The following is a 56,825-nucleotide window of genomic DNA, read 5'->3' as shown; positions in this document are numbered from 1 at the left end:
TCGAGGGACCTCCGATTTCAGGCAAGATTGGGCGCGCCGCGCCTCCGGAACCGGTCAGGGGAGGGTTCGCATCGCCCGGGTCTGGATGGCCCTGGTTTCGAGGTCTTCGTCCGCCGGGTAGTCGATCGCCGTCAGCGTCAGGCCGTGGGCCGGAGCCACCGCCGTTGTCCGGGTGGTGGATTCCAGGAGCTCCGCCGGCCACGGCTCGGCCCTCCGGCCGTCGCCGACCATCAGGAGCGTGCCCACCAGGCTCCGGACCATCGAATGGCAGAACGCGTCCGCGCTCACGTGCGCGACGATCAGGTTCTCCGCCACCCGCTCCCATTCGAAGCGCTGGAGCTCGCGCACCGTCGTCGCGCCGTCGCGCGGCTTGCAGTACGCCGCGAAGTCGTTGAGCCCCAACAACTCCTGCGCAGCGGCGTTGAGCGCCGCCACTTCCAGCGGCCGGTTCCAGGCGAGCGTGTCCCGGCGTCGCAGCGGGTCCACGCCCCACGGCGCGTCCGACACCTGGTACCGGTAGTGCCGCCGCAGAGCCGAGAACCGCGCGTCGAACGCCGCAGGCACCACTCGGGCCCCCAGCACCCGCACGTCCGGCGGCAGGATCCGGTTCCACCGGTGGACCATCCGGCCCAGGTCCGGAATCCCTTGCTCGTCAACGGAAATCCGCCCGCCACCGGCCGGGTCGTGGGGCACGACGTCGAAGTGCACGACCTGCCCCGAAGCGTGCACCCCGGAGTCCGTCCGCCCCGCGACCACCACGTGCCGCGGCACCGACCGCCCCGGCGGCTGCTTCGCCAGCGCATCCTCCACCAGGCCCTGCACGGTGCGCTGGCCCGGCTGCGTCGCCCAGCCGCAGAAATCCGTTCCGTCGTAGGACAGATCGAGGCGCACGCGAACGAGCCCGCCCTCCCCAGCGGGAGCGACGGGCTCGTCCACAGCAGTACTACGTGCCTGAATCAGGACTCGTCCTTCTTCTCGGCAGCGGTGTCCTCGGCCTTGGCCTCGGTCGCCTCCGGGGCCTCAGCGGCCTCGGTGGTCTCCGCCTGAGCCTCGGTCGCCTCGGCCTTGGGGGCCTCCGCGTCCTTGGCGAACTTCGTACCGCGAGCGGCCTCCGCCTCGGTGGTGACGAGCTGCTCGGTCACCAGCGCGATGACGGCCATCTTCGCGTTGTCACCCTTGCGCGGCATCGTCTTGATGATGCGGGTGTAACCGCCGTTGCGTTCCGCGAAGTGCGGACCGATCTCCGCGAAGAGCTTGTGCACGACGTCCTTGTCGCGGATGGTCTTCATGACCTCGCGACGGTTGTGCAGGTCGCCCTTCTTGGCTTTGGTGATCAGCCGCTCGGCGATCGGCCGCAGCCGCTTCGCCTTGGCCTCGGTGGTGGTGATCCGACCGTGCTCGAACAGCGAGGTGGCCAGGTTGGCCATGATGAGCCGCTCGTGCGCCGGCGACCCGCCGAGACGCGGACCCTTGGTCGGGGTGGGCATCGGTTGCTCCTCTCAGGGCGCGCCGGTGTACCCCGGACGCGCAACACAGCTACAGCTGCTCTGTCTCCGCGTAGTCCTGACCGTCGTCGTAGCCGTTGTCCTCGACGGGCCCGACCGCGCCGACGGTGGTCTCCTCGGAGGACCAGCCTTCGGACGGGTACTCGGCCGCCGCGGCCGACGGGTCGAATCCGGGCGGGCTGTCCTTGAGCGCGAGCCCAAGGCCGGCCAGCTTCATCTTGACCTCGTCGATGGACTTCGCACCGAAGTTGCGGATGTCCAGCAGGTCGGCCTCGCTGCGCGAGACCAGCTCGCCGACGGTGTGGATGCCCTCCCGCTTGAGGCAGTTGTAGGAGCGCACCGTCAGGTCGAGGTCCTCGATCGGCATCGCGTAGGCCGCGATGGTGTCGGCCTCCGCCGGCGACGGGCCGATCTCGATGCCTTCGGCGTCGATGTTGAGCTCGCGGGCGAGCCCGAACAGCTCGACGAGGGTGCGTCCCGCCGAAGCCACCGCGTCGCGCGGGGTGATCGACGGCTTGCTCTCCACGTCGAGGATCAGCTTGTCGAAGTCCGTGCGCTGCTCGACACGGGTCGCCTCGACCTTGTAGGTCACCTTCAGCACCGGCGAGTAGATCGAGTCCACCGGAATGCGGCCGATCTCGGCGCCGGTCTGCTTGTTCTGCATCGCGGGGACATAGCCACGACCACGCTCGACGACGAGCTCGATCTCCAGCTTGCCCTTCGCGTTGAGGGTGGCGATGTGCAGGTCGGGGTTGTGCACCGTGACGCCCGCCGGCGGCACGATGTCGGCCGCGGTGACCTCACCCGGACCCTGCTTGCGCAGGTACATCGTCACCGGCTCGTCTTCCTCGGAGCTGACGACCAGCTCCTTGATGTTCAAGATGACGTCGGTGACGTCTTCCTTCACACCCGGAATCGTGGTGAACTCGTGCAGCACACCGTCGATGCGCAGGCTGGTGACCGCCGCCCCCGGGATCGAGGAGAGCAGGGTACGACGCAGCGAGTTGCCGAGGGTGTAGCCGAAGCCCGGCTCCAGCGGCTCGATGACGAACCGGGAGCGCGTCTCCGACACCGCCTCTTCGGACAGTGTGGGTCGCTGGGAGATGAGCACTTCGTTTTCCTTTCCTCACGACGCCCGCTATTTGACGCCGATGGAATGGCGTTGCCCGCGAAGCGCGGGCCGGTGGCGGATTCCTGCACCGCCACCGCTGGCTGCGAGCCGCCGGCGGCCGCACCCCGAAGGGAGCCGCCGGCGGGACGCGTCACTTCGAGTAGAGCTCGACGATGAGCTGCTCGGTGACCGGAGTGTCGATCTGCGCGCGCTCCGGGCGCTGGTGCACCAGGATCCGCAGGTTCGAGGGCACGACCTGCAACCAGGCCGGAACCGGACGCTCGCCGAAGGTCTCCTTGGCGATGATGAACGGCGTGGTGCCCAGGGACTTCGGCTTGACGTCGACGATGTCCCACTTCGAAACCTGGAAGCTGGGGACGTTCACCTTCTTGCCGTTGACCGTGAAGTGGCCGTGGCTGACCAGCTGACGCGCCATGCGGCGGGTGCGGGCCAGGCCGGCCCGGTACACGACGTTGTCGAGCCGGGACTCCAGCAGCTGCAGCAGGTTGTCACCCGTCTTGCCGGGGCGCCGGTTGGCGTTCTCGTAGTACGAGCGGAACTGGCGCTCCAGCACACCGTAGGTGAACTTCGCCTTCTGCTTCTCCTGGAGCTGCAGCAGGTACTCGGTTTCCTTGATGCGCGCGCGGCCGTGCTGACCCGGGGGGTACGGACGGCGCTCGAACGCCTGGTCACCGCCGACGAGGTCAACCTTGAGACGGCGGGACTTGCGGGTCGCGGGACCGGTATAACGTGCCATCTTTGTCTACTCCTTCCCGCGCCTCAGACCCGACGCCGCTTCGGCGGCCGGCAGCCGTTGTGCGGCTGCGGGGTCACGTCCTGGATGGTGCCGACCTCGAGACCGGCGGCCTGCAGCGACCGGATCGCCGTCTCGCGGCCCGAACCCGGGCCCTTGACGAAGACGTCGACCTTCTTCATGCCGTGCTCGGCAGCCTTGCGGGCCGCGTTCTCGGCGGCCATCTGCGCGGCGAACGGGGTGGACTTGCGGGAGCCCTTGAACCCGACGTGGCCGGCCGAAGCCCAGCTGATCACCGCACCGGTCGGGTCGGTGATCGAAACGATGGTGTTGTTGAACGTGCTCTTGATGTGCGCCTGGCCGTGAGCGACGTTCTTCTTTTCCTTGCGCCGCACCTTCTTGACGGCGCCAGCGCGAGACTTGGGTGGCATGGCTTTAGCTGACTCCTAGCGAGGCTTACTTCTTCCCGGCCTTCTTCTTGCCGGCGACCGTCTTCTTCGGCCCCTTGCGGGTACGGGCGTTGGTCTTCGTCCGCTGCCCGTGAACCGGCAGGTGCCGGCGGTGCCGAAGCCCCGCGTAGCAGCCGATCTCGATCTTCCGGCGGATGTCGGCCTGGACCTCGCGGCGGAGGTCACCCTCGACCCGGTAGCTGCTCTCGATGTAGTCGCGCAGCTTGGTCAGCTGCTCGTCATCGAGGTCGCGCGGGCGGGCGTCGGGCGAGATTCCGGTCGCGGAGAGGATCTCCTTCGACCGGGTCTTGCCGATCCCGTAGATGTAGGTAAGCGCGATCTCCATGCGCTTTTCGCGCGGGAGATCAACGCCGACGACCCGTGCCATCTGGCCGGTTCTCCTTCGTTTTTCCAGGTCTGCTCCCTCGCCGCCCCCGCAACTTGTGCGGAGCCCCGGCCTGGTCCGGGGGTCAGTCGGCCCGCGTTAGGGCCGACAGGTCAAGGGAGTTCCTACTCGATCCTTGCGACGCTGTGCTGCGCTCAGCCCTGACGCTGCTTGTGACGGGCGTTGTCGCAGATCACCAGCACCCGCCCGTGACGGCGGATGACCTGGCACTTGTCGCAGATTCGCTTCACACTCGGCTGGACCTTCACGGTCGTGCTCTCCTGCTCGGACGCGTGTCCGGTCACCCGGACACCGTGGAGGTCACTTGTAGCGGTAGACGATGCGCCCACGGGAAAGGTCGTACGGCGAGAGCTCCACCACGACCCGGTCCTCGGGCAGGATGCGGATGTAGTGCTGACGCATCTTGCCACTGATGTGTGCGAGGACCTTGTGGCCGTTTTCCAACTCGACACGGAACATCGCGTTGGGAAGCGGTTCGATCACCCGACCCTCGACCTCAATGGCCCCGTCTTTCTTGCCCATGTCCTCCGCGTTTCGTGACGGTGACGGTTTGCGGACCTAAGTCCCGCCGCGTGCACCGGAGGCCCCGGCACCCACGACGGGCACACCGCAGCCCGGCCCGAAACACCGATGACGACCCGATCCGGATGTTCGGAAGCGGATACCCAGGCACAACGAACCGGCGCTACGAGTGCGCCGATGTTCCACTGTACGCGCCGCCGATCGGGCGCTCCACATCGGGGCAGCTCAACGCCGCCCTGGTCACTCCGCGCAACATTGATGTCACGCTGCACGACTGCACCAATGCGGCGGGTTGCGTGGGCGCTCCGAGCCTCACTACGTTCGATCACGCTCGACACCGGGGTCGAGGCCGACGCCGTGGGACAACCGAGGAGAAGCGTGACACCCCAGCAGGACCAGCAGATCGGCAAGGTCGGGCAGAACGCGACCAGCAAGCTGGACGAGTACCGGACCTTCTTCCAGACCGCGGTGCGCAACCCCAGGATGGTCGGGGCGGCGACGCCGACGTCAGCCGCCGTCGCCGCCACGGTGGCCCAGGTGGTGCCGACCACCGGCACCCCGGTCGTGGTCGAGCTCGGTCCCGGGACCGGCTCGTTGAGCGACGGCATCCACCGCCGGCTGCCCACGGGCGCCCGGCACGTCGGCATCGAGCTCGGCGAAGGCATGGTCGAGCACCTGCGGGCCCACAAGCCGTGGATGGAGATCGTGCACGGCGACGCGAGCGACCTGCTCGCGCTGCTGGACAAGCACAACATCGACCGCGTCGACGCCGTCATCAGCAGCATCCCGTGGTCGCTGCTGCCGAGCGACGCGCAGAACCACATCCTGCGCCAGGCCGCCGAGGCGCTCGCCCCGCAGGGCGCGTTCACGGCGCTGACCTACCTGCCCGCCGACCAGACGCCGGGCGGCCGCCGGTTCCGCGCCCGCCTGGCGCAGACGTTCGACGAGATCATCACCCACACCACCTGGCGAAACATCCCGCCGATCCTGCACTACATCTGCCGCCGACCGCTGCGCTGAGACCCCGACCGGGGGTGGCTCGGGTCTCGTCCGGGGCAACCCCGGAGGCCGCCGGGCACGACGGGGGCGCAGGCTTTGCGCATGAGCGAGAGCACCCCCGCAACGCGACTTCGTGAAAACGCCCTGCCACGCGCTGCGACCCGCGGACCGCAGCGGGACGCTGCGATGGAAGCACCAGCTACCACCGCCGCGTCCGGCGAACGGGCAGGAGCAGCCGTGAGCAAGCGAAAGAAGCTGCGCGAGTACTGGACGTTCCTGAGCCGCGCGGTCCGCCGGCCGTCGACGTTCGGCGCCGTGCTGCCGACCTCCCGGCACGTCGCGGCCGCAGTGGCGACCGTGGTGCCCAGCTTCGGCACGCCGACGGTGCTGGAGCTCGGCCCGGGCACCGGCGCGCTCAGCAGCCCCATCCAGCGCCGGCTGTCCGAGGGCGCACGGCACCTCGCGGTCGAGATCGACCCGGAGATGGTCCGCTACCTGCACCGCACCAAGCCCTGGCTGGAAGTCATCGCGGGCGACGTGACGCACCTGCGCGAACTGCTGGACACCGCCGGGGTCGACCGGGTCGACGCGGTCATCAGCAGCATCCCGTGGACCCTGCTGCCGCCGGACAAGCAACGCGAACTGCTGGAGCAGGCGGTCTCGGTGCTGGCGCCGGGCGGGGTGTTCACCACGGTCACCTACCTGACGACGCTCTGGCGACCGTCCACCCGCGAGTTCGTGTCGGCGCTGGAGGACACCTTCGACGAGGTGCTGCCGCGCACCGCGATCTGGCGGAACGTGCCCCCGGCCCGCGTCTACGCCTGCCGCCGGCCGAAGTGACGGTGACCCGACCCGGCGCAATTTCCATTGAAATCAGACATTCGATTTCCATTGAAATCGAACAAGTTGTCCACACCCTGCGGCGTGTCGTGGCCCGACACGCCGCAGGACCGCAAGTTCCATTGAAATCGAACCTTCGATTTCAATGGAACTTGCGTCGGGACCCGATCAGTCCTCGGCGGCGGTGAGGACCCAGGGGCCGTCTTCGGTGATCGCCACCGTGTGCTCCCAGTGCGCCGCGCGGGAGCCGTCGTCGGTCACGACCGTCCAGGCGTCGTCGAGCTCCTCGGTCTCCGCCGAGCCCAGCGTGAGCATCGGCTCCACCGCGATCGCCATGCCGACCCGCAGCTTCGGGCCGCGCCCGGGCTTGCCGAGGTTCGGCAGGAACGGCTCCATGTGCATCTGGGTGCCGATGCCGTGCCCGCCGTACTCCGCGATGATCCCGTACTCCAGGCCGTCGGCCTTCGCGGCCGCGCGGGCCGCGGTCTCCACCGCGTGGGAGATGTCGGTGAGCCGGTTCCCGGCCCGGACCTGCTCGATGCCGGCCCACATGCTGGCCTCGGTGGCCGCCGACAGGGCTCGGTCCTGCGCACTGACCTCGCCGATCGCCAGCGTCACCGCGGAGTCGCCGTGCCAGCCTTCCAGGATCGCGCCGCAGTCCACCGACAGCAGGTCGCCCTCGGCGAGGACCTCGCTGCGGGACGGGATGCCGTGCACGACCTTCTCGTTCAGCGAGGCGCAGATCGACGCCGGGAACCCGTGGTAGCCCTTGAACGACGGCACCGCGCCGGCGTCCCGGATCACCTGCTCCGCGACGGCGTCCAGCTCACCGGTGGTCGCACCGGGCTTCGCGTGCTCGGTCACCGCGGCCAGCGCGCGGGCGACGATCAGGCCGGCGGCGCGCATCGCCTCGATCTCGCCCCGCGACTTGAGCTCGATGCCCTTACCCCGACGCAACAAGGCACTCACCTTCAGGATTCTTTCTCGGATTGCGGTTCCGGCCGGCCGCCGCTGCGACCGACCGACCGGCTCAAGCGCGGTTGCGCAGCGCTTCCAGCGCGCGGGCCGTGATCTCCTCGATCGAGCCGACGGCGTCGATCTTGACGATCCGGTCGCTGTAGAACTCCAGCAGCGGCTCGGTCTCCGACCGGTAGACCGCAAGCCGACGCCGGATGATGTCCTCGGTGTCGTCCGCGCGCCCGCGGGCGAGCATGCGCGTGACGAGCTCTTCCTCCGGCACGTCGAACTGCAGCACCGCGGTCAGCTCCGTGCCGCGCTCGCGCAGCATCTCGGCCAGCACCTCGGCCTGCGTGGTGGTGCGCGGGTAGCCGTCGAGCAGGAAGCCCTTGGCCGCGTCCTCGTCGGAAAGGCGGTCGCGCACCATCTCGTTGGTGACCTCGTCCGGGACCAGGTCGCCGGTGTCCAGGTAGCTCTTGGCCTTCTGGCCGAGCGGAGTGGCGTTGCCGATGTTCGCGCGGAACAGATCTCCGGTGGAGATGTGCGGGACGTCCAGCTGCTCGCTGAGCACGGCTGCCTGGGTGCCCTTGCCCGCACCGGGCGGGCCGACGAGAACCAATCGCACCAAGGGTCTGCCTCCGAATCAATCCGATCGCGCGCCAACTGCTGACGAGCTCCGCGGGCGCCCACCTGCATCGGGGCAGCCGCGCTCACACCCTACGCATGGGGCGACGCACCAGGTCGCCCCACCCGCAACGGGGGTATCCGGGCATGCGTCGACGCGCGCCCGGACCGTCCAGCCTACCGGAGGAAACCCTCGTACTTGCGCTGCGTGAGCTGGCTCTCGATTTGCTTCACGGTGTCCAGACCGACGTTGACCATGATCAGCACCGCGGTGCCGCCGAACGGGAAGTTCTGGTTCCCGCCCTGGCCACCGGTGATGCCGAGGAAGAAGTTCGGCAGGATCGCGATGACGCCCAGGTACAGCGAGCCGGGCAGCGTGATCCGGGACAGCACGAAGCTCAGGTACTCGGCGGTCGGCCGACCGGGCCGGATGCCCGGGATGAAGCCGCCGAACTTCTTCATGTCGTCCGCGCGCTCTTCCGGGTTGAACGTGATCGACACGTAGAAGTACGCGAAGAAGATGATCAGCGACATGTACAGCAGGATGTGCACCCAGCTGGACGGCGACACGATGTAGGTCTGGATGAACCGCGCCCACCAGGTGTCCTGGTTGCCGGCGAGCTGACCGACCAGCTGCGGCAGGTACAGCAGCGAGGAACCGAAGATGACCGGGATGACACCGGCCTGGTTCACCTTCAGCGGCAGGTACGTGGAGGTCCCGCCGTACATCCGGCGGCCGATCATGCGCTTGGCGTACTGCACCGGGATCCGGCGCTGGGCCTGCTCGATGAAGACCACGGTCGCGATGATCACGACGGCGAAGGCGCAGACCACGGCGAACACCAGGCCGCCGTGCGACTGCAGGATCGCGCCACCCTCAGCCGGGATCCGCGAGGCGATCGAGACGAAGATCAGCAGCGACATGCCGTTGCCGATGCCGCGCTCGGTGATCAGCTCGCCCATCCACATCAGCACCGCCGCGCCGGCGGTCATGACGACCACGATGGTGATCAGGTTGAGCACCGAGTCGTCCGGGATGACCGACGTCGAGCAACCCTGGAACAGCTGGCCGCGGACCGCGAGCGCCACGATGCCGGTGCCCTGCAGGATCGCCAGCGCGATCGTCAGGTACCGCGTGTACTGGGTCAGCTTCGACTGGCCGGACTGGCCTTCCTTCTTCAGCTGCTCGAAGCGCGGGATGACCACCTGGAGCAGCTGGATGATGATGCTCGCGGTGATGTAGGGCATGATGCCCAGCGACAGCACCGACAGCTGCAGCAGCGCACCGCCGCTGAACAGGTTGAGCAGCGAATAAACGCTCTGCGAACCGCTGCCCTGGATCTCCTCGATGCACTGCTGGATGTTCGGGTACGACACCCCGGGGGCGGGGATCGTGGCACCGAGCCGGTAGAGCACGACCATGCCCAGGGTGAACAGGATCTTGCGGCGCAGGTCCGGCGTCGCCAGAGCCGAGCGGAAGGCGCCGAGCACGCGAACCTCCTGTACGCGAGCCGGTCGGAACCGGCCGGGAAAGATGCGGCAATTTCCGCAGCACCCGATGTTTACGGCACTGCCGGGGCGACTCTAGCAGGCCCGAACGCGGCCACGGACGGCGACCGAAGCCTCACTGCTGATCACGGCGTCAGCCATTGGCGAACAAAGACATTCACAATTTCCCCGAAAACCGGGAAATCCACGCGGCAGCGTTCCCGGAATCCGCCAAATCGGCAGCGTCGCAACGCAATTCGGGGGCCCGCAAGTCCGAGTTGTCCGATCGGGAACGCCCCGCGCACTTCACCTGATCGGGAAAAAGGCCGAGGGCCGGGCGACTTTTCGTCGCCCGGCCCTCGGCTGGGTTAACCGTTGTCAGCGGTCCAGCTTGGTGACCGAACCACCCGCAGCGGTGATCTTCTCCTGGGCGCTGCCGGTGAACGCGTGCGCGGTCACCTCCAGCTTGATGCCCTCCAGATCCCCGTCGCCGAGGATCTTCACGAGCTCGTTCTTCTTGACGAGGCCCTTGGCGATCAGCTCGTCGATGCCGACGGTGCCGCCCTCCGGGAACGCCTGGACCAGCCGACCGATGTTCACACCCTGGTACTCGGTGCGGAAGCGGTTCTTGAAGCCCTTCAGCTTCGGGAGCCGCATGTGGATCGGCATCTGCCCACCCTCGAAGCGAGGGGAGACGTTCTTGCGAGCCTTGGTGCCCTTGGTACCGCGGCCCGCGGTCTTGCCCTTGGAGCCCTCACCGCGACCGACGCGGACCTTGTCGCGCTTGGCGCCGGGGGCCGGACGCAGGTCGTGCAGTTTGATGACCATGTCAGTCGACCTCCTCGACCGTCACGAGGTGACGGACGGCGTTGATCATGCCGCGCACGTTGGAGTCATCCGGACGCACCACGGACTGACGGATCTTGCGCAGCCCGAGGGTGCGCATGGTGTCGCGCTGGTTCTGCTTGGTGCCGACCAGACCACGCACCTGGGTGATCTTCAGCTGTGCCATGTCGATCAGGCCCCCTGCTGCGCCGCACGGGCACGCAGGATGAACGCCGGGGCGACATCCTCCAGCGGCAGGCCGCGACGAGCCGCGACCTCCTCCGGACGCTGCAGCTGCTTCAGCGCGGCGACCGTGGCGTGCACGATGTTGATCGGGTTGTCGCTGCCCAGCGACTTGCTCAGCACGTCGTGGACACCGGCGCACTCCAGCACCGCACGCACCGGGCCACCGGCGATGACACCGGTACCGGCGCTGGCCGGACGCAGCAGCACGACGCCCGCGGCGTCCTCGCCCTGCACCGGGTGGGTGATGGTGCCGCCCAGGCGCGGGACGCGGAAGAAGTTCTTCTTCGCCTCCTCGACGCCCTTGGCGATGGCAGCCGGAACTTCCTTGGCCTTGCCGTAACCGACACCGACCATGCCGTCGCCGTCGCCGACGACGACCAGCGCGGTGAAGCTGAACCGCCGGCCACCCTTGACGACCTTCGCGACGCGGTTGATGGTCACGACGCGTTCGAACTGCGGGGTCTTCTCTTGGGCCGCCCCGCCACGGCCGCCGTCGCGGCGGTCCCGGCGGTCCTTGCCGCCGGACTCCCCGCCCTCACGCCGAGTGCGTCCAGGCATCAGGCGTCCCTTCCGTTCTCGTTCTTAGCCACTTGTCAGAACTCCAGTCCGCCGTCACGGGCGGCGTCGGCCAGCGCGGCCACGCGACCGTGGTAGGCGTTACCGCCGCGGTCGAACACGACCTTGTCGATGCCGGCGTCCTTGGCACGGGCGGCGACGAGCTCGCCGACCTTCGTGGCCTTGGCCTTCTTGTCGCCCTCGAAGGCCTGGACATCGGCTTCCAGGCTGGTAGCCGAGACCAAGGTGTGGCCCTTGGTGTCGTCGATGACCTGCGCGACGATGTTGCGCAGCGAACGGGTCACGACGAGGCGCGGGCGCTCGGCGGTGCCGACGATCTTCTTGCGGATGCGCGTGTGCCGCTTGGCACGGGCAAGCCGACGCTTGGTCGAGATGTCCTTGCCCACCGGCTTGCGCTTGGTAGCTGTCGTCTCGCTCATGGTCACTTACCCGTCTTCCCGACCTTGCGGCGGATGATCTCCCCTGCGTAGCGGACACCCTTGCCCTTGTACGGGTCGGGCTTGCGCAGCTTGCGAATCCTGGCCGCGATCTCGCCGACCAGCTGCTTGTCGATGCCCTTGACCGAGAGCTTGGTCGGGCCGTCGACCGCGAACTGGATGCCTTCCGGCGGTTCGATCACGATGGGGTGGCTGTAGCCGAGGGCGAACTCGAGGTTCGACCCCTTCTGCATCACGCGGTAACCGACGCCGTGGATCTCCAGGTTCTTCTGGTATCCCTGGCTGACGCCGATCACCATGTTGTTCACCAACGTGCGGGTGAGCCCGTGCAGCGAACGGCTTTCCCGCTCGTCGTTGGGGCGCTTCACCAGCACCGCGCCGTCCTCGTCCTTCTCGACGATGATCGGCTCGGCAACCTGGTGGTGCAGGCTGCCCTTGGGGCCCTTGACCGTCACCGCCGGGCCGTCGATGGTCACCTCGACGCCGGAGGGGACGGTGATCGGCAGCTTTCCGATGCGCGACATTGCCGCTCCTCCTCCCTTACCAGACGTAGGCGAGGACTTCCCCGCCCACGCCCTTCTTCATGGCCTGCCGGTCGGTCAGCAGACCGCCGGAGGTCGAGATGATCGCGACGCCCAGGCCACCCAGCACCTTCGGCAGGTTGGTGGACTTGGCGTAGACCCGCAGGCCGGGCTTGGAGACCCGGCGCAGGCCCGCGATGCTCCGCTCGCGGTTCGGGCCGTACTTGAGCTCGACGACGAGCTGCTTGCAGTTCTCGCCCTCTTCGACGCGCGAGCCGGACACGTAGCCCTCGCGCTTGAGGATCTCGGCGATGTTCGCCTTCAGCTTGGAGTGCGGCATCACGACCTCGTCGTGGTATGCCGAGTTTCCGTTGCGCAGACGCGTCAGCATGTCTGCGATCGGATCGGTCATCGTCATGACCTGCTCAACCTTTCTCGTCTGGTTCCGATGGGCCCCGATCGCGCACCACCCTGAGGTGGACGTCTGGGCCCTGGCCTGGACGAAGTTCGGGGTTTCCCGGCCGAGCAGCCGGTTCCCTTGTCAATTCGCGTGCAAGCACGGCATTCGCCGCGGAGCGTGGGCATCAGCCCTGGTAGCGCCTGCTGAGGGTACCGGCAATCGGTATCACCCCAGCAGGCGGGCAGTCACCAGGAGGACTTGCTCACACCGGGCAGCTCGCCGGCGTGCGCCATCTCGCGGAAGCACACGCGGCACAGGCCGAACTTGCGGAACACCGCACGCGGCCGACCGCAGCGCTGGCAGCGGGTGTAGCCGCGGACGTTGAACTTCGGCTTGCGCGCCGCCTTGATAACCAGCGCCTTCTTGGCCATCGCTCAGTTCTCCTTGAACGGGAAGCCCAGGTGCTTCAGCAGCGCCCGGCCCTCCTCATTGTTGGTGGCCGTGGTAACGACGGTGATGTCCATGCCACGCGGGCGGTCGATGTTGTCCGGGTTGATCTCGTGGAACATCGACTGCTCGTTGAGGCCGAACGTGTAGTTGCCCTTGCCGTCGAACTGCTTCGGCGACAGCCCGCGGAAGTCGCGGATTCGCGGCAGCGCGATGGTGACCAGGCGGTCCAGGAACTCCCACATCCGGTCGCCGCGCAGGGTGACCCGCGCACCGATCGGCATGCCCTCGCGGAGCTTGAACTGCGCGATGGACTTCCGGGCCTTGCGGATCTCCGGCTTCTGACCGGTGATGATCGACAGGTCGCGGACCGCGCCCTCGATCAGCTTGCTGTCCCGAGCGGCGTCGCCAACACCCATGTTGACCACGACCTTGACCACGCCCGGCGTCTGCATCACGTTGGAGTAGTCGAACTCCTCGTTCAGCGCCTGGCGGATCTCCTCGCGGTAACGGGTCTTCAGCCGCGGGACGATCTTCTCAGCGGTAGTCATGATCAGATGTCCTTACCGTTACGACGAGAGATGCGAACCTTCTTGCCGTCCTCACCGATGCGGTAGCCGACCCGGGTGGGCTTGCCGTCGGAGTCCACGACCATCACGTTGCTCACGTGGATCGGTGCTTCCTGGGTGACGATGCCGCCGGACTGCGCGCCACGCTCGGTCCGCGAGACCTTGGTGTGCTTCTTGATCCGGTTGACACCCTCGACCAGGACGCGCTGCTCCTGCGGGATGGCCTTGATGACCTTGCCCTTGGCGCCCTTGTCCTTGCCGGAGATGACGACGACCGTGTCGCCCTTCTTGATCTTCATCACAAAACCTCCGGCGCGAGCGAGATGATCTTCATGAACTTCTTGTCGCGCAGCTCGCGGGCGACCGGACCGAAGATACGGGTGCCCCGCGGCTCACCACCGGGCTTGACCAGCACCGCGGCGTTCTCGTCGAAACGGATGTAGGAACCATCCGCACGACGCTTTTCCTTCTTCTGCCGGACGATGACGGCCTTGACCACATCGCCCTTCTTCACACCGGCACCGGGGATGGCTTCCTTGACGGTCGCCACGATGATGTCCCCGAGGCCCGCGTACCGGCGACCCGACCCACCGAGGACACGGATCGTGAGGATCTCCTTGGCCCCGGTGTTGTCGGCGACACGCAGTCGCGACTCCTGCTGGATCACGTCTTTCTCCTGACCCTAAGTACCCGGATCTGGCCCGGGCACACTCTGGCGCGCCAAATTTCCGACCTGACGCGCGCGGTCAACTTCCGGCACGAGAACGGCCGGCCGCTGGGATGGTTCCCGGCGGCCGGCCGGCCGCACACCTTCGTTTACTTGGCCTTCTCGAGGATCTCGACCAGTCGCCAGCGCTTGCTGGCCGACAGCGGACGAGTCTCCATCAGCAGCACGCGGTCGCCGACACCGGCCGTGTTGGCCTCGTCGTGCGCCTTGACCTTGCTGGTCTGCCGCATGACCTTGCCGTAGAGCGCGTGCTTCTTGCGGTCTTCGAGGGAGACCACGATCGTCTTGTCCATCTTGTCCGAGACGACGTAGCCCTCGCGCACCTTGCGACGGTTGCGCTCCACGCCCTGTCCTTTCTCGCTCATGCCGCGCCCTCCTCAGCGCCTTCGGGGGAAACCGTCAGGCCCAGTTCGCGTTCACGCATGATCGTGTAGATCCGGGCGATGTCCTGCCGGACCGTGCGCAGCCGCCGGTTGTTGCTCAGCTGACCGGTGGCCATCTGGAAGCGGAGGTTGAACAGCTCCTCCTTGGCTTCCTTCAGCCGCTGCACGAGCTCCTCGGCGTTGAGTTCGCGGAGCTCGGATGCGGTGACACCCGCTGCCATCAGAAGTCACCACCCTCGCGGGACACGATCTTGCACTTCATCGGGAGCTTGTGCGCCGCACGGGTCAGCGCCTCGATCGCCGTCTTCTCGTTCGGGAAGGTCAGCTCGAACATGATGCGTCCGGGCTTGACGTTGGCGACCCAGGCCTCCGGCGAACCCTTACCGGAACCCTGACGGGTTTCGGCGGGCTTCTTGGTCAGCGGGCGGTCCGGGAAGATGTTGATCCACACCTTGCCGCCACGCTTGACGTGCCGGGTGATCGCGATACGAGCCGACTCGATCTGACGGTTGGTCACGTAGCCGTGCTCGACCGCCTGAATGCCGTACTCACCGAAGCTGATCCGGGTACCACCCTTGGCCATGCCCTTGCGCTTCGGGGCGTGGCTCTTGCGCCACTTCACCCTGCGTGGGACGAGCACGTCTCAGCCCTCCGTCTTCTCTTCAGCCGCAGCAGCCTGCGGCTGCTCGCCCTCCGCGGCCTTCTCGGCCTTGGCGGACTTGTCAGCTGCAGCGCGGTCCGCGCCACCGGCACCCCGGCGACGGCCACCGCGGTCCGGACGGCCACCGCGGTCACCGCGGTCACCGCCGCCGCGCGGCGGACGGACCTCGGACTCCTGCTGCTTCTGCTTCAGGCCACCGACCAGCTCGCCCTTGTAGATCCACACCTTGACGCCGATGCGCCCGAAGGTGGTGCGGGCCTCGAAGAAGCCGTAGTCGATGTCCGCGCGCAGCGTGTGCAGCGGAACCCGGCCCTCGCGGTAGAACTCCGAGCGGGACATCTCCGCGCCGCCCAGGCGACCCGAGCACTGCACCCGGATGCCCTTGACCTGCGACGAGCGCATGGCCGACTGAATGGCCTTGCGCATCGCGCGCCGGAAGGACACGCGGTTGGACAGCTGCTCGGCCACGCCCTGCGCGACCAGCTGGGCGTCCGCCTCGGGGTTCTTGACCTCGAGGATGTTGAGCTGGACCTGCTTGCCGGTCAGCTTCTCCAGCGAACCGCGGATGCGGTCCGCCTCGGCACCGCGGCGGCCGATGACGATGCCCGGCCGAGCGGTGTGAATGTCCACGCGGACCCGCTCGCGGGTGCGCTCGATCTCAACCTTCGAGATCCCAGCGCGCTCCATGCCGCGAGACAGCTGCCGGCGGATCTTGACGTCCTCCGCGACGTACTCCGAGTACTGCTTGTCGGCGTACCAGCGAGACTTCCAGTCCGTGGTGATGCCGAGTCGGAAGCCGTGCGGGTTGATCTTCTGACCCACTACCGGGCACTCCCCTTCTGGCTCTTTCGGGACTTGGTCGCCGCCTTCGGCCGAGACTCGACCTCGACCGTGATGTGGCTGGTCCGCTTGCGGATCCGGTACGCACGACCCTGCGCGCGCGGCCGGAACCGCTTCAACGTCGGGCCCTCGTCCACGTACGCGTGGCGCACGACCAGCGTCTCGGGGTCGAGGGAGAGGTTGTTCTCAGCGTTGGCGATCGCACTGGCGAGCACCTTCGACACCGGACCGCTGGCGGTCTGCGGCGCGAACTGGAGCACGGCCAGGGCATCGGCGGCACTCCGGCCCTTGATGAGCTCGACCACGCGGCGCGCCTTCATCGGCGACACGCGGACGAACCGGGCCCGCGCCACTGCGTGCGGGAACTCCGCAGCAGTGTCGTCGGAACGGGCTGTCATCCTGCTACCCCTTGCTCTTACTCGTTCGTGTCACAGCCCCGGCTCAGCGGCGGCGCGACTTCCGGTCGTCCTTGACGTGGCCCTTGAAAGTACGGGTCGGGGCGAACTCGCCCAGCTTGTGCCCGACCATCGACTCGGTGACGAACACCGGGATGTGCTTGCGACCGTCGTGCACCGCGAAGGTGTGGCCCAGCATGTCCGGGATGATCGTCGACCGGCGGGACCAGGTCTTGATCACGGTCTTCTTGCCCGACTCGTTAAGCACGTCCACCTTCTTGAGCAGGTGGTCGTCCACGAACGGGCCCTTCTTCAGGCTGCGTGGCATGTTTGCTTACCTCCCTGCTCAGCGCTTCTTGCCGGTACGGCGACGGCGGACGATGAGCTTGTCACTGGGCTTGCGGCGGCGGGTGCGACCCTCCGGCTTGCCCTTCGGGTTGACCGGGTGACGACCACCGGAGGTCTTGCCCTCACCACCACCGTGCGGGTGGTCCACCGGGTTCATGACGACACCACGGACGGTCGGGCGCTTGCCCTTCCACCGCATGCGGCCGGCCTTGCCCCAGTTGATGTTGGCGTGCTCGGAGTTGCCGACCTCGCCGACGGTGGCCCGGCACCGCGCGTCCACGTTGCGGATTTCGCCCGAGGGCATCCGCAGCTGGGCGTACGGGCCGTCCTTTGCCACCAGCTGCACCCGGGCACCGGCCGAGCGAGCGATCTTCGCGCCCTGTCCGGGGCGGAGCTCGATCGCGTGGATCACGGTGCCGGTCGGGATGTTGCGCAGCGGCAGGTTGTTACCCGGCTTGATGTCCGCACGCGCACCGCTCTCGATCGCGTCGCCCTGCTTGATGTTGTTCGGCGCGATGATGTAGCGCTTCTCGCCATCGGCGTAGTGCAGGAGCGCGATCCGAGCACTGCGGTTCGGGTCGTACTCGATGTGCGCGACCTTGGCCGGCACACCGTCCTTGTCGTTGCGGCGGAAGTCGATCACGCGGTAAGCCCGCTTGTGACCGCCACCCTTGTGCCGCGTGGTGATCTTGCCCTGAGCGTTGCGGCCCGCCTTCTTGTTCAGCGGACGCACCAACGACTTCTCCGGCTCCGACCGGGTGATCTCGGCGAAGTCGGACACGCTCGCGCCACGACGGCCCGGCGTCGTCGGCTTGTACTTGCGAATGCCCATTGTTAACGCAACCTCGTCCTAATCAGCACCGGTCAGGCGGCCGGTCCGCCGAAGATCTCGATCGGCTTGCTCTCCGGCGACAGGGTGACGATCGCCCGCTTGGTGTCCTTGCGCTTGCCGAACCCGGTGCGGGAACGCTTGCGCTTGCCGTTGCGGTTGATCGTGTTGACGCTGGTGACCTTGACGTCGAAGATCTTCTCGATCGCGATCTTGATCTCGGTCTTGTTCGAGCGCGGGTCCACCAGGAAGGTGTACTGGCTCTGCTCGAGCAACCCGTAGCTCTTCTCGGAGATCACCGGCGCAAGGATGATGTCTCGCGGGTCGGCGCTCACTGCTCTGCCTCCTCTGCGGAAGACGCGGCGGCCTTGACCGACCGGCCCTTGACCGGGCCCGCGACGAAGCGCTCGTACGCGGCCTTGGTGAACACGACGTCGTCGCTGTTGAGCACGTCGTAGGTGTTCAGCTGACCCGGGTCGATCAGGTGCACGTTCTGCAGGTTCCGCAGGCTCAACCAGGAGTTCTCCTCCTCGTGGCGGTTGAGCACGATCAGAACCTTCTTGGCCTCGGTCCAGTTCCGCAGCGCGGTCTTGGCGGACTTGGTGGACGGCGTCTCGCCGCCGACCACGCCGGTGACCACGTGCAGCTGGCCGGCGCGAACCCGGTCGGAGAGGGCACCGCGCAGGGCGGCGACCTTCATCTTCTTCGGGGTCCGCTGCGAGTAGTCCCGCGGCTGCGGCCCGTGAACGATGCCACCACCGGTGAACTGCGGGGCCCGGATGGAGCCCTGCCGGGCGTTGCCGGTGCCCTTCTGGCGGTACGGCTTCTTGCCGCCGCCGGACACCATGCCACGCGTCTTCGTGGAGTGCGTGCCCTGGCGCGCGGCGGCCAGCTGGGCCACCACGACCTGGTGCATCAGCGCCACGTTGGCCTGCACGTCGAAGATCTCGGCGGGCAGTTCGACGGTGCCGTCGGTCTTACCGTCCGGGGTACGGACATCGAGCGTCAGGCTCATCACGCACCACCCTTCGCGGGACTCTTAACCAGGACCAGGCCGCCCTTGGGGCCGGGGACGGCACCCTTGATCAGCAGCAGGCCGGTCTCGGACTCCACCTTGTGGACCTTCAGGTTCTGCGTGGTGACGCGGTCGGAACCCATCCGCCCGGCCATCCGCATGCCCTTGAACACGCGACCGGGGGTGGCGCAGCCACCGATGGAACCCGGCTTGCGGTGCACGGCCTGGGTACCGTGGCTGGCGCCCTGGCTGCGGAAACCGTGCCGCTTGATGGTGCCCGCGAAGCCCTTGCCCTTGCTGGTGCCGACGACGTCGACGACCGCGCCCGCTTCGAAGACGTCCGCGCCGAGCTCCTGGCCCAGCTCGTACTCACCGGCGTCGGCGGTGCGCAGCTCCACGACGTGGCGGCGCGGGGTGACGCCGGCCTTGGCGAAGTGGCCGCTCCGCGGCTTGTTCACCTTGCGCGGGTCGATGGCGCCGAACGCCAGCTGCACGGCCGCGTAGCCGTCCTTTTCGGGGGTCCGAATCTGGGTCACCACGTTCGGCCCGGCCTGGACGACGGTCACCGGGACAATCCGGTTCTGGTCGTCGAAGACCTGGGTCATGCCGAGCTTGGTGCCCAGAATCCCCTTGATCTGCCTGTCAGACATAGGTCTCGTTCTCTCCAGCTACCTCGTCGCCGCGCTTACTGGATGTTCACGTCGACGCTGGCCGGCAGGTCGATGCGCATCAGCGCGTCAACCGTCTTCGGCGTCGGTTCGAGGATGTCGATGAGCCGCTTGTGCGTCCGCATCTCGAAGTGCTCCCGCGAGTCCTTGTACTTGTGCGGGGAGCGGATGACGCAGTAGACGTTCTTCTCCGTGGGCAGCGGCACCGGCCCAACGACCCGAGCGCCGGTGCGCGTCACGGTCTCGACGATCTTGCGTGCGGACGCGTCGATCGCCTCGTGGTCGTAGGCCTTGAGCCGGATGCGGATCTTCTGTCCCGCCATAGTGGCTTGCCGTTCCTCTAGTCTCGTGCCGCGGTTTCGTCTTGGGTGCGGGTGCACCGCACCCTCGCGGGCGGTGGTGCCCCACGCGGCCTCGGCCTTGCGTCATCCCGATGACGGGAGGCGCCACAGCTCTCAGTCCGCCCCTGTTCAGGTATCTGGTGCCCGGTACACGCGGTCGGGCGTGTCGCCCGGCTACCGCATACCGGTCCCCTCGAACGTCGCCGATGGGGTGGGCCTTGCGGCCCGTACACCTTCTTGTGCCCTGTTCGGCCCGCCACCGGCGAACCGGCGGCACCAGCACCGCCTGAGAACAGCCGGTGAACCAGAACAAGGGCGCGAGGCCCTCGCAGCAAAGCGGCCGTTGCTTCGAACCTTCTCGATTTCGATCAGTTCAAAACCCGGCCGCCCTGAACGAGCAACCCATACAGGATGACACACCCGTTTATCCAGCCCAAACCGGGGGTGGCATTACGGGAGAACTGTTGCCGGGCTCACCTCGCCCGGGCGGTCCCGTGGCGGAATCCCGGACACCGGTGGTCGGGGCCGAGCGGTACGCCGCCCCGAAGACGAAACTTCGGCAGGTTTGTCACCTGAAAAGCAAGAGGGCCCGCTCCCGAAGAACGGGAGCGGGCCCTCGCCACGTCACTTGTTGATCTTGGTGACGCGACCGGCGCCGACGGTGCGGCCACCCTCGCGGATCGCGAAGCGCAGACCCTCGTCCATCGCGATGGGCTGGATCAGCTGGACCGACATCTCGGTGTTGTCGCCCGGCATGACCATCTCGGTGCCCTCGGGGAGGGTCACCACGCCGGTCACGTCGGTGGTCCGGAAGTAGAACTGCGGACGGTAGTTGTTGAAGAACGGCGTGTGCCGGCCACCCTCGTCCTTGGACAGGATGTACACCTGAGCCTCGAACTCGGTGTGCGGGGTGGTGGTGCCGGGCTTCACGACGACCATGCCGCGCTCGACCTCTTCGCGCTTGACACCGCGGATCAGCAGACCGACGTTGTCACCCGCCTGGCCCTCGTCGAGCAGCTTGCGGAACATCTCGACACCGGTGACGGTGGTCTTGATCGGCTTCTCCTTGATACCGACCATCTCCACCTCCTCGTTCACCTTGACCACACCGCGCTCGATGCGGCCGGTGACCACGGTGCCGCGGCCGGTGATGGAGAAGACGTCCTCGATCGGCATCAGGAACGGCTTCTCGATCTCGCGAACCGGGTCCGGGACGTTCTCGTCCACGGCGTCCATCAGCTCGACGATCTTGGCGCCCCACTCGGCGTCGCCCTCCAGCGCCTTCAGCGCGGAAACGCGGACGACCGGCACGTCGTCACCCGGGAACTCCTGGGCCGACAGCAGCTCGCGGACCTCCATCTCGACGAGCTCGAGGATTTCCTCGTCGTCGACCATGTCGGACTTGTTCAGCGCGACCAGGATGTAGGGAACGCCGACCTGGCGGGCCAGCAGCACGTGCTCGCGGGTCTGCGGCATCGGGCCGTCGGTGGCCGCGACCACCAGGATCGCGCCGTCCATCTGCGCGGCACCGGTGATCATGTTCTTCACGTAGTCGGCGTGACCCGGGGCGTCCACGTGGGCGTAGTGGCGCTTCTCGGTCTGGTACTCGACGTGCGCGATCTGAATGGTGATACCGCGCTCGCGCTCCTCCGGCGCCTTGTCGATCTCGTCGAACGGCGTGAAGGGGTTCAGGTCCGGGTACTTGTCGTGCAGAACCTTGGTGATGGCCGCGGTGAGCGTGGTCTTGCCGTGGTCAACGTGACCGATGGTCCCGATGTTGACGTGCGGCTTGTCCCTCTCGAACTTCGCCTTAGCCACTGGATTGTCCTCCTGGACTTGTTAACTTTCCGCCGTACGACTTGTTGTGCCAGGCGGAGTCCTGTCGGGTAGGTGACGGGTGGGCCGCTCCCCTTGCGGGGGTGGCGGCCCGTCCGCCGCCGAACTGGAGGGGATTGCTCCCCGGTCGCCTTCGCGAGGCGTTTGCCTCGTGCCCGGTCCCGGCTCAGCCGCGACCGGGCACCGGGTCACTCGCCCGTTGCCTTGGCGATGATCTCCTTCGCCACGTTCGCCGGAACCTCGGCGTAGGAGTCGAACACCATCGAGTAGTTGGCACGGCCCTGGGTCTTCGACCGCAGGTCGCCGACATACCCGAACATCTCCGACAGCGGCACGAGGGCCTTGACGACGCGGGTACCGCTGCGCTCCTCCATGGCCTGGATCTGACCACGGCGGGAGTTCAGGTCGCCGATGACATCGCCCATGTAGTCCTCGGGCGTGGTCACCTCGACCGCCATCATGGGCTCGAGCAGCGCCGGGGAGGCCTTGGCGGCGGCTTCCTTCAGCGCCATCGAACCGGCGACCTTGAAGGCCATTTCCGAGGAGTCGACCTCGTGGTACTGGCCGTCGAGCAAGGTCACCTTCACGCCGACCAGCGGGTAGCCGGCCAGCACGCCGTACTGCATCGCGTCCTGCGCGCCCTGGTCCACCGAGGGGATGTACTCGCGCGGGATGCGCCCACCGGTGACCTTGTTCTCGAACTCGTAGGTCGCGCTCTCCGACGTCTGCTCGATCGGCGACAGGCCGATGATCACGCGCGCGAACTGACCGGAACCACCGGTCTGCTTCTTGTGCGTGTACTCGTACTTGTCGATCGACTTGCGGATCGTCTCGCGGTAGGCCACCTGCGGCTTGCCGATGTTGGCCTCGACCTTGAAGTCGGTCTTCATCCGGTTGACGAGCACCTCGAGGTGCAGCTCGCCCATGCCCTTGATGATGGTCTGACCGGTCTCCTCGTCCAGCTTGACCTGGAACGTGGGGTCTTCCTCGGCGAGCTTCTGGATCGCCGTGGACAGCTTCTCCTGGTCGGCCTTCGTCTTGGGCTCGATGGCCACCTCGATGACCGGAGCCGGGAAGGTCATCGACTCCAGCACGATCGGGTTCGCCGGGTCGCACAGGGTGTCACCGGTCGTGGTGTCCTTGAGCCCGATCACCGCGTAGATGTGACCGGCCTGGATCTCGTCGACCGGGTTCTCCTTGTTGGAGTGCATCTGGAACATCTTCCCGATGCGCTCCTTGCGCTCCTTGGTCGAGTTGATGACCTGGGTGCCCGCGGCGACCTTGCCCGAGTAGACCCGGACGTAGGTCAGCTTGCCGAAGAACGGGTGCACCGCGATCTTCGAGACCAGCGCGGCGAACGGCTCGTCGGTGCTCGGCTTGCGCTCGGCCTCGGTGACGCCGTCGGGCAGCAGACCCTGCACCGGCGGGACGTCCAGCGGCGACGGCAGGTAGTCCACCACCGCGTCCAGCATCGGCTGGACACCCTTGTTCTTGAACGCGGTACCGCACAGGACCGGGAAGGCCTCGCGGCTGTTGGTCAGCTTGCGGATGCCGGACTTGATCTGCTCTTCGGTCAGCTCCTCGCCACCGAAGTAGGCCTCCATCAGGGCCTCGTCGGACTCCGCGACGGCCTCGACCAGCTTCTCGCGGTACTCCGCGGCCTTCTCGGCGAGGTCGGCCGGGATGTCCTCGACCTCGTAGTCCTCGCCCTTCTTGACCTCGCCGCGCCAGGTCAGCGCCTTCATGCGGACCAGGTCGACGACGCCCTGGAAGTCCGACTCGGCGCCGATCGGCAGCTGCAGCACCAGCGGCCGGGCGTGGAGGCGTTCCTCGATCGTCCGAACCGTGAAGTAGAAGTCCGCACCCAGCTTGTCCATCTTGTTGACGAAGCAGATGCGCGGAACGTCGTACTTGTCCGCCTGACGCCAGACCTGCTCGGACTGCGGTTCGACACCTTCCTTACCGTCGAACACCGCGACCGCGCCGTCCAGGACGCGCAGCGACCGCTCCACCTCGACCGTGAAGTCGACGTGGCCCGGGGTGTCGATGATGTTGATCTGAGTGTCGCCCCAGAAGGTCGTGGTAGCAGCCGAGGTAATGGTGATACCCCGCTTCTGCTCCTCTTCCATCCAGTCCATCGTCGCGGCGCCGTCGTGCACCTCGCCGATCTTGTACGTGATCCCCGTGTAGTAGAGGATCCGCTCGGTCGTGGTGGTCTTGCCCGCGTCGATGTGGGCCATGATGCCGATGTTGCGGACCTTGGTCAGGTCTGTCAGCACGTCGCGTGCCACGAGTTTCTTCCCCGTTCCCTACAGCAGGTGCAAGCTGTCGAATCGGTGCGCCGAGGCGGGCAAGAGCCGACCCGACGTCACCAGCGGTAGTGCGCGAAGGCCTTGTTGGACTCCGCCATCTTGTGCGTGTCTTCACGCTTCTTGACGCTCGCGCCGAGACCGTTGCTCGCGTCCAGCAGCTCGTTCATCAGGCGCTCGACCATGGTCTTCTCGCGGCGCTGCCGGGAGTAACCGACCAGCCAGCGCAGCGCGAGGGTGGTGGAGCGACCGGCGCGCACCTCGATCGGCACCTGGTAGGTCGCGCCACCGACGCGGCGGCTGCGGACCTCCAGGGTCGGCTTCACGTTGTCGAGGGCACGCTTGAGCGTGACGACCGGGTCGGTACCGGTCTTCTCCCGGCAGCCTTCCAGCGCCGCGTAAACGATCCGCTCGGCCAGCGAGCGCTTGCCGTCCACGAGGACCTTGTTCACCAGCTGCGTGACCAACGGCGCGCCGTAAACGGGATCGGCGTGCAGCGGCCGCTTCGGGGCCGGACCCTTGCGGGGCATCAGCTCTTCTCCTTCTTCGCGCCGTACCGGCTGCGAGCCTGCTTGCGGTTCTTCACACCCTGGGTGTCAGCGGAACCGCGGATGATCTTGTAGCGCACGCCGGGGAGGTCCTTCACACGGCCGCCACGAACGAGCACGATCGAGTGCTCCTGCAGGTTGTGGCCTTCACCCGGGATGTAGGCCGTGACCTCGATGCCGCTGGTCAGCTTGACACGAGCGACCTTGCGCAGTGCCGAGTTGGGCTTCTTCGGGGTGGTCGTGTACACGCGGGTGCACACGCCACGCCGCTGCGGGCTCCCCTTGAGCGCCGCAGTCTTGGTCTTGGCGACCTTGTCCTGGCGGCCCTTACGGACCAGCTGCTGGATGGTGGGCATGGACCGGCTTTCTGTCAGCGTTCGCGTCTTCTGGTACTCGACCAAGCGGCGCTCGTTCGAGCTTCGGCGTGCCCTGGCGTCGAGCACCTGTCAGGCACTGTGTTTCGGGACTCCTCCCGCACCACGAGGTCGGGCGTGTCGCCCGCTCCTCGGCCTTTCGGCGCCGATGCGCCCCAATGGGAACGACCCCAGAGGGTTGTCGAGAGGAGTTCCACACATCCTCGGCGCTGGCGCGGTCTCAACCAGCGGCTGGCGACCACGTCATGCACGGGCATGCGGATCGACCCGATGGGTGTCGGGTCCGATAAACAAAGATACCTGCCCCGTTCTCAGAGGGTCAAAACGGGGTCCCCCTTGACCTGCTCGATCACCCGGCGCTGCGACGGCGCCACCTCGGGGTGCGAGCTCGCGGCTTCCCTCCCGGACACTCTACCCAGGCTGACAAGGGCCTCCCGCGGAGCGAGATCGGTCACACCGGCGGGGTCATTCGGCCGGCCACACCACGACCCAGCTGGCCTGCCCGAGCGGCCGCCCGGCCGCCGGGTGCTGGCGCTGGATGCGGCCGTGGTCCCGGCGCAGCGGGCGCGGGTCGCCGTCCGGGCCGCCGACGACGACCTCCACCCCGACGGCGTTGGCCACCGCGAGCGCCTCCGGCGGCGTCCGGCCGACCAGGTCCGGGATGGGCCGCGGATCGCCGTAGTAGTCGAGGTACCGGTTGACTCCGCGCGCCGGCCTCATGACGCCGCCCCAGGACCTGCGGGCGTGGTGAGAGGGGCCCTGCGCAGCGTTGCCAATGCGGCCTCCTGCCGTGTCGCCCCCCCGAAGATCGCCATGCGGGAGCGTACCGGCGGCCGCGCCCTCGTCCACGCCCCCGGATGGCCCAAACGGACGCCGGTGAGCAGAGGTGTTTCCGCTGGTCGTTCCGGCTGTCTGGTCAGACCTCCGCGAGCCAGCCGTCCGCGACCAGCGCGCGCACGTCCGCCGGGAGGACGAAGGCGGTGCCGCCGCCGACCTGGCCGAAGTCCGGCTTCGCCACGCCGGAGATCACCTGGAACCCGGTGCGGACCCGGTACTTGCGGTAGTCCCCGGCCGGCTGCTGCGGCGGCGCGGATCGCTGCGGCAGCGTCGTGCCCGCGACGAAGACCGTGTTGCCCGCCGGGTCGCCGAACCTGTCGACCTCGTCACCCGCGCGCAGGTCGACGAGGAACTTGTCGTCGTAGGCGTCCAGCGGCGGCTCGCCGGGCAGCGGCCGGATCGGGCACTCGAAGTCGGCCAGCGGCTCGTCGGGCGCGCGCAGGAACTGGTCCCGGGTCAGGGCCATCGCGCCGATCAGGTGCGCGGCGGCGGCGAACGGCTCCGGGAACCGGGACTTGTTCTTGACCGCGCCGCCGTCGACGCAGAACACCGCCCACCAGCCGTCGAGCTCGCGGAGCATGCACCAGCCGCCCTCGACGGGCTGTTCGAAGCTGTAGAACCGGCGGCTCATGCCCATCGCGCCGATGAAGCCCCTGGCCAGCTCGATCGCTTCGGCCGGCGGGACGTTCTCCAGCGCGTCCGCGTCGGCGCCCAGCACCAGCGCCTTGGCCTCCGCCGCGGCGCGCTCGGCGACGACCTCCGGCGGCCGGTGGCCGTTGCGCCGGACGTGCTCGAGGAAGTCGCGCGGCGGCGCGATGTCGTGCACCCCCAGGTAGTAGGCCATCGCCAGCGGCCACACCCAGGTGCCGTCGGTGTGGAACTGCTTGGGCACCTCCGGCGGCTGCTGCGGGTCCACCTCGTCCGCCGAGGTGCCGGGGGCCGACAGCAGGATCTCGCCGCCGTAGAGGTAGTCGAGGACCGTCTGCTTCTCCGCCCACGACAGCACGGGCCGGTGCGCGAACGGGCGGTCGTCGGCGCCGCGGCCGTCGAAGACCTGGACCATGCGGACGGGGTCGGGAACCTGGAAGCCGCCGCGGTTGTCCGCGTGGTGCTGCCACGCGGCTTCGAGGAGCCAGTCCGGCGCCGTCGCCCGCGGGTAGAAGCGCAGCTCGTCGTAGTACGCGCGGAAGCCCTCGTCCGCGCGCGTCCACTGTGGAACATCGTGCCCGGTCCGGTAGTCGGCGCCGTCGCGGCTGATCGCGATGCTCGCCGTGGTCCACGCACCGGTGTCCGGGCGGTACTCGACGTTGCGGAGCCCGCGCAGCGCGTCGACGACCTCCTGCGCCGGGATCCACTGGTGCTCTTCGTCGGTGGTGACGGTCGCGGTGATCTCGATCCGGGTGCCCAGGGCCGTGCAGTCCACCCGGGCCTCGCGCCAGCCTTCCGGCAGCGCGGCGGCGAGCGCGCCGTGCAGCGAGTCGACCAGTTCCTGCCGCAGCGCCGACCGGTCCGGCACCGAACCGTAGGACGCCGGCGCCGGGAACTGCGGGCGCACCGGGTGGGCGTCGTCCTCCTGCTCGAAGAACACCGCGGTCACCTGCTCGACCGGGATCGCATCCGGCCTGCCGTTGATCCGCGCCCCGCCGTCCCGCAGGTCGATCACCAGCTGGGGTTCGCCGTCGATGACGCCGTACAACCCCGGGATGTGCGTACCGAGGATCACTTGCCCTCCCCCTCGAAGGTCTCGGTGCGAACGACTCCGTTGATGCGGCGCGGCGCGGGCTTGGGCGCCGGGAACTCCGCGGCGGGCTCGTCGCCGGCCGTCCGCAGCGCCGGCTCCGGAACCGACCACTGCGGGCGAGCGGGATAGCGCTCGTTCCAGTCCTCGTCGGTCGGCGGCTCGATCGCGGCCGGCCCCGGCTGGAACGCGCCCCGGCCGAACTCGGCGACGCAGTCCAGCGCCACCTGCTCGACGACGTCGCGCAGCTCCAGCTCCGCCAGCCAGTCGACCGGGAGGGCGCCGACGCCGAGCAGCGCGCCCACGATGTTCCCGCAGATCGCACCGGTGGAGTCGCTGTCGCCGTCGTGGTGCACGGCGATCCGCAGCGCGAGCTCGACGTCCTCGCCGCCGACCAGCGCTGCGCACACCGCGATCGCCAGCGCCTCCTCGCCGACCCAGCCGCCGCCGAGCGTCTCGGCGACCTGCTGCGGCGTCGGCACACCGGCCTCGGCCAGGTCCACGGCGGCCTTCAGCATGGCGCTGGTCTCCTCGTGGTCCTCCCAGGTCTCCAGGACCTGCAGGGCCAGCCACACGCCGTCGTCGAGGCCGCGGCCGAGCAGCGCCTGCTGGACGATCACCGCGAGCGCCCCGGCGGAGTGGTAGCCGGCGGGGTGGCTGTGGGTCAGCGCGGCGGTGCGGGCGGCCAGCCGGAACACCTCGGCGGGATCGGTGGAGCACAGCGCGGCCGGGGCGGCGCGCATCACGCCGCCGCAGCCCTTCGAGTCGTTGATCTTCTCGGTGAACGAGCCGGCCGGGTGGCCGTCGCCGAACCGGGCCAGCGCGCGGAACACGGTCTTGCCGGGGGCCCGGGTCTTGAACAGGCCGGGCACCTCGATCAGCCAGCCGTCGGGCGCGGGGTAGTCGGCGAGGAACCGCCCGGCGGCGGCATCCCACTCGACGCCCTGCGTGTGCAGCCAGCGCTGGTAGGCCAGCTGGACCTCGGGCAGCGGGTCCTCGGCGCCGAGCATCCTGGCGGCGACGCTGCCGCGGATCAGGCCCTCGGCGGTGAACAGCGTCATCTGGGTGTCGTCGGTGATCGCGCCGTGCACCCCGTACGCCTCGCGCAGGCCGCTCGGCCCGTCGGTGCCGAAGCGCTTGGTGATCTCCTCGGCGGTGATGAACTCCAGGTCGGCGCCGAGGGCGTCGCCGAGCGCTCCGCCGAGGAAGCAGCCCAGCACCCGCTCGGTCAGCGACGGCGCGCTGTCGTCGGGCCGGTCGGCCTTGGCGTGCTCGCCGCGGACGATCGGCTGCACCGCCGCCGCGGGCTCTGCGGGCTTCGGTTCGGTTGCGGCCTGCGGCGCCTCGACGACGTCCGGCGTCTCCGGCTCGCGCTCGTCGACCTCGGCGTGCTCTTCCGGCTCGGTGCCTTCGGGCTCAGCGTCCTGGAGCTTGAGCTCTCCGAGGACGGCGTCCTGGAGCACGGTGTCCGCTAGCTTGACCTCTTCGCGCTCGGTGTCTTGGAGCACGGCATCTTCGGGCTCGCCGTCTTTGAGCACGACGTCCTTGAGCACGGCGCCTTCGCGCACGCCATCGTCGAGCACCGCGTCCTGAAGAACGACCTCTTCGAGATCGGTGTTCTCTGGCGCGGTGGGTTCGGCGAGGCTCGGCCGGGCGATGTGATCGGGGCCCAACGGCTCGGCCTCGACCTCCGCCGCGACGGGTTCGATGCCGTCCGGCTCCCCCGGCATCGGGTCGGCGTCGAGCGGCTCCACCGATTCGAGCTCGGCGGGCTCCGGTTCGGCTTCCTCGACCACGGTGTCTTCCACGACCGGCTTGAGGATGCTCGGCCGGGCGATGTGGTCGGGGCCGAGCACGGGCTCGTCGGCCCGCGCTTCTCCCGCATCGGATGCGTCGGACAGCCCGAGCGGCTCCACCCGCTCGACCTCCGCCGGGAAGGACTCCGCGAAGGACGGGAAGACCGCCCCGTCGGCCTCCGGCTCGTCGGCTTCTCCCGGGTCGGCGGCCGCGGCGAACGGGTCCGGCAGGTCTTCGCCCGGCGTCGTGTCGAAATCGGCCGGTTCGAGGTCGATCGGTGCGCGCGCCGGCGGCTCCATGTCGACCGGCTCGCGCTCGACCGGCGGAGCGGTGACGGACTGGTCTTCGGAGGAAACGTCCTCTGCGAAGGCTCCCAGCGATGGCTCCTGCGCTGTGCCGGCGACGCTTAACCCCTGCTCGGCGACGTCCTCTTCCACTGCGCCGGTAGCGACCTCCGCGCCATCGACAGGCCGCTCGGCGGCGATGTCGTCGGGCTCCGGCACGACGATCCGCCCGAAGTCCTGGTCCGCGGCCTGCGTCTCGTCCGGTGCCGAATCGGGCTCGGCCGGGGATTCGGCAGGCGTCGCGCGGACTTCCGGGGCCCGAGCCGCGGCGCGAGGAGCGGCCAGCGGCGGGAAGGCCCCGATCTGCGGTTCGGCGTCGACCTGCTCGGCCGGGGTGTCGACCGCCGGGAACACCGCGGTGGTTTCCACCGGGGCCCCGTTCGACAGCAGGCGCGGCACCGGGATCGGGCCGGTGCTCGACGGGTCGGTCGCCGTGAATTCCGCCGGGGGTTCGGTGCGGGCCGCCGGGAACGTCGGCGCCCCGATGCTCTCCGAGCGCGCGCTCTGCGGCGCGATGCCCTGCGGGGGCGTGTCGACGGCGTCGTCCGGCGCGGCCGTGATCGCGGGCATGATCATGGTCTGCTCGGCGGAGCCTTCGACGGTGTTCGGCGTGCCGGCGGCGAGTTCCCGGGGGCCGCCGAGCGGGCGGTTGTTCGGCGCGTACCGCTGGGCCCACTGCGGCGGCGGTGGCGGCGCGAAGGCTTCGGTGGCGTCCGCGCAGAGGATCTCGATGACCTCGCGCAGTTCGAGTTCTTCCCCCCACTGCGCGGGAATCCCGCCCGGCCCGTAGATCGCGCCGGCGAGCTGCCCGGCCAGCGCGCCGGTGACGGCGCTGTCGCTGGACTGGTTCACTGCGACCCGCACCGCGTCGGCGAAGTTCCGGGTGCTGCCCACCGCGGCCAGCGCGATGCCGAGCTCGCCGGGCTTGTTGTAGGTGTCGAACTCGATGTCGAGGTCCGAGGGGGAAGGGCGAACGCCCCGCTGCCCGACGAACATCGCCGCGTGCACGGTCCGCCGGACGTCGGCGGGGATCTCGCGGACCTGGTACGCGCTGCCGAGCCGGTTGCGATCGGATGCGGTCACCGCGTCCCACAACGGCACCCCGCGGATCAGCTGGGCCAGCACGTCGGCGTGCATGCCGGCCGCGCTGACGGAGTTCGGGGCGGAGGTGAACAGGTTCGCGGTCGCGGCGCCGGTCGAGTACACGGCCTCCGGCACGTTCGACCACACCATGGCCGGCGCGGCCCAGGCCACGCAGCCCGCCAAACCGTCGATGCCGGTCGGCGGACGCAGCAGGCCGTCGGCCCCGAGCGGAGACTGCCGGGCCATCCGCCCGAGCAGGGAAATCGCCGCGCCCTCCGGGTTGCGGGTCGAGTACAGCTCCGACCGTTCGAGCAACCAGCTGTTGGGCGCGGGTTCCGTCGACAGGTACGCCGACATCGCGTAATCCCACGGGACGCCCTGGGTGTGCAGCCAACGCAGGTAGTTGGTGAAGACGAACTCGGTCGGCAACCACCCGTTGCCGCCCGGGTTCGCGGCCTTCGCCCGCAGCAGGGCTTCCATGGTGAACACGGTGAGCTGGGTCAGATCGCTGACCGCGCCGCGCCGCCCGAAAACGGGCAGGTAGTCGACGACGCCCTGCGGGCCGAACCACTGCTGGAGCTCGGCGGTGCTGGTGTTGCGCACGCCGGCGCCGAGCGCGTCGCCGACGGCCCCGCCGAGCATGGCGCCGCGGAATCGTTCGGCCCACGACAGCTGCGGCGGTTGAGCGTCGGTCATCGCGATGTCTCCCTCATGGTCACCAGGCGGGGTACCGCCGGGTCCACCCCGGATCGGTCGGCGGCCCGGGGCTGAACTCGACCAGCGCATCCTTGGCCAGCGTCTCGACGAGCTCGCGCAGCTCCAGGGACGCGAGCCACTCCGGAGGAACGGCCCGAGCCCCGTAAAGAGCCCCCGCAATGTTGCCGCACACGATCCCCGTGGAATCGGAGTCCCCCGAGTGGTTCACGGACAACAGCAGCGCGTCCCTCAAGTTATCGGTGGCCAGCGCGGCGTAGAGCCCGATCGCGAGAGCTTCCTCCCCGACCCACCCCTGACCGAGTGTGTCCTTGATCTCCTCGGGGCTGACGGCGCCCTTCTTCGCGAGCTCGACGGCGGCGTCGAGGAACCGCAACTGCTCCTCGTGCCCACGCCACCGCAGCAGCAGATCCCGGGCCATCCGAACGCTCTCCGGCAGGGGCACGTCGCGGATCAACTGGTGCACGATCACCGCCAACACCCCGGCCGAGAGGTAGCCACTGGGGTGGCTGTGCGTCAGAGCAGCGGTACCAACAGCCGCGTAGAAGACCTCAGCCGGATCGTTGGACCACACCGCAACCGGCGCGGCCCGCATCACCCCACCACACCCCTTCGAGTCGTTGATCTTGAACTGCGGAGTGGCGTGCTGATGCGTCCGCGCGAAGTTGGCGAGGGCGGACATGCAGGTGCTCCCCGGAGCCCGCGAGCTGAACAGCTCGGGATGCGTGATCAACCACCCATCGGGCTGCCGCAGGTGCTGCGCATAAGGCCCACCGGCGCGATCCCACGGCTGGCTCTGCGTGTGGAACCACCGCTGATAAGCGTGCTGAACCTCGGGAACAGGATCGTTGTCCGTCGGATTGATCCGCCGAGCAACATGAGCCCGGATGAGCCCTTCGAGGGTGAACAGCATCATCTGCGTGTCATCGGAGACCTGAGCAACGCCGTCCCGAAGCACCGGAGACGTGAGCCCGGCATCCCCGTGGTGCCGCCGAATCATCCCGATGTCGTGGAACTCAATAGCGAACCCAAGAGCATCGCCCATCGCCCCCGCGACCATGGCCCCCAAGAACCGCTCATGAGCGTCGAGGGGCGACCGAGGCGTTGGGGTGGCAGGGGCCGATCGTTCCAAACCACCGGCGGACAGGGCTGGATACCGCTGCTGCCACTCGGCATCGTCCCGAGGCTCCGGCCCGAACTGCTCACAAGCGTCCTGCGCCAGCCGGTAGAGCATGTGCCCCCCGGTCAACCCCTGCAACCAATGCTCGGGAATCCGCTGCGCGCCCCCGAAACTGCTGCCGAGAAGAGCTCCGCAAAGCGCCCCGGTCAGCGCGCTGTTGCCGGAATGGTTGACCGCGATGCGAAGAGATCGGTCGAAGTCGTAGTTCGCAGACTCGGCGGCGCAGAGGGCAATGGCGATCGCCTCCGCAGCGGTGTTGCCGGAGCCGAGTTGTTCGATCTGTTCCGGATCGATTTCCCCCCGCGCGATCCGTTCTGCTCGCTCCATCAGAGCCAGCAACTCGGAACCACCAAGCTCCGCGAGCAAGGATTCGGCTGTGGTAACCCCACGTCCGGGGTTATGCGTGAAGATGCACTGCTGCAACATCACGACGAAACCGGCTATCGAAGTCGCGTCTTCGGCGTTGGCTGAAACCGATGCCGACCGGCGGGAAATCTGAAAAAGCGTGTTGGGGATCTCGGTCCACAGAGCCAGCGGCAGATACCGGACGATCTCGTCCGCCCCGTTGTCAGACGGAGCCAGCGAACGCGCGAACTGCGGATCGATCGGGTAGTGCGCCGCCGATTCCGCGATCACGTCGTTGGCGAAGTCGGGCAACCGCTGCCCGGCCAGCTCGTAGGCCTCGGCGAGCGCCCGGCCCAGCTCCGGTTCCGAACCGGCCAACCGGCCGCGGTCCGCCCTGACGACGGTGTCCAGCGACAACGCCAACCGCAGCAAACTCGACCGAAGCTGCTCCGGCTCGGAGGGCGGCGCGTAGCGGGTGATCCCCTGCTCGCCGTACTGCTGCCGAATCTCTGACCACGACATACTCGAGACCACCGCCCCGAGCCGGTCCCCGATGGCGAAACCGAGCACCGCACCAAGTGCCCGGCCACAGCGCTCGTCGAGGTCAGAACCAAGTCCCAGCGCACTAGGCACAGCCCGCCGCACCCGTCGTTCAGAGCTCGGCTCACCAGCCATCTCGTTCTCCTTGTCAAAGCCCAATATCGCCCGCGCCTACCAAGTCGCCCACCACCGAGCTCCGCTATCCGAACGGACTCAATGCGTCAGCGATCTTGCTGCTGAACGGTTCGTTCGGAGATGGCGTCCAATCCGGCCGCGGCAACGGTGGTGGTACGGAGCCGTCCGGCAGCCTCGGCGTCGGTACCTGACGAACGTGGATGTGCCACTTGCCAGTGTCTGGATCCTGGTACTTTCCGGTCACTTCCAGGCTGGTCCCCGGCGGGAGCAGGATCTCGGCTTCAGCGGATCTGTCGTTGAAGGGCCGGAGATCTTTTCCACCTGTGATCTCCATGTGGAATTCCACCAAGCCGCCGAACTTGCTCTTCGGCTGATCGGGGTTGTCCGGATCCGGCCTGACACTCGTACTGGTGAAGGAATGCTCGGTCACGACCTTGCCCGGTTCGTAGCCGTCCGCGATAGCGGCCGCGAGCCCGGGATCGTCGACGGTGACCACGCGATGCGCCTTGCCGGAGAAATCGGGCAGTTGGTTCATCCCGGACACGATGCAACTGATTTGCTCGTCGTACCGCCGGAGCATCTCCGGGTCCTGGGTACGCAGCGCCTTGTTCATCTCGCTGAACGAATGCTTCGTATAGCCGTGCATCGCGAGCTTCTGCTCATGGGGGATCTTCTCAATTGCCGCATACAGCTCTGGATCGGTCTCTTTCAGCGCTTCGATGCGGCGCTTGATCTGGTGATCGAGCATGTACTTGTCATCTGCCAACCAATTCTGGTCGTACTTGGCCAGCATCGCTTTATGAGTGGCCTCATCGGCCCGATAATTCGGGTTGCCCAGATAATCCTGGTCCGGGAGATCGTTCGGCACACCATCGCCGTCCGGCGATTCGTCCAGCTGATCCCACGGCGATGTCTGCTCTTCAGCGGGCTTCTCGCCCACATTTCCCGATTGCTGGTCGGAGTCCAGACCGCTGGACGTGTCGGCGTCGGCATCGTGCCCCGAAGCCGGGTCCGGCTTGGGATCGAACGGGCTTCCGCCGTCCGATTCCCACCACTTCGGCGCAGGAGTCGTGGCGTCGCTCGGGCTTGGGGCGTCGGTCTCGGTGTCCAGGTTCCCGTGCTGGCTGTTTGACGGGCTGGATGACTGAGACGGAGTCGGCTCGAAGTCCTTTTGCCAGTCCGACGAATCCGCGCCACTCGCCGAGTCCGCGGGCTCGGGCGACTTCTGCGGGGCTGGTTCGAAGTCGTTCCGCCAGCTTTCGGCTTGCTGGTCGGTTCGCGGCGCGGTCGTGTCCGTCGGCTTGCCCGGCTCCGGGGCGTGCGGCGGCGCATCGGCCGACTTCGGCCCGGAGCCGTTGGTCTCGGCGGGTTGTGCATCCGAGCGGTGGCCGGTCCGGGGCGAAGTGCCCTGGCCTTGTGCGGGATCCGGTCGGCGCGGGGCTTCCGGTGACTGCGGTGGCCGGGGGCCGTTGACTTCTGCCGGCGGTTGGGCGGGACGCGGACTTCCCGGAGTCGGCGCTTGGCCGCCAGCGTCGGTGGATGGCGCCCTGGTTTGGGACGACGGGCCGTCCATGCGGGGGCCTCGGACATCCACCGGCGGCGCCGCCTGGCGCGGAGCCGCCGGCGCTGGGCGCGGACCGCTGACATCCGCAGGCTGCGGTGCCGGCGGACGCGCAGATGGCGCTGCGGGCTGCTGAGGCGCACTCGGCTGCCGACTTGCCGGGAACTGCGGTGCCTGGCGGTGCTGGCCAGCGGCGGGTTGCGCTCCTGCCGCAGGTTGGGACTGCTGGGGCGATTGCTGCGCATTCGCAGCGGGCGGCTGCTGACGCATCCCTTGCTGCTGCGGCGCGGCTGCCGGGGGGTGCTGCTGACGTGCAGGCGGCGGCTGTTGCCCGAACTGCGGCGCAGCAGCCGGCGGCTGTTGTGGTTGCCGCGGAGGTTGTGCCGGTTGCTGCGGCATCGGCTGCTGACCGGCATGTGGTGCCGCGGGCGGCTGCTGCCCCGCGTGCGGGGGTGCGGGTTGCTGCCAGGTGCGCGGAGCGGCCGGTTGCTGGTGGATCGGCTGTTGTCCCGCGTGCGGGGCGGCCGGTTGCTGGTGGTTCGGTTGCTGCGGAGCCTGCTGCCGCATCGGCTGCTGGTGCGGCGATTGCTGAGGTGCCGCCGGGTGCTGTCCGGCCTGCTGGTGCGACCCGTATCCGGACTGCGCCGTCATCGGCTGCGGAGCCTGAGCAGGTTGCGAATGCGGCGCCGCTGGTGGCGGTTGCTGGGCCTGACCTGCGTTCGGTGCCGACTGGTGTCCCGGTCCTGCCTGCGGCGGACCGGCGTGGGGCACCTGCTGCGGCGGGTTGTTCGGCACGAACTGACCGGTGTTCCGGTCGACGTAGCCCGCGGGTTCCCACTGGTGGTTCTGCGGGTTGAACCGGCCCAGGTCGTGGTAGCCGTCGGCGTCGCGGTGGACCGGGATCCAGCGGCCGAACTCGTCGGTTCGGCCGTGCGCGACCCACGCGCCGCTTTGGTCGTAGTGCCCGTTGGGGACCAGTTGGCCGTTGCCGTTCAGGTGTCCCGGCACCCAGCGGTTGAGGTTGTCGAGCTGCCCGTGCGGGATCCACTTGCCGTGGACGTCGAACTCGCCGTGCGGCACGAACTCGCCGTTCGGCATGACGTGCCCGGGGACCGGCTCGTTGTAGGCGTCGGGCCGCGAATGCCAGCCGCCCCAGGCGGGACCGCCCGGATGCTGGAACTCCTTCGGCGGTTGGTCGCCGTAGCCGCGTTGGTGGGCTGCGTCGGCTTGGTGTCCGAAGCGGGTCCACTCCGGTTCGTGGCCCGGGGGGAACGGGCTGTCGTGGACCGCTTTCGTTCCGTCCGGGCTGAAGCTGACCCATTGGCCCGGCTCGTCGAAGCGCGGTTGCGGCGTGCCCGAGGCGTCCACGTCGAACTCCGCGCGGCTGCCGCTGGCGTACATGTTGCCGAAGTTGTCGACCCAGGCGTCCTTGTTGGGCGCCAGGACCTCCACGCCGAGTTCCTTCGACAGCTGCTGGGCGAAGTTCGGGGAGCCGTCCGGCAGGTCGGCGCCGGTCTGGCAGGACAGCAGGCGCACCGGCTCGCCGTGCTTGTAGCCCGGCGCGCCCTTGATGATCTCGGCCAGCTCCTTGGCCGAGAGCTCCTTGCCGTTGAAGCTCACGCCGTTCGGGCTGCCGTGGACCTCGACCGTGAAGCGCTTCGGGTCCACGGCCGGCCGCGGCATGCGCTGGGCGAAGTCCTGCGCCCGGTTGAAGTGGGAGCGCGGGAGGTCCCGGATCATCGAGAGCCCGGAATCCGTGTTGCGGATCGCGAGGCCCCTTCCGCCGAGCTTCTCGCGCAGCTCGGCGGAGATGTCCAGCGGCTCGCCCTCGCCGACCCTGTGGTTCCGGCGGTGCTCGAACGGGTTCTCCGGCGGCTTCTCCGCCGCCATGGACTCCGAAGTGGAGCGCGGTGGCGCGTCCGGGGCCGCCGGTTCCGGGGTGTGCGGGGCGTCCGGCTTGTGGTAGCCGAGGGACTCGGCGCGGATCCTCGCGTCCTCGGCCATCCGCTGCTGCCAGCCGGGGCCCCAGTGGCGGACGCCTTCGCCCTTGACGTGCGCGAAGTCCCCGTGCTTCACGTCCGCGTACGGGTAGCGGTCGGCGTCGGCGTGCCGGGCCGCCTGCGGGCGGCTCGGCTGCGGCGCGTGCGGGCGCGGACCGTCGACGTGCGGCGCATCGGGACGCGGCGCCTCGACTCGGGGTGCATCCGGGCGCGGGGCGTCCGGATGCGTGCCCTGCGGGCGCGGATTGGCCGGATCGTTCAGGCGGGACGGGGTTTCCGGCTGCCGCTGGCGCGGCATCTCCGGGCCGCCGTCCGTCCGTCCATTGCGGACAGGTCCATCAGGGCCGCCGGGGCGTGATGGGCCGTCGGGCCGGGCCGAGCTGTTCGGACCGTCCGGGCGCGACGGGGCATCCGGGCGCGCCGGGCCGTCTGGACGCATCGGACCATTGGGCCGCGACGGGGCGTCTGGCCGAACCGAGCCATCCGGTCGCATCGGACCGTTCGGCCGCGACGGGGAGTCCGGAGCACCTGGACTCGTCGGGCCGTTGGAGCGGGACGGGGCGTCCGGACGCGGTGTGCCGTTCGGACCGTCTGGACTCATCGGGCCGTTCGGGCGCGCCGGGGCATCGGCGCGCGGTGCGGCTTGGGGACCGGTCGAACCGTTTGGCCGCGCCGGGGCATTCGGGCCGTCCGGGCGCGACGGGCCGTTCGGCCTGGCCGGGGCGTCCGGGTGTGCCGATCCGCTGGGGCCGTTCGGGCGCATCGGAGCGTCGGGCCGTGCCGGGCCGTTCGGGTTCGCCGGGGCATCCGCGCGTGCCGGGCCGTTCGGGTGTCCGGGCCCGTTCGCATGCGCCGGACCTCCCGGCCCGCCGGGCCGGACCGGTCCTGCCGGGCCGTCGGCCCGTGGCGGCCCTGCGGGGCCTCCCGGCTGCGCCGGGCGCTGACCGGCTCCGCCGGGGCGGTGCGGCGCGTCCGGCTTCGCCGGTCCGCTCCTCGCCGGGGCGCCCTCGGGGCCGCGTGGCCGCGGCGCCTCGGGCCCGCTGGGCATGCTCCGCCCGGCTGCGCCGGGGCTTCCGGGCGTGCCCGTCCAGCCGCCGCCCGAGCCCGGACGGCTTCCGCCAGGCGAGGAGGACGGTGCGCCTCCCGATGCGCCTGCGGCCGGGCCGCCCGCGGCTCCACCGGCGGGCTGGTCCGGGCGGGCCGAAGGAGTGTTGGGGGGCGGTGCGGCGACGCCCATGTCCGCCGGTCGTTCCGGCGCGCTCACGCTGGCGCTCGAAGTGTGGGCCGGGGTGGACGGCGGACGGTTCGCGACATCCGGGCCGAAACCGCTTCCGGTGGGAGCCGGGCCGCCGCCCGAGCCACCGGCATGGGCCGGACCACCGCCGGAACCGCCACCGACATGAGCCGGGCCGCCCCCGGAACCGCCACCGACATGCGGCGATCCGCCGCCCGAGCCGAAGTTCGCGCCCGAGCCGCTCCCGGTCGCCGATCCGCCGCCGGAGTGCGACCCCGCACCGGTACCACCGGCCGACGGCCCATCCGGGGCCGACGCCGCGTGCGGGCCGCCCTCCGGGGCTGCGGACCGCACGTCCGCGCCACCGTGACCGCTCGGCCCGGTGTCCATTGAGGACGCGCTTCGCGGCGCATCGGCCGACCCGCCGGGGCCCGTGTCCGCGGCGGGTCGACCGGACGATTCCGGCGCGTGCGGGCCCGAATCCGTACCGGCGCGCGGTGAATCCGAACCGCTCGGCGTACCGGAGGAGCCGGAGCCGCCGTGCGAACCGGAACCATCGGCCGAAGAACCGGAACCGCCATGGGAGCCCGAACCATCGGGCGACGAGCCGCCGTGGGAGCCCGAGCCACTGGCCGAAGAACCCTGCGAATCAGGGCCGTTCGACGAGGAACCCGCCCCGCCGTGCGAACCCGAGCCGGGAGCGTCGGTGCCGCCGGAACCGCCGCCCGTCGACGTGGAGCCGGAGCCGCTGCCCGAGGGGCTCGAAGTCGAGCCGCTGCCCGATCCCGTTCCGCCGCCAGGAGAACCGGAGCCATCACCGGTCGAGCCGCTGCCCGAACCTGATCCCTCACCCGAAGAACCGGAGCCGCTGCCCGACCCCGTTCCGCTGCCCGTCGAACCAGAACCGTCACCGGTCGAGCCGGAGCCCGTCCCGGACGAGCCCGAACCCGTTCCGCTGCCCGAGGAACCCGACCCGGTCCCGGACGAGCCGTTGTCGCTCTCGCCGTCCGAGCCGCCGCCCGGCGCGTCCGGGCCGCCGAACTTGGCGTTGTGCTTGCCGACGACGTCCGTGCCGAACACGTCGTCGACCTTCTTCCAGGTCTTCTCCGCCAGCTTGTCGCCCAGCTTGCCAGCGACGTCCAGCTTGTCCGCGACCTTGCCGACGTTGGTCGCCGCGGTCTTCACGCCGTCGGCCGCTCGTTTCCCCAGCTTGCCGAGGGCCTTCATGATGTCGCCGAAGACCTCGACCAGCTTGGCCAGCTTCGGCGCCACGTTGCTGATCGTCTTGATCAGCTTGGTGACGATCTTGGTGATCTTGCCGACCGTCCTGGCGATGAACGAGACCGCCTGCGGCACCACCCAGGCCAGCGAGACGCCCGGCGGGGCCAGCGCTTCCAGCGCGTAGGTGATCAGCCGCGAGATGCAGTCGGCGACCAGGTCGCGGACGAATTCGCGGACGAACGAGACGACCTCGCCCATCACCGTGACCACGGTGCTGATCGTGTTGGCGAGTTCCGCGGCGCCGGCGAGGGCTTCGCCCTTCTCCCCCGCCTGCTGGCGGTAGGCGTCGCCGGCCGCGCCGGTCCACTGCGCGGTGTCGGCCTTGACCGCGTCGTTGTACTGGGTGGCGGCCTCGCCCACCGCCTTGCTGACGTTGGCCCAGGTCTCGCCGTACGCCTTGACCCCGTCCGGGTCGCCGGCGAACCAGTCCAGCGCCTCCTTCAGCGGCTCGACGTGCTCGATCAGCCACGACAGGCCGTAGGAGAGCAGGGTGCCGATCGGGTCGGTGGCGATGCTGACGACTTCCAGCGCCAGCCCGCCGTAGGCCAGCCCGCTCTCGACCCAGCTCGAACCGTCGTTCAGCGACGAGACGTCGTTGATGGACTCGGCGATGCCGATCCCGGTGCCCCACCCGGCGTCGCCGGTGCCCGCGGTGAGCGGGCCGGGGCCGTCCGGATTCTCCTTCTGCTGCGCGACGAGCGGGTTGCTCATACCTCGATCCCGCCGATCACGTCGCTACCCGCGTCGTCGGCGGACTGGTATTCCTCCGCGGCGCCGCGCACGTTCTCGGCGACCTCCTGCATCGCCTCGACGGCCTTCTGCAGCGTCTCGACGCCGTGCTGCTCCACCGGGTCGAGCATCCAGGCGAAGGGTCGGCAGAGGATCCCGTACGCGTCGTTGTCCAGCGAAACCTGCTGCGACGCGTCGACGGCGACGTTCAGCTGGTCCACCACACCATCCACTTTGGACGCATGGGTGCGCAGGTTCTCAATGACGACGTTCATCTCGTCCGGCATCGCAAAGGGCCCCTCGGGTCGGCTCGGCAGGATCAGCGCAGGAAGGAGCCGCCGCCGAAGTCGTCGTCGTCGAAGTCGTCCGGGCGACGGCGCGACGGCGGCTGCTGCGGCGGGGCGGTCGGGCGCTGGGGCGGCGCCGGCGGAGCCGGGGGCTGGCGCCGCTGCTGCGGCTCCTCGTAGTCGTCCTCGACGCCGTACCGCAACTCCTGCAGGCCGGACCCCTGCTTCTGCGGCTCTTCCTCGTCCTCCGGCATCTCCGGGAAGTACTTGCGGGCCTGGCCCAGCACGTGCTGCGCGGCGGAATCCTCCAGCCCGACCGTGCCCGCCACGGCCTGCTGCATGAGCTCGGGGACCTTCGCCTGCGCGGTCTGCACGGCGCGCATGATCTCGGCCGCCAGCTTCGCCATCGGGCGGTTGCTGGCGTTCTCGGAGAGCTGCAGGCTCTGCAGGATGCCGGCGGAGTTCACCGTCACCTCGATCGCGCCGTCCCGGGAGGTCTCCGTCACCGAGATCTGCTCGATCTCCCGCTGCATCCGGCCGAACTTCTCGGCCTTCTCGGTGGCCCGCTCCTGCCAATCGCGAACCATCCGCTCGGCCGCGCCGATGTCGCGTCCGAAGTCGTCCTCAGGCAACCCGTCCCCCGAACCGCTCCGCCGCGCACCGGCGGGAGCGCTGCGCCACCTTCCGGCGACAGCCCGCGTTCCCCAGCCCTGGCACGGTTTCCCACTCGATCTCGTCCGGCGGGAACCGTATCAACCGCGCGCGCGAGGCCGGATCGGATCTGCGGGATTTCCCGTGTAGCGACGATCACGAGCCCGGGCCGCCGGACGGTCATAACGGCGCAAAAGGTTCATAGCGCCGTGACCTGAGCCTGGATCCGCGAATCGGGCACTTCGGTAGGGTCGGTGGTTGTGACAGTCGGATGGCCCGCTTCGCTGGATCTGCACCTGGACTGGGCGGGCCGGCCGGACAGCAGCAGGCTGGCCGAGGCGCTGCGCACCGCGATCCGCGACGGCCGCCTCCCGGCCGGCAGCCGCGTCCCGTCCACCCGTGCCCTGGCGCAGGACCTCGGCGTCGCCCGCGGCACCGTCACCCGCGCCTACGACCAGCTGGTCACCGAGGGCTTCCTGCTGTCCCGCCAGGGCGCGCCGACCACCGTCGCCGAACGGCTGGCGAGCCCGGACCCGATCGCCGCCCCGCCCGACCCGGAAACCCCGGCGCCGCGCTGGGACTTCCGGCCCGGGCGGCCGAACCTCAGCTCCTTCCCGCGCCGGGACTGGCTGGCCGCCAGCCGCCGCGCCCTGCAGTCCACGCCCGACGGCGACCTCGACTACGGCGATCCGCAGGGCCACCCGGCGCTGCGGGAGGCCCTCACCGAGTACCTGGCGCGAGTCCGCGCGGTGGCCACCACGCCGGAGCGGATCATCATCTGCAACGGCTACTCCCAGGCGTTGTCGCTGCTCAGCAAGGCCCTGCACGACCAGGGGCTGGACTCGATCGACTTCGAGGACCCGTCCCTGCCGCAGCTGCGCGCGATCCCCGCCGGCTTCGGCATGGCGGTGCGCGGCGTGCCGGTCGACCACGACGGCATCGACGTCGCGCAGCAGCTCAGCCGGGCCGTGGTGGTCACGCCCGCGCACCAGTTCCCGCTCGGCGTCGCCATGAGCTCGGCCCGCCGGACGGAGCTCGTGCAGCTCGCGAAGACCGAGGACCGGCTGATCATCGAGGACGACTACGACGGCGAGTTCCGCTTCGACCGCAGGCCGATCGGCTCGCTGCAGGGCATGGCGCCCAACCACGTCGCCTACGCGGGCACGGCCAGCAAGACCCTCGCCCCCGCCCTGCGGCTCGCGTGGCTGGCGCTGCCTCCGCACCTGGTGGCGCCGGTGCGCACGCTCAAGGAGCAAAGCGGGCTGCACGCCCCGCTGTTCGAACAGCTGGCCATGGCGGAACTCATCCGGTCGGGCGCCTACGATCAGCACGTCCGCCGATCGCGCGCCGTGTACCGGAGGCGACGGGAGCAGCTCCTCGATGCGCTGAGCGACCTGCGCGCGCACCACCGGCCCTACCCGGCCGGTATCTCGGCCGGACTGCACATCACCCTGCAGCTCGACCCGGAGGGACCGACGGAGCGAGAAGTCCTGACTCGGGCGCGGAAGCATTCGGTGGAGCTCGAGGTGCTCGGGCCGCACTGGGCCTCGCCCGGACAGCATCCGCCCGGCGTGGTCGTCGGCTACGCCGCCCCCGCGGAACACGCCTTCCGCCCCGCGCTGCAAGCATTGGTCACCGTTCTGCAGCGGTGACCCGATCGGGCGGCGCCGCCGGACCGCCCGACATGTCCGCACCAACAGAGGGGAACAACTGTTCTATTCTGGGTTCCCCTCGCCGCGACACACAGGAGACAGAATTGACCGAAGAGCAGACGAGCACCGAGCAGACCGCGTCGGCCCAGTCCGAGCAGGCCCAGCCGGAGTCGGCCCAGCCCGAATCGACCCAGTCCGAATCGGCGCAGCCCCAGTCGGAGCAGTCTGAGTCGGCGCAGCCCGAGGCCGAGTCCGCCGCCGAGGCGGCGCCGAAGAAGCCGCGGGCCCGCAAGCAGAGCACCGTCAAGAAGACCCGGACGGTCGAGCTCACGCTGACGGTCACCGGCACCGCCGACGGCGAGTGGCAGGCCGACCTGATGCACGCGGGCAAGCGCATCGTGCAGGGCCTGCCGGTCGCGGCGGCCGCGGTGTCCAAGGCGGCCGCCGAGCTGCACCAGGACATCTCCGACACGATCGAGAGCGTGCTGAACGAGGCGCGCCAGCAGCACGAGGCGAAGCTCGCCGAACTGGAGGCCGAGGTCGAGCGGGTCCGCAAGGCCCTCGCCGAGCTCGAAGGCTGACAGCCGCGAACAGCCGGGCATGCCGTGCCGGCCCCTCGACGACACGGCATGCCCGCCGCAGTCCCGACCCGGTCGGCTCCGCCGACCGCATTACCGCGGGGCGAGCCGCGAGGCTGGGAGACTCCCAGATGCGGCAGCGACCCCGCAACTTTCGATACCGGCCGGTCGATCGAGCCCATGCTACGCCGCACGACATGCGCTTCCCGGCCCGAGAGCCCGGCCGTCTCCCCGCGATCCGCCCGGAAAACGCGTTTGGTCGAGCCAATTCCGCGCGGCCGATCGAGAAACTGCGCCCGTCATTGCGGTAAACCACGGCATCGCGGCCGATGAATTCGGTTCCGAATGCCGGGAATTCGAACGCAGTGGCGATGACCAGCCGGTACGCCCGGACTGGAAAAAGGTTGCGCCATCTCCGGGATTTTTTCGGGTACTAGACCCGCCACTCCGTCCGATGGGCAAGGATAGCCGATCAGAACCAATCAGCACTGGGCCGAGGAGGCGAATCATGTCCGCGGATCTGGATGATCTGCAACGCAAACTGGACGCGCTCAAGGAAGCTGGCCGCAGGGCCGAGGAACGAATGGGCGATTTCGGCCAGATGCGCGAGCAGATCAGCGAGCTGCAGGTGGCCGCCACGTCCGCGGATCGCTCGGTCACCGTCACCGCCAGCCCCGGCGGCGTCACCGGCATCGAGTTCACCCAGGACGCGATGCGCCTTTCGCCCGCGCAGTTGTCCGGCACCGTCATGAGCACCTTGCAGCTCGCGGTCGCCGAGGCCGCCCGCAAGCAGGCCGAGATCGTGCAGGAGTACGTGCCGGACAGCGATGTCCTCGACCGAGTGCTGCGCACCCAGGAAGAGCTGTTCGGCGCCCAGCCCGAGCAGCAGCACGAAGCGCCGGTCGACGACGACGAGCAGCCGGATTCCTTCCTCGACGGCAGGAGATGACGATGCCGGGGTACAAAGCGCCCGCCGAAATGATCATGCAGTGCGGCGGCAACATCGGCGGGATGAACGCCGACGCGAAGGCCGTCCGGGACAAGGTCGCCGGCGCGGAGGTCCCGGAGGTCTCGTGGGGGCTGCTCGGCCTGGCCACCACCTACAGCTCCTACCGCGACCTGCTGGAGAAGTTCAAGCAGCACCTCGACGAGATGAGCGAAGGGCTGATCAAGGCGGGCGAGGACATCACCGCCTGCGGCCGTGACTACCAGGAATCCGACGAGTCGATGGCCGAGATGTTCGGCAAGATCCTCGGCGAGGTCGGCAAGGGCGGCGGCGGTGGCGGAGGCGGTTCCTGGTGACCACCAACGCGGAAGCGATCAGCGAGAACAGCGCGCTCAACCCGGCGGCCCCGCGCGTCGACGGGTCGGCGTTCGGGAAGCTGCCGTTCGTCAAGGACATCATCAGCGCGAGCGACAACGCCGGTAAGGGCGACGTCGAGGCGCTCAAGGGCGACATCGAGAGCTACCTGTCCAGCGCGACCAGCTTCGCGCTGGATCCGATGGGCTTCCTCATCGGCACCGGCGTCGAGTTCGTGATCAACTTCGTGGCCCCGGTGCGCGACGCGATCCAGCTCGTCACCGGCGACAGCGAGGCGCTGGCCAAGAGCGCCCAGTCGTTCGCCGAGGTCCAGGACGAGATCAACAAGCTCGGCCAGAACCTGACCGACAGGCTGGACAGCGAGCTCGCGGACTGGGACGGCGAAGCCGCCGACGCGCTGCGCAAGAAGATGGCGAAGTTCATCGACGGCGTGCAGGCCACCGGCGGCCAGGCGAACAACATCTCGCAGCTGCTGCAGATGAGCGGCACCATGATGGAAGCCGCCGAAGGCGTGATCAAGGGCATCCTCTCCGACTTCCTGACCTGGGCGATCACCACCTGGATCACGGCGACGGCCTCGGCGGGCCCGACCTTCGGCGGCTCCATCGCCGCGGCCACCGCGGTGACGACGGCGGAAGCGGGCATCACCTGCGCCCGGGCCGCCCAGCAGATCCAGAAGATCACCAAGATCATCGGCCACATCATGGACGTGATCACGGCGATCAAGGCGATCCTGGACACGATCCGGATCATCGAGAGCGTCCAGCAGATCACGGACGGGAAGCCCGGCGGAGACGGCGGCAAGAGCCCGGCGGACATGGGCAGCAAGATCCTCGGCGGAGTGACGAAGGAAACCGCGGACGAGCGCAAGGTCGTGGGCCAACTCGGCACGGGATTCCAGTCCGAAGCCGAAGACCGCGGCTACACCGTCGACGACAAGTCGGGGCACATCACGGAGATCGACGCCGACGGCAACATCACCGAGCGGGACAAGACCACCGGCGATCCTGTCGTGAACGATGACGGCACGACTTCCACGTACCAACGCGATGCACCGTCTTACGGCGCGAAGGACGTCGCCAAGTCCGGCTTCAACCAGGTGGCCGGCGGCCTCGGCTCCGCCGCTGACGCACTGGAGAAGCAGGCCCAGGGAGGCGGTTTCACCGACGTCCCGCCGGACGAAACGATCAGCGGCGACCTCAACTGGTGATCCGCCTGATCAAGTAACGAGCGAAGGGCCCTTCGACCGGCCTGCCGGTCGAAGGGCCCTCACTAGGAAGATCAGTTAAATGGGAGCCGCAGCTGCGTGAGCGGGACGTGCTGGCGGTCGGCTTCCGCAGCGGCTGGATCCTGGAATGCCGCGGGCGGAATCCAGCTCGTCACGTGGTGCGCCCATCCCAGCAACTCGTCCACCGTGTCCGGCCGGAAGAGCTGCCGGCTCGTCCAGAACATCACTTTTCGACCAGATAGCCGGAAGAGGGGCGTGCTAGGCACCTTCAACCCGGCGAAATTGCTGAACGACCGGTACAGCCAGTGCAAGCGTTCAGGGGTTACCACGGCTTGCACGTATTGCGGGCTGGCTCCGGAAATTTGGTAGGTGAACGCGTTCGTCGATCGGCTCGGATCGCCGATCTGCACGGTCGCGACCTGCTCGCCCCGGGCACTCCCCTTCGAGCGGTTGAATCCGAGCAAGCTCAGGAATCCGCCCGGTTTCTCGTGCCGCCGCTCGACCAGTAGCTCCGGAACTGGCGACGGCAACTCCAGAACCGCGACACTGGTCATCGAAGTGGCAGTGCCGGACTTCGACGTGGTGACCTGACGATCGGTAGTGGTCGAATAGTACGAACCGGTCGTCGCGGTGTACTTGTACGAGTTCGCGATCTGCATCACCAGCGCCGGCATGCCTTCGTGGAGACCGGCCAGCAGCAAGGGAATCGCCTTGTGCTCGTAGTCGTGGAACGGCGGCCCGGGCAGCTGCCCCAGCACGTCCCCCGGCGCGTCCCGCGCCATTCGCCAACCGCGCTGCGCCGCCCACTCCTGAAACGGATCCCCCGCCGGAGGGTGCATCGGCTGCTGCCACGGTTGTCCGGGCTGATTCATCCCCGCCTCCCATCACCGCCGCACACGGTAACCCGCCGCACCGAGCAGCACGCGAAAACGGCTGCCTCCACGGCGAGCCGCCTTTCATGCGGTGGCGCACGCGCATGACCGGGTTGAGCGACTTTCCGGCGGGGCGCTGATCGCTACGTTGAAAACCATGGTCAGCAAAGACTTTCGCGCAGAAGACTACGCGCGGATGGACGTGGTGATCGACCGGACCGGCCCGGCCATCCGTCGCGCCCTGAATGAACTGGACCCCGAAAGCTGCGCCGAGTTCGAGCGCGAGTTCCACCTCGCAATGGCCGAAGCCGACGATGACTTCGACCTCAGCCGAGTCGAGAAGGTCCTCGGCCGCTGGTGGGCCGTGGCGTGCTCAGCCGCCAATCCCGCCCCGTACGTCGACGAGCTGCTGGAGCGCATCAAGAACGGCGATGAGTCCGTCTTCTCCGAAAAATGGCGTCCCCAACCCGACGGCACCGACCTCGTCTACCGCAGGGATACCGAAGGGGACTGGTACTTCTCGCACGTACACCGCCCTGGGGCCGAGTGATGCCGAGCTACGAGATCCGTTGGTGCACAGAAGCCGAACGAGTGCGGGACACCTTGCCTCATGAGGTCCGCACCGAGGTGGAGACCTTCGTGAAGCGGCTGAAGGAAAATCCCAAAGCGCGAGGAACCTACAACAAGCGCTTCGACTACTACTCGGCCAACTTCGAGTACGGCTTCGTCCACTATGCGATCGTCGACCAAGTACTACGAGTGATCATGCTCCGCATCACCGCCGTCTACTGACCGCACAGAGAAGGGCCCCTGTCCGGAGGAGTCGGACAGGGGCCCTTTGGTCAACTAGTTACTTCAGCGGTAGTCGCGGCCGAAGTCGTAGTCGTCCAGCGGAACCGCCGCACCGGTACCGGTGCCGAACACGTCCGGGGTGTAGTAGCTGTCGTCGTAGGACGGGATCGCGTACGCCGCGGCCCGTGCCTCCTCCGTCGGCTGCACCTGGATGTTGCGGTACCGGTTGATGCCCGTACCAGCCGGGATCAACTTACCGATGATCACGTTCTCCTTCAGGCCGACCAGCTTGTCACTCGCGCCCTCGATCGCGGCGTTCGTGAGGATGCGGGTCGTCTCCTGGAAGGAGGCCGCCGACAGCCACGAGTCCGTGGCCAGCGACGCCTTGGTGATACCCATCAGCACCGGACGGCCGGACGCCGGGTCGCCGCCCTCGGCGACGACGCGACGGTTCTCCGACTCGAACTGCGAGCGCTCGACCGGCGAACCGGGCAGGAACTCGGTGGCACCCGAGTCGATGATGATGACCCGGCGCAGCATCTGGCGGACGATGACCTCGACGTGCTTGTCGTGGATGCCCACACCCTGCGACCGGTACACCTCCTGCACCTCGCGCACCAGGTGCAGCTGGGCCTCGCGCGGGCCCATCACGCGCAGCACCTCGTGCGGGTCGACCGCACCTTCCAGCAGCTGCTGGCCGACCTCGACGTGGTCGCCATCGGCGATCTGCCGCTCGCTGCCGTCCACCGAGATCGCCGCGAGCCGCTGCCGCTTGGACAGCTTGTCGTAGACGATCTCCTCGCCGCCGTCGTCCGGAATGATGGTGATCTTCCAGTAGCGGTCGTTGTCCTCCATCCGGATCCGGCCGGAGGTGTCGGCGATCGGCGCCTTGCCCTTCGGGACCCGGGCCTCGAACAGCTCCTGGACACGCGGCAGACCGGTGGTGATGTCGTCACCGGCGACACCGCCCTGGTGGAAGGTACGCATCGTCAGCTGCGTACCCGGCTCACCGATCGACTGGGCGGCGACGATGCCGACGGCCTCGCCGACGTCCACCAGCTTGCCGGTGGCCATCGAGCGGCCGTAGCAGACCGCGCAGACGCCGACGCCGGACTCGCAGGTCAGCACGCTGCGGACCTTGACCGTGGTGATCTTGGCGGCGAGCAGCTTCTCGATCGCCGGGTCACCCAGGTCCGAACCGCGGGCCAGCACGATGTTGCCGTCGGCGTCGGTGACGTCCTCGGCCGTGGTGCGGGCGTAGATGCTGGTCTCCACGTGCGCGTCGCGCAGCAGCGTGCCGTCCGGCAGCAGCTCCGCGATCGGCATCCGGATGCCGCGCTCGGTGCTGCAGTCGGTCTCGCGGACGATGACGTCCTGCGAGACGTCCACCAGACGACGGGTCAGGTAACCCGAGTCGGCGGTACGCAGCGCCGTGTCGGCCAGACCCTTTCGGGCACCGTGGTTGGAGATGAAGTACTCCAGCACCGACAGGCCCTCGCGGAAGTTCGCCTTGATCGGGCGCGGGATGTACTCACCCTTCGGGTTCGACACCAGACCACGCATACCGGCCAGCTGGACGACCTGGGTCATGTTACCGGCGGCCCCGGACTTCACGATCACGCTGATCGAGTTGTCCTCGGGGAAGTTCGCCTCCATGGCCTCGGCGACCTCGTCCTTGGCGGCCGTCCAGACCTTGACCAGCTCGGCGTTGCGCTCCTGGTAGGACAGCGCACCGCGGCGGTACCGCTTCTCGACCTGGTCGGCCTTGGCCTCGTAGGAGTCCAGGATCTCGGTCTTGTTCGGCGGCACGACCACGTCGGTGATCGACACGGTCACGCCCGAACGGGTCGCCCAGTGGAAGCCGGCGTCCTTGAGCTTGTCCAGGGTCTGCGCCACGGTGACCATCGGGTACCGCTCGGCCAGGTCGTTGACGATCGCGGCCTGCTTCTTCTTCGGCAGCAGGTCGTCGACGAACGGGTAGTCCTCGGGCAGCAGCTCGTTGAACCACACGCGGCCGAGGGTGGTCTCGGCCAGCCACGGCTGACCGGGCTCCCAGCCCTCCGGCAGCTGCGCCTTGTTCGGCACCACGTCGCGCAGCCGGATCTTGATCTTGGCCTGCAGGTCCAGCGCGCCGCGGTCGAAGGCCATGATGGCCTCGCCGACCGAGGAGAACGCCAGGCCCTCGCCCTTGGCGCCGTCCACCTGACGGGTCAGGTGGTACAGGCCGGTGACCATGTCCAGACGCGGCATCGCCAGCGGCCGGCCGGAGGCCGGCGACAGGATGTTGTTGCTGGACAGCATCAGGATCCGGGCCTCGGCCTGGGCCTCGGCCGACAGCGGCAGGTGCACCGCCATCTGGTCACCGTCGAAGTCCGCGTTGAACGCCTCGCAGACCAGCGGGTGCAGCTGGATGGCCTTGCCTTCCACCAGCTGCGGCTCGAAGGCCTGGATGCCGAGGCGGTGCAGCGTGGGAGCACGGTTGAGCAGCACCGGGTGCTCGGCGATGACCTCTTCCAGCACGTCCCACACCTGCGGGCGCTGGCGCTCCACCATCCGCTTCGCGGACTTGATGTTCTGCGCGTGGTTGAGGTCGACCAGCCGCTTCATGACGAACGGCTTGAACAGCTCGACCGCCATTTCCTTCGGCAGACCGCACTGGTGCAGCTTCAGCTGCGGGCCGACCACGATGACCGAACGGCCCGAGTAGTCGACGCGCTTGCCGAGCAGGTTCTGGCGGAACCGGCCCTGCTTGCCCTTGAGCAGGTCGGACAGCGACTTCAGCGGCCGGTTGCCCGGGCCGGTGACCGGACGCCCGCGACGGCCGTTGTCGAACAGCGCGTCCACGGACTCCTGCAGCATCCGCTTCTCGTTGTTGACGATGATCTCGGGAGCCCCGAGGTCGATCAGTCGCTTGAGGCGGTTGTTGCGGTTGATCACCCGGCGGTACAGGTCGTTGAGGTCGGAGGTCGCGAAGCGGCCACCGTCCAGCTGCACCATCGGACGCAGGTCCGGCGGGATGACCGGCACGCAGTTGAGCACCATGCCGCTCGGGTCGTTGCCGGTGGCCTGGAAGGCCGCCACGACCTTCAGGCGCTTGAGGGCGCGGAGCTTCTTCTGGCCCTTGCCGCTGCGGATGGTCTCGCGCAGCAGCTCGGCCTCGGCGCCGATGTCGAAGGTCCCCAGCAGCGACTGGATCGCCTCGGCGCCCATGCCGCCGGTGAAGTACTCGCCGTACCGGTCGTAGAGCTCGCGGTACAGGATCTCGTCGGCGATCAGCTGGCGGGGCTCCAGCTTGGTGAAGGTCTCCCAGATCTCGTCGAGCTTGTCGATCTCGCGCTGCGCACGGTCGCGCAGCTGCTTCATCTCGCGCTCGGCGCCTTCCTTGACCTTGCGGCGCTGGTCGCTCTTGGCGCCCTCGGCCTCGAGCGCGGCCAGGTCGGCCTCGAGCTTCTGGGCCCGGGCCTCCAGGTCGGAGTCGCGCTGGTCGGCGACGCGCTTGCGCTCGACGCTGATCTCGCTCTCCAGCGTCGACAGGTCGTTGTGCCGCATCTCGGTGTTCACCGAGGTGATCACGTACGCGGCGAAGTAGATGATCTTCTCGAGGTCCTTGGGGGCCAGGTCGAGCAGGTAGCCCAGCCGGGACGGGACGCCCTTGAAGTACCAGATGTGCGTGACGGCGGCGGCCAGCTCGATGTGGCCCATCCGCTCGCGGCGAACCTTGGCGCGGGTGACCTCGACGCCGCAGCGCTCGCAGATGATGCCCTTGAACCGGACCCGCTTGTACTTACCGCAGTAGCACTCCCAGTCCCGGGTCGGGCCGAAGATCTTCTCGCAGAAGAGCCCGTCCTTCTCCGGCTTCAGGGTGCGGTAGTTGATGGTCTCGGGCTTCTTGACCTCGCCGTACGACCACTGGCGGATGTCGTCGGCCGTGGCGAGGCCGATGCGGAGTTCATCGAAGAAGTTGACGTCAAGCACGTCGGGTCTTCTCCCTTGATCGAAAGGTTCTGCCGGGTAACACCGGCAGCGGTGCCAGGTTGGGTCGGACGCCGGTCCGCGGGATCAGCTCCCGCGGACCGGCGGCGAGGTTCAGTGCGCGAGGTCGTCGACCGAGGCCGACTCGTTGCGGGACAGGTTGATGCCGAGGTTGGCCGCGGCACGCTCCAGGTCCTCGTCCTCGCTGTCGCGCATCTCGATGGCCGCACCGTCGCTGGAGAGCACCTCGACGTTCAGGCACAGCGACTGGAGCTCCTTCAGCAACACCTTGAAGGACTCCGGGATGCCCGGCTCGGGGATGTTCTCGCCCTTGACGATCGCCTCGTAGACCTTGACGCGGCCGACCACGTCGTCGGACTTGATCGTCAACAGCTCCTGCAGCGTGTACGCGGCGCCGTAGGCCTGCATGGCCCAGCACTCCATCTCACCGAAGCGCTGACCACCGAACTGCGCCTTACCGCCCAGCGGCTGCTGGGTGATCATCGAGTACGGGCCGGTCGACCGGGCGTGGATCTTGTCGTCCACCAGGTGCGACAGCTTGAGGATGTACATGTACCCGACGGCGATCGGGTACGGGTACGGCTCCCCGCTGCGGCCGTCGAACAGCTGCGCCTTGCCGTCGCCGCCCACCATGCGCTCACCGTCGCGGTTCGGCTTGGTGGAGGCCAGCAGGCCGGTGATCTCCTCCTCCCGCGCACCGTCGAAGACGGGGCTAGCGGTGTTGGTGCCCGGCTCGACGTCGTAGAGGTCCTCCGGCAGGCGCTGGGCCCACTCGGAGTCGCCGTCGATCGTCCAGCCCTGGGAGGCGATCCAGCCGAGGTGCGTCTCCAGCACCTGGCCGATGTTCATCCGTCGCGGCACACCGTGGGTGTTCAGGATGATGTCCACCGGGGTGCCGTCGGAGAGGAACGGCATGTCCTCGGCCGGCAGGATCTTGCCGATGACGCCCTTGTTGCCGTGGCGGCCGGCGAGCTTGTCGCCGTCCTGGATCTTGCGCTTCTGCGCGACGTAGACCCGCACCAGCTGGTTGACGCCCGGGGGCAGCTCGTCGTCGTCCTCGCGGTTGAACACGCGGACGCCGATGACCTTGCCGGTCTCGCCGTGCGGCACCTTCAGCGAGGTGTCGCGGACCTCGCGGGCCTTCTCGCCGAAGATCGCGCGCAGCAGCCGCTCCTCCGGGGTCAGCTCGGTCTCGCCCTTCGGCGTGACCTTGCCGACCAGGATGTCGCCACCCTGCACCTCGGCACCGATGCGGATGATGCCGCGCTCGTCGAGGTCCGCCAGCACGTCGTCGGAGACGTTCGGGATGTCCCGGGTGATCTCCTCGGCACCGAGCTTGGTGTCGCGGGCGTCGACCTCGTGCTCCTCGATGTGGATCGAGGTGAGCACGTCGTCCTGCACCAGGCGCTGGGACAGGATGATCGCGTCTTCGTAGTTGTGGCCTTCCCACGGCATGATCGCGACGAGCAGGTTCTTGCCCAGCGCCATCTCGCCGTTCTGGGTGCACGGCCCGTCCGCGATGACCTGCCCGGCCTCGACCCGGTCGCCCTCGTTGACGATCGGCTTCTGGTTGATGCAGGTGCCGTGGTTGGACCGGGAGAACTTCTGCATCCGGTACGAGCGGCGGGTGCCGTCGTCGGCCATCACCGTCACGTAGTCGGCGCACAGCTCCTCGACCACACCGGCCTTGTCGGCGGTGATCACGTCACCGGCGTCGACCGCGGCGCGCAGCTCCATGCCCGTGCCGACCAGCGGCGACTCGCTGCGCAGCAGCGGCACCGCCTGGCGCTGCATGTTCGCACCCATCAGGGCGCGGTTGGCGTCGTCGTGCTCGAGGAACGGGATCATCGCGGTCGCGGCGGAGACCATCTGCCGCGGCGAGACGTCCATGTAGTCGATCTCGGTCGGCGCGAGCAGCTCGACCTCGCCGCCCTTGCGTCGACCCAGCACGCGCTCGTCGATGAAGTTGCCGTCGTCGTCGATCGGCGCGTTGGCCTGCGCCTTGACGTAGCGGTCCTCTTCGTCGGCGGTCAGGTAGTCGATCTGGTCGGTGACCCGGCCGTCGACGACCTTGCGGTACGGCGTCTCGATGAAGCCGAACGGGTTGACCCGCGCGAACGTCGCGAGCGAGCCGATCAGACCGATGTTCGGGCCTTCCGGCGTCTCGATCGGGCACATGCGGCCGTAGTGCGACGGGTGCACGTCGCGGACCTCCATGCCCGCGCGCTCCCGGGACAGACCACCCGGGCCGAGCGCGTTCAGACGCCGCTTGTGCGTCAGGCCCGCGAGCGGGTTGGTCTGGTCCATGAACTGCGAGAGCTGCGAGGTGCCGAAGAACTCCCGGATCGCCGCCGTGATCGGGCGGATGTTGATCAGGGTCTGCGGGGTGATCGCCTCGACGTCCTGGGTGGTCATCCGCTCCCGGACGACGCGCTCCATGCGGGACAGGCCGACCCGGACCTGGTTCTGGATCAGCTCGCCCACCGTGCGCAGGCGGCGGTTGCCGAAGTGGTCGATGTCGTCGACCTCGACGGGCACGGTCGCGCCTTCGCCCTCACCGCGGGCGGGCATCTCGGTCTCGGCGGCGTGCAGCCGGACCAGGTACTCGATCGTGGTGACGATGTCTTCCTCGGTCAGCACGCCGGCCTCGTACGGGTGGCCCAGGCCGAGCTTCTTGTTGACCTTGTAGCGGCCGACCCGACCGAGGTCGTAGCGCTTCTCCTTGAAGAACAGGTTCTCCAGGAGCGTCTGCGCGCTCTCCTTGGTCGGCGGTTCGCCCGGCCGCAGCTTGCGGTAGATGTCCAGCAGAGCTTCGTCCGTGCCGGCGGTGTGGTCCTTCTCCAGGGTCGTCATCAACGTCTCGGAGAAGCCGAACCGCTCGCGGATCGCCTCGGCCGTCCAGCCCAGCGCCTTCAGCAGCACGGTGACCGGCTGCCGGCGCTTGCGGTCGATGCGGACGCCGACGGTGTCGCGCTTGTCGACGTCGAACTCCAGCCACGCACCGCGGCTGGGGATGACCTTGACGCTGAAGACGTCCTTGTCGGTGGTCTTGTCGACCGCCTGGTCGAAGTAGACACCGGGGGAACGGACCAGCTGGGTGACGACCACCCGCTCGGTGCCGTTGATGATGAAGGTGCCCTTGTTCGACATCATCGGGAAGTCACCCATGAACACCGTCTGGCTCTTGATCTCGCCAGTGGTGTGGTTGGTGAACTCCGCGGTGACGAACAGCGGGGCCGCGTAGGTCATGTCCTTGTCCTTGCACTCCTCGACGGAGGCCTTGACCTCGTCGAAGCGTGGGTCGGAGAAGGACAGCGACATCGATCCGGAGAAGTCCTCGATCGGGGAGATCTCGCTGAGGACCTCCTCAAGACCGCCAACCGGATTCTCCTCGCCGGCGTCGACCCGGCGCTGGAACCAGGCCTCGTTACCGACAAGCCATTCGAAGGACTGGATCTGCAGGTCGAGCAGGTTCGGCACGTTCAACGGTTCGCGAATGTTCGCGAACGAGACCCGCTTGGGTGCCCCAGGGATCCCCGACGTGTAGTTGGAAGCTGCAGAGACCTTGGTCGCGCGGGAGACTGCCAAGATGCGTCCTTCCGGGACTCTGAACTGGCTACAGCCGCATCAGCGAAAGTGCCCGGCGAAGTGACCGACGGGGGTCCGTACCCGCTGGCACAGTTCGCTAACACAGCTGTCAAGGGTGCAATGGCGCCCACGATCCTACGGTCCGGTGCAGGACAGACGGAAAGAGGGCAGCGCAAAGTAGCAGTCTAGCCGGAACTACGCCAGCTGTCGAGGGGGCCCACCGATGGCGGCCCAGCCCCGCGTTGAGCACCAGAGTGAACCCGAGCGAGCCCGCAGTCAAGAGATCACGCTTCGATCACCCTCGTGGCGCAAAACACGATCACCGCTCGTGACCATCTGAGGCGTCGTCTTGCCTGGTCAGAGCGCTACCTCCAGGTAACTGCAAGGCCCCCCTGGCGACACTCCCGACACCCCTCCGAACGGCCCTTGACAGTCCCGCCGGCGATCGCCCCACGAGTGACGAGCACCTCAACATCCGGGATCGCGTTCCCTATTCCTGGGACGACTCGGCCGAACGGAGCCATTCCCGCGAACCCGCCCCGTCACATTCACCCCGCGTGCTCACATCGACACCTGCAGTCATTTCCATTCCCAACGGAATTCGATCTTCGAATTCCCGATCTCACCCGGGGAGGAGCGGAGTGCCACCGAGCACGCAACGTCGCGATGCGCGCACGGCGCGGGACCGGGCGATCGCCCGCATTCGTCCTGTGTGGACGAATATGGGGCGAGCACGGACCGCGCACGGCCCGGCACGGCGGGAAAGATCCGGGCGACGCGATCACCCGCACCCGACGACGCCCGCCGCCCGATCTCGGAGTCGCCACCGCCGGCGCGTGCCGGCGGTGAGTAGCAATGGTCGCAGTAATGACATTTCCCGCTCGCGAACCGGTACTTTCGATCACGAGCGCTTAACGAATGGCGCCTTCGGGCACAACTGCCCGACAGCACGATCTCAGGTGATGCACGCGGGCTATTCGACGCTGGCGTCCGCCGGTAGCGTGATACGCCCCACCTGTTCCAGGTGCCCCGGGTGAGCAGGCCACAGGAGAACCGACCGATGACAGACGATGCAAGCCGCGCGAGCGAACGGTTCAGCGGGCTGCAGCGTTGGACAGGGGGGCCGGATCGCAGCGGTTCCAGCTCGAGCTGGTTCGCCGCCGAGCCGGAGGACGCCACGCCCCCACCCCGGCAGGCCCCGCAACCTCCCGAGGCGACGGCCCCCGAACCCCGGCGCAGCGCCGAGCAGCGCTACGCCGACGCCATCGCGGCGATGAACAAGATCGTCACCACCCTGGACTTCGAGCAGCTGCCCTGGGTGACCGAGGTGTTCCGGGCCACCGCCGGAGTGCTGCACGAGAACGACCCCGCGCGCGCGGGCGTGCTCAACAACCT

General features: G+C 68.6%; 56 protein-coding genes (1 of these 56 only partly in view). 10 read left to right on the top strand and 46 right to left on the bottom strand.

The window, feature by feature from the left end:
* Positions 1-54: 54 nt before the first annotated feature.
* The 8 genes from truA to infA all read right to left on the bottom strand — a co-directional run bounded on the left by truA (position 55) and on the right by infA (position 4,747).
* On the bottom strand, positions 55-936 hold the full coding sequence (gene truA / locus AB0H93_RS22545; protein ID WP_358574965.1) for a tRNA pseudouridine(38-40) synthase TruA: 882 nt from the start codon (positions 934-936) through the stop codon (positions 55-57).
* Positions 937-956: 20 nt separating this feature from the next.
* On the bottom strand, positions 957-1,487 hold the full coding sequence (gene rplQ, locus AB0H93_RS22540; RefSeq protein WP_358574964.1) for a 50S ribosomal protein L17: 531 nt from the start codon (positions 1,485-1,487) through the stop codon (positions 957-959).
* A 49-nt stretch (positions 1,488-1,536) separates the two neighbouring features.
* Positions 1,537-2,616, bottom strand: coding sequence for a DNA-directed RNA polymerase subunit alpha (locus AB0H93_RS22535; RefSeq protein ID WP_132493021.1), 1,080 nt, complete (start codon positions 2,614-2,616; stop codon positions 1,537-1,539).
* Positions 2,617-2,767: 151 nt separating this feature from the next.
* Entirely contained in the window at positions 2,768-3,373 is a 606-nt protein-coding gene (gene rpsD, locus AB0H93_RS22530) for a 30S ribosomal protein S4 (RefSeq protein ID WP_358574963.1), read from the bottom strand.
* A gap of 23 nt (positions 3,374-3,396) precedes the next feature.
* Positions 3,397-3,801 carry a 30S ribosomal protein S11 gene (gene rpsK, locus AB0H93_RS22525; RefSeq protein ID WP_009948668.1) on the bottom strand — a complete coding sequence of 135 codons (405 nt, stop codon included), beginning with the start codon at positions 3,799-3,801 and terminating at the stop codon, positions 3,397-3,399.
* Positions 3,802-3,826: 25 nt separating this feature from the next.
* The gene (gene rpsM / locus AB0H93_RS22520; RefSeq protein WP_358574962.1) at positions 3,827-4,207 is read right to left on the bottom strand and encodes a 30S ribosomal protein S13; all 381 of its coding nucleotides are present in this window, start codon (positions 4,205-4,207) and stop codon (positions 3,827-3,829) included.
* A gap of 152 nt (positions 4,208-4,359) precedes the next feature.
* A complete protein-coding gene (rpmJ, locus tag AB0H93_RS22515) occupies positions 4,360-4,473 on the bottom strand; it encodes a 50S ribosomal protein L36 (protein ID WP_010315372.1) in 114 nt (37 codons plus the stop codon).
* Positions 4,474-4,525: 52 nt separating this feature from the next.
* Positions 4,526-4,747: a translation initiation factor IF-1 gene (gene infA, locus AB0H93_RS22510; RefSeq protein ID WP_009948665.1), complete on the bottom strand. Its 222-nt coding sequence runs from the start codon at positions 4,745-4,747 to the stop codon at positions 4,526-4,528.
* Positions 4,748-5,125: 378 nt separating this feature from the next.
* On the opposite strand from infA, the gene AB0H93_RS22505 reads away from it, so the two are divergent.
* Both AB0H93_RS22505 and AB0H93_RS22500 read left to right on the top strand, forming a co-directional pair.
* Positions 5,126-5,767, top strand: a complete 642-nt coding sequence (locus AB0H93_RS22505; RefSeq protein WP_358574960.1) for a methyltransferase domain-containing protein — start codon at positions 5,126-5,128, stop codon at positions 5,765-5,767.
* Between the two features lie 216 nt (positions 5,768-5,983).
* Positions 5,984-6,586: a methyltransferase domain-containing protein gene (locus tag AB0H93_RS22500; RefSeq protein WP_358574959.1), complete on the top strand. Its 603-nt coding sequence runs from the start codon at positions 5,984-5,986 to the stop codon at positions 6,584-6,586.
* Between the two features lie 168 nt (positions 6,587-6,754).
* Here AB0H93_RS22500 and map read toward each other — a convergent pair whose 3' ends face one another.
* The 35 genes from map to AB0H93_RS22325 form a co-directional block, all read right to left on the bottom strand.
* Positions 6,755-7,546, bottom strand: coding sequence for a type I methionyl aminopeptidase (gene map, locus AB0H93_RS22495; RefSeq protein ID WP_358575052.1), 792 nt, complete (start codon positions 7,544-7,546; stop codon positions 6,755-6,757).
* 70 nt (positions 7,547-7,616) lie between these two features.
* Positions 7,617-8,171, bottom strand: a complete 555-nt coding sequence (locus tag AB0H93_RS22490) for an adenylate kinase (protein WP_358574957.1) — start codon at positions 8,169-8,171, stop codon at positions 7,617-7,619.
* Between the two features lie 173 nt (positions 8,172-8,344).
* Positions 8,345-9,658 carry a preprotein translocase subunit SecY gene (gene secY, locus AB0H93_RS22485; protein ID WP_358574956.1) on the bottom strand — a complete coding sequence of 438 codons (1,314 nt, stop codon included), beginning with the start codon at positions 9,656-9,658 and terminating at the stop codon, positions 8,345-8,347.
* A 375-nt stretch (positions 9,659-10,033) separates the two neighbouring features.
* Positions 10,034-10,483: a 50S ribosomal protein L15 gene (gene rplO / locus AB0H93_RS22480; protein ID WP_132493028.1), complete on the bottom strand. Its 450-nt coding sequence runs from the start codon at positions 10,481-10,483 to the stop codon at positions 10,034-10,036.
* A gap of 1 nt (position 10,484) precedes the next feature.
* The gene (gene rpmD / locus AB0H93_RS22475; protein WP_132493029.1) at positions 10,485-10,667 is read right to left on the bottom strand and encodes a 50S ribosomal protein L30; all 183 of its coding nucleotides are present in this window, start codon (positions 10,665-10,667) and stop codon (positions 10,485-10,487) included.
* A gap of 5 nt (positions 10,668-10,672) precedes the next feature.
* A complete protein-coding gene (gene rpsE / locus AB0H93_RS22470; RefSeq protein ID WP_010315389.1) occupies positions 10,673-11,284 on the bottom strand; it encodes a 30S ribosomal protein S5 in 612 nt (203 codons plus the stop codon).
* 35 nt (positions 11,285-11,319) lie between these two features.
* Positions 11,320-11,721 carry a 50S ribosomal protein L18 gene (gene rplR / locus AB0H93_RS22465; protein ID WP_235884041.1) on the bottom strand — a complete coding sequence of 134 codons (402 nt, stop codon included), beginning with the start codon at positions 11,719-11,721 and terminating at the stop codon, positions 11,320-11,322.
* 2 nt (positions 11,722-11,723) lie between these two features.
* On the bottom strand, positions 11,724-12,263 hold the full coding sequence (rplF, locus tag AB0H93_RS22460) for a 50S ribosomal protein L6 (protein WP_093265631.1): 540 nt from the start codon (positions 12,261-12,263) through the stop codon (positions 11,724-11,726).
* 16 nt (positions 12,264-12,279) lie between these two features.
* The gene (rpsH, locus tag AB0H93_RS22455; RefSeq protein WP_010315396.1) at positions 12,280-12,678 is read right to left on the bottom strand and encodes a 30S ribosomal protein S8; all 399 of its coding nucleotides are present in this window, start codon (positions 12,676-12,678) and stop codon (positions 12,280-12,282) included.
* 227 nt (positions 12,679-12,905) lie between these two features.
* On the bottom strand, positions 12,906-13,091 hold the full coding sequence (locus tag AB0H93_RS22450) for a type Z 30S ribosomal protein S14 (RefSeq protein ID WP_010315398.1): 186 nt from the start codon (positions 13,089-13,091) through the stop codon (positions 12,906-12,908).
* A 3-nt stretch (positions 13,092-13,094) separates the two neighbouring features.
* Positions 13,095-13,658, bottom strand: coding sequence for a 50S ribosomal protein L5 (gene rplE, locus AB0H93_RS22445; protein WP_132493032.1), 564 nt, complete (start codon positions 13,656-13,658; stop codon positions 13,095-13,097).
* A 2-nt stretch (positions 13,659-13,660) separates the two neighbouring features.
* Positions 13,661-13,975: a 50S ribosomal protein L24 gene (gene rplX / locus AB0H93_RS22440; protein ID WP_132493033.1), complete on the bottom strand. Its 315-nt coding sequence runs from the start codon at positions 13,973-13,975 to the stop codon at positions 13,661-13,663.
* Positions 13,975-14,343, bottom strand: coding sequence for a 50S ribosomal protein L14 (gene rplN / locus AB0H93_RS22435; protein WP_010315405.1), 369 nt, complete (start codon positions 14,341-14,343; stop codon positions 13,975-13,977). Before rplN ends, rplX begins: the two co-directional genes overlap by 1 nt.
* Positions 14,344-14,492: 149 nt before the next feature.
* The gene (gene rpsQ, locus AB0H93_RS22430; protein ID WP_132493034.1) at positions 14,493-14,768 is read right to left on the bottom strand and encodes a 30S ribosomal protein S17; all 276 of its coding nucleotides are present in this window, start codon (positions 14,766-14,768) and stop codon (positions 14,493-14,495) included.
* Positions 14,765-15,007, bottom strand: coding sequence for a 50S ribosomal protein L29 (gene rpmC / locus AB0H93_RS22425; RefSeq protein ID WP_093265636.1), 243 nt, complete (start codon positions 15,005-15,007; stop codon positions 14,765-14,767). Before rpmC ends, rpsQ begins: the two co-directional genes overlap by 4 nt.
* Positions 15,007-15,426, bottom strand: coding sequence for a 50S ribosomal protein L16 (gene rplP, locus AB0H93_RS22420; protein WP_132493035.1), 420 nt, complete (start codon positions 15,424-15,426; stop codon positions 15,007-15,009). The genes rpmC and rplP overlap by 1 nt, the downstream gene beginning before the upstream one ends.
* Positions 15,427-15,429: 3 nt before the next feature.
* Positions 15,430-16,269 carry a 30S ribosomal protein S3 gene (rpsC, locus tag AB0H93_RS22415; protein WP_358388962.1) on the bottom strand — a complete coding sequence of 280 codons (840 nt, stop codon included), beginning with the start codon at positions 16,267-16,269 and terminating at the stop codon, positions 15,430-15,432.
* A complete protein-coding gene (gene rplV / locus AB0H93_RS22410; RefSeq protein WP_093265641.1) occupies positions 16,269-16,685 on the bottom strand; it encodes a 50S ribosomal protein L22 in 417 nt (138 codons plus the stop codon). The genes rpsC and rplV overlap by 1 nt, the downstream gene beginning before the upstream one ends.
* A gap of 43 nt (positions 16,686-16,728) precedes the next feature.
* A complete protein-coding gene (gene rpsS / locus AB0H93_RS22405) occupies positions 16,729-17,010 on the bottom strand; it encodes a 30S ribosomal protein S19 (protein ID WP_093265642.1) in 282 nt (93 codons plus the stop codon).
* Between the two features lie 18 nt (positions 17,011-17,028).
* Positions 17,029-17,862 carry a 50S ribosomal protein L2 gene (gene rplB / locus AB0H93_RS22400; protein WP_093265644.1) on the bottom strand — a complete coding sequence of 278 codons (834 nt, stop codon included), beginning with the start codon at positions 17,860-17,862 and terminating at the stop codon, positions 17,029-17,031.
* A 32-nt stretch (positions 17,863-17,894) separates the two neighbouring features.
* A complete protein-coding gene (gene rplW, locus AB0H93_RS22395; protein WP_132493037.1) occupies positions 17,895-18,194 on the bottom strand; it encodes a 50S ribosomal protein L23 in 300 nt (99 codons plus the stop codon).
* A complete protein-coding gene (rplD, locus tag AB0H93_RS22390; protein ID WP_132493038.1) occupies positions 18,191-18,874 on the bottom strand; it encodes a 50S ribosomal protein L4 in 684 nt (227 codons plus the stop codon). The genes rplW and rplD overlap by 4 nt, the downstream gene beginning before the upstream one ends.
* Positions 18,874-19,524 carry a 50S ribosomal protein L3 gene (gene rplC / locus AB0H93_RS22385; RefSeq protein WP_093265649.1) on the bottom strand — a complete coding sequence of 217 codons (651 nt, stop codon included), beginning with the start codon at positions 19,522-19,524 and terminating at the stop codon, positions 18,874-18,876. Before rplC ends, rplD begins: the two co-directional genes overlap by 1 nt.
* A 35-nt stretch (positions 19,525-19,559) precedes the next feature.
* A complete protein-coding gene (gene rpsJ / locus AB0H93_RS22380; protein WP_009948626.1) occupies positions 19,560-19,865 on the bottom strand; it encodes a 30S ribosomal protein S10 in 306 nt (101 codons plus the stop codon).
* Positions 19,866-20,507: 642 nt separating this feature from the next.
* Complete coding sequence (gene tuf, locus AB0H93_RS22375) at positions 20,508-21,701, bottom strand: elongation factor Tu (RefSeq protein WP_093265650.1); 1,194 nt, start codon at positions 21,699-21,701, stop codon at positions 20,508-20,510.
* Positions 21,702-21,907: 206 nt separating this feature from the next.
* Positions 21,908-24,010, bottom strand: coding sequence for an elongation factor G (fusA, locus tag AB0H93_RS22370; RefSeq protein ID WP_358574955.1), 2,103 nt, complete (start codon positions 24,008-24,010; stop codon positions 21,908-21,910).
* A gap of 77 nt (positions 24,011-24,087) precedes the next feature.
* Entirely contained in the window at positions 24,088-24,558 is a 471-nt protein-coding gene (rpsG, locus tag AB0H93_RS22365; protein ID WP_010315434.1) for a 30S ribosomal protein S7, read from the bottom strand.
* Complete coding sequence (gene rpsL / locus AB0H93_RS22360) at positions 24,558-24,932, bottom strand: 30S ribosomal protein S12 (RefSeq protein ID WP_009948619.1); 375 nt, start codon at positions 24,930-24,932, stop codon at positions 24,558-24,560. Before rpsL ends, rpsG begins: the two co-directional genes overlap by 1 nt.
* Positions 24,933-25,415: 483 nt before the next feature.
* Positions 25,416-25,670, bottom strand: a complete 255-nt coding sequence (locus AB0H93_RS22355; RefSeq protein ID WP_358574954.1) for a hypothetical protein — start codon at positions 25,668-25,670, stop codon at positions 25,416-25,418.
* A 196-nt stretch (positions 25,671-25,866) separates the two neighbouring features.
* Entirely contained in the window at positions 25,867-27,510 is a 1,644-nt protein-coding gene (locus AB0H93_RS22350; RefSeq protein ID WP_358574952.1) for a TNT domain-containing protein, read from the bottom strand.
* Positions 27,507-31,445, bottom strand: coding sequence for an ADP-ribosylglycohydrolase family protein (locus AB0H93_RS22345; RefSeq protein WP_358574951.1), 3,939 nt, complete (start codon positions 31,443-31,445; stop codon positions 27,507-27,509). The genes AB0H93_RS22350 and AB0H93_RS22345 overlap by 4 nt, the downstream gene beginning before the upstream one ends.
* Positions 31,446-31,464: 19 nt before the next feature.
* Positions 31,465-33,663 (bottom strand): ADP-ribosylglycohydrolase family protein, encoded by a 2,199-nt coding sequence (locus AB0H93_RS22340; RefSeq protein WP_358574950.1) that lies wholly within the window; start codon positions 33,661-33,663, stop codon positions 31,465-31,467.
* Between the two features lie 64 nt (positions 33,664-33,727).
* Entirely contained in the window at positions 33,728-40,450 is a 6,723-nt protein-coding gene (locus AB0H93_RS22335; RefSeq protein WP_358574949.1) for a hypothetical protein, read from the bottom strand.
* The gene (locus AB0H93_RS22330; RefSeq protein ID WP_358574948.1) at positions 40,447-40,755 is read right to left on the bottom strand and encodes an ESX-1 secretion-associated protein; all 309 of its coding nucleotides are present in this window, start codon (positions 40,753-40,755) and stop codon (positions 40,447-40,449) included. The genes AB0H93_RS22335 and AB0H93_RS22330 overlap by 4 nt, the downstream gene beginning before the upstream one ends.
* A gap of 32 nt (positions 40,756-40,787) precedes the next feature.
* Complete coding sequence (locus AB0H93_RS22325) at positions 40,788-41,387, bottom strand: YbaB/EbfC family nucleoid-associated protein (protein WP_358574947.1); 600 nt, start codon at positions 41,385-41,387, stop codon at positions 40,788-40,790.
* A 279-nt stretch (positions 41,388-41,666) separates the two neighbouring features.
* Between AB0H93_RS22325 and AB0H93_RS22320 the strand changes: the two genes are divergently transcribed.
* The 5 genes from AB0H93_RS22320 to AB0H93_RS22300 all read left to right on the top strand — a co-directional run bounded on the left by AB0H93_RS22320 (position 41,667) and on the right by AB0H93_RS22300 (position 46,167).
* On the top strand, positions 41,667-43,058 hold the full coding sequence (locus tag AB0H93_RS22320) for a PLP-dependent aminotransferase family protein (RefSeq protein WP_358574945.1): 1,392 nt from the start codon (positions 41,667-41,669) through the stop codon (positions 43,056-43,058).
* Between the two features lie 104 nt (positions 43,059-43,162).
* A complete protein-coding gene (locus AB0H93_RS22315) occupies positions 43,163-43,639 on the top strand; it encodes a DUF6319 family protein (RefSeq protein WP_358574944.1) in 477 nt (158 codons plus the stop codon).
* A 505-nt stretch (positions 43,640-44,144) separates the two neighbouring features.
* Positions 44,145-44,585, top strand: a complete 441-nt coding sequence (locus tag AB0H93_RS22310; RefSeq protein WP_358574943.1) for a YbaB/EbfC family nucleoid-associated protein — start codon at positions 44,145-44,147, stop codon at positions 44,583-44,585.
* Positions 44,586-44,587: 2 nt separating this feature from the next.
* The gene (locus tag AB0H93_RS22305) at positions 44,588-44,938 is read left to right on the top strand and encodes a hypothetical protein (RefSeq protein ID WP_358574942.1); all 351 of its coding nucleotides are present in this window, start codon (positions 44,588-44,590) and stop codon (positions 44,936-44,938) included.
* Positions 44,935-46,167 carry a WXG100 family type VII secretion target gene (locus tag AB0H93_RS22300; RefSeq protein WP_358574940.1) on the top strand — a complete coding sequence of 411 codons (1,233 nt, stop codon included), beginning with the start codon at positions 44,935-44,937 and terminating at the stop codon, positions 46,165-46,167. The genes AB0H93_RS22305 and AB0H93_RS22300 overlap by 4 nt, the downstream gene beginning before the upstream one ends.
* Before the next feature lie 71 nt (positions 46,168-46,238).
* Here AB0H93_RS22300 and AB0H93_RS22295 read toward each other — a convergent pair whose 3' ends face one another.
* On the bottom strand, positions 46,239-47,057 hold the full coding sequence (locus AB0H93_RS22295) for a hypothetical protein (protein WP_358574939.1): 819 nt from the start codon (positions 47,055-47,057) through the stop codon (positions 46,239-46,241).
* Positions 47,058-47,214: 157 nt separating this feature from the next.
* Here AB0H93_RS22295 and AB0H93_RS22290 point away from each other — a divergent pair, with 157 nt between their 5' ends.
* Positions 47,215-47,607, top strand: a complete 393-nt coding sequence (locus AB0H93_RS22290) for a DUF6247 family protein (protein ID WP_358574938.1) — start codon at positions 47,215-47,217, stop codon at positions 47,605-47,607.
* A gap of 53 nt (positions 47,608-47,660) precedes the next feature.
* The gene (locus AB0H93_RS22285) at positions 47,661-47,849 is read left to right on the top strand and encodes a hypothetical protein (protein WP_358574937.1); all 189 of its coding nucleotides are present in this window, start codon (positions 47,661-47,663) and stop codon (positions 47,847-47,849) included.
* Between the two features lie 63 nt (positions 47,850-47,912).
* Here the strand turns inward: AB0H93_RS22285 and AB0H93_RS22280 are convergent, their stop codons facing one another.
* Together AB0H93_RS22280 and rpoB are read right to left on the bottom strand one after the other, a co-directional pair.
* A complete protein-coding gene (locus AB0H93_RS22280; protein WP_132490264.1) occupies positions 47,913-51,824 on the bottom strand; it encodes a DNA-directed RNA polymerase subunit beta' in 3,912 nt (1,303 codons plus the stop codon).
* A 111-nt stretch (positions 51,825-51,935) separates the two neighbouring features.
* Positions 51,936-55,430, bottom strand: coding sequence for a DNA-directed RNA polymerase subunit beta (gene rpoB / locus AB0H93_RS22275; protein ID WP_358574936.1), 3,495 nt, complete (start codon positions 55,428-55,430; stop codon positions 51,936-51,938).
* Between the two features lie 1,060 nt (positions 55,431-56,490).
* On the opposite strand from rpoB, the gene AB0H93_RS22270 reads away from it, so the two are divergent.
* On the top strand, positions 56,491-56,825 hold the 5' end (the start) of the coding sequence (locus tag AB0H93_RS22270; RefSeq protein ID WP_358574935.1) for a CHAT domain-containing protein. Its footprint extends 2,803 nt past the window's final position; only the first 335 of its 3,138 coding nucleotides appear in the window; it begins with the start codon at positions 56,491-56,493; its stop codon lies off the right edge, out of view.

The sequence above is a fragment of the Saccharopolyspora sp. NPDC050642 genome (assembly GCF_040654735.1).
Taxonomy (GTDB): domain Bacteria; phylum Actinomycetota; class Actinomycetes; order Mycobacteriales; family Pseudonocardiaceae; genus Saccharopolyspora; species Saccharopolyspora elongata.
This window is presented reverse-complemented; position numbering and strand designations above follow the sequence as displayed.

What these genes read in the sequence shown, in the direction of transcription:
- rplQ (WP_358574964.1), bottom strand. Translation starts at nt 1,487, where the DNA reads ATGCCCACCCCGACCAAGGGTCCGCGTCTCGGCGGGTCGCCGGCGCAC.
- rpsD (WP_358574963.1), bottom strand. Translation starts at nt 3,373, where the DNA reads ATGGCACGTTATACCGGTCCCGCGACCCGCAAGTCCCGCCGTCTCAAG.
- rpsK (WP_009948668.1), bottom strand. Translation starts at nt 3,801, where the DNA reads ATGCCACCCAAGTCTCGCGCTGGCGCCGTCAAGAAGGTGCGGCGCAAG.
- rpsM (WP_358574962.1), bottom strand. Translation starts at nt 4,207, where the DNA reads ATGGCACGGGTCGTCGGCGTTGATCTCCCGCGCGAAAAGCGCATGGAG.
- infA (WP_009948665.1), bottom strand. Translation starts at nt 4,747, where the DNA reads ATGGGCAAGAAAGACGGGGCCATTGAGGTCGAGGGTCGGGTGATCGAA.
- rplO (WP_132493028.1), bottom strand. Translation starts at nt 10,483, where the DNA reads ATGGTCATCAAACTGCACGACCTGCGTCCGGCCCCCGGCGCCAAGCGC.
- rpmD (WP_132493029.1), bottom strand. Translation starts at nt 10,667, where the DNA reads ATGGCACAGCTGAAGATCACCCAGGTGCGTGGTCTGGTCGGCACCAAG.
- rpsE (WP_010315389.1), bottom strand. Translation starts at nt 11,284, where the DNA reads ATGCCTGGACGCACTCGGCGTGAGGGCGGGGAGTCCGGCGGCAAGGAC.
- rplR (WP_235884041.1), bottom strand. Translation starts at nt 11,721, where the DNA reads ATGAGCGAGACGACAGCTACCAAGCGCAAGCCGGTGGGCAAGGACATC.
- rplF (WP_093265631.1), bottom strand. Translation starts at nt 12,263, where the DNA reads ATGTCGCGCATCGGAAAGCTGCCGATCACCGTCCCCTCCGGCGTCGAG.
- rpsH (WP_010315396.1), bottom strand. Translation starts at nt 12,678, where the DNA reads ATGACGATGACCGATCCGATCGCAGACATGCTGACGCGTCTGCGCAAC.
- AB0H93_RS22450 (WP_010315398.1), bottom strand. Translation starts at nt 13,091, where the DNA reads ATGGCCAAGAAGGCGCTGGTTATCAAGGCGGCGCGCAAGCCGAAGTTC.
- rplE (WP_132493032.1), bottom strand. Translation starts at nt 13,658, where the DNA reads ATGACTACCGCTGAGAAGATCGTCCCGCGGCTGAAGACCCGTTACCGC.
- rplX (WP_132493033.1), bottom strand. Translation starts at nt 13,975, where the DNA reads ATGAAGATCAAGAAGGGCGACACGGTCGTCGTCATCTCCGGCAAGGAC.
- rpsQ (WP_132493034.1), bottom strand. Translation starts at nt 14,768, where the DNA reads ATGAGCGAGAAAGGACAGGGCGTGGAGCGCAACCGTCGCAAGGTGCGC.
- rpmC (WP_093265636.1), bottom strand. Translation starts at nt 15,007, where the DNA reads ATGGCAGCGGGTGTCACCGCATCCGAGCTCCGCGAACTCAACGCCGAG.
- rplV (WP_093265641.1), bottom strand. Translation starts at nt 16,685, where the DNA reads ATGACAGCCCGTTCCGACGACACTGCTGCGGAGTTCCCGCACGCAGTG.
- rpsS (WP_093265642.1), bottom strand. Translation starts at nt 17,010, where the DNA reads ATGCCACGCAGCCTGAAGAAGGGCCCGTTCGTGGACGACCACCTGCTC.
- rplB (WP_093265644.1), bottom strand. Translation starts at nt 17,862, where the DNA reads ATGGGCATTCGCAAGTACAAGCCGACGACGCCGGGCCGTCGTGGCGCG.
- rplD (WP_132493038.1), bottom strand. Translation starts at nt 18,874, where the DNA reads ATGAGCCTGACGCTCGATGTCCGTACCCCGGACGGTAAGACCGACGGC.
- rplC (WP_093265649.1), bottom strand. Translation starts at nt 19,524, where the DNA reads ATGTCTGACAGGCAGATCAAGGGGATTCTGGGCACCAAGCTCGGCATG.
- rpsJ (WP_009948626.1), bottom strand. Translation starts at nt 19,865, where the DNA reads ATGGCGGGACAGAAGATCCGCATCCGGCTCAAGGCCTACGACCACGAG.
- rpsG (WP_010315434.1), bottom strand. Translation starts at nt 24,558, where the DNA reads ATGCCCCGCAAGGGTCCGGCCCCGAAGCGGCCGCTGCACGCCGATCCC.
- rpsL (WP_009948619.1), bottom strand. Translation starts at nt 24,932, where the DNA reads ATGCCCACCATCCAGCAGCTGGTCCGTAAGGGCCGCCAGGACAAGGTC.
- AB0H93_RS22355 (WP_358574954.1), bottom strand. Translation starts at nt 25,670, where the DNA reads ATGAGGCCGGCGCGCGGAGTCAACCGGTACCTCGACTACTACGGCGAT.
- AB0H93_RS22345 (WP_358574951.1), bottom strand. Translation starts at nt 31,445, where the DNA reads ATGACCGACGCTCAACCGCCGCAGCTGTCGTGGGCCGAACGATTCCGC.
- AB0H93_RS22340 (WP_358574950.1), bottom strand. Translation starts at nt 33,663, where the DNA reads ATGGCTGGTGAGCCGAGCTCTGAACGACGGGTGCGGCGGGCTGTGCCT.
- AB0H93_RS22335 (WP_358574949.1), bottom strand. Translation starts at nt 40,450, where the DNA reads ATGAGCAACCCGCTCGTCGCGCAGCAGAAGGAGAATCCGGACGGCCCC.
- AB0H93_RS22330 (WP_358574948.1), bottom strand. Translation starts at nt 40,755, where the DNA reads ATGCCGGACGAGATGAACGTCGTCATTGAGAACCTGCGCACCCATGCG.
- AB0H93_RS22310 (WP_358574943.1), top strand. Translation starts at nt 44,145, where the DNA reads ATGTCCGCGGATCTGGATGATCTGCAACGCAAACTGGACGCGCTCAAG.
- AB0H93_RS22305 (WP_358574942.1), top strand. Translation starts at nt 44,588, where the DNA reads ATGCCGGGGTACAAAGCGCCCGCCGAAATGATCATGCAGTGCGGCGGC.
- AB0H93_RS22295 (WP_358574939.1), bottom strand. Translation starts at nt 47,057, where the DNA reads ATGAATCAGCCCGGACAACCGTGGCAGCAGCCGATGCACCCTCCGGCG.
- AB0H93_RS22290 (WP_358574938.1), top strand. Translation starts at nt 47,215, where the DNA reads ATGGTCAGCAAAGACTTTCGCGCAGAAGACTACGCGCGGATGGACGTG.